This is a genomic window from Pedobacter rhizosphaerae, from assembly GCF_900111155.1.
Taxonomy (GTDB): domain Bacteria; phylum Bacteroidota; class Bacteroidia; order Sphingobacteriales; family Sphingobacteriaceae; genus Pedobacter; species Pedobacter rhizosphaerae.
In genome coordinates, this window is the sequence record NZ_FOGG01000001.1 from 57,672 (window position 1) to 115,342 (window position 57,671).

The following is a 57,671-nucleotide window of genomic DNA, read 5'->3' on the forward strand; positions in this document are numbered from 1 at the left end:
AGAAGATGGCAAGCAGTACTTTAAATATTGCAGAAAGAAAGGCAGCTTAAGCGCAGCGGAAGAAATTCTCCTGGATGTAGACGATTTGGCCAAAGGCCATGCTTATTACAGCGCCACCGGTTTTAGCATCAGTCCCGACAATAATTTACTAGCCTTTGGTGTAGATAAAGTCTCCCGCCGCCAGTACACCATCCATATCAAAAACCTGGAAACCGGAGAAGTCTATAAAGATGCAGTGGCCAATACAAGTGGTCGGGCGGTTTGGGCTAATGATAATAAAACCATTTTCTACACGGCCAACAATCCTGCAACGTTATTGAGTGAAAAGATTAAGAAACACACCCTTGGTGCCGATAGTCATTCGGATGTTGTGGTATACGATGAAAAAGACAACACGAACTATATTGGCGTAGGTAAATCTAAAAATGGCCGCTATATTTTGATCAATTCTCAAGGTACCTTAACCTCAGAAACGAGAATGATTGATGCAGACCACCCAGAGGCTGCATTTAAGGTGTTTACAAGCCGATCAAAGGATGTACTTTATGATGTAATGCCTGTAGATGATAAATTCCTCATCGTAACCAACTGGAATGCTAAAAACTTCCGGTTAATGGAGTGTCCATTAGATCAAACAGCCAGGGAAAACTGGAAAGAGATCATTCCACACCGCAAAGATGTACTGCTCGAAAATGCGGAGGAGTTTCAGGATTATGTGGTGCTCTCGGAAAGAAAAAATGGACTTACCGACTTACGGGTACTTAAAAAAGATGGCAGCGATTATTACATTAAGTTCGACGAACCGGCATATGATGCTGGTGTGGGTGCCAACCCGGAATACAAAAGTAAAACACTCCGCTACAGCTATACTTCACTCACTACACCTAGCTCTACTTACGATTACAACTTAGAGAAAAAGGATCAAAAACTGATGAAGCAACAGGAGGTTGTTGGGGGTTATGATCCTAAGGAATACGTTACCGAACGACTTTTTGCCACAGCAAAAGATGGTGCCAAAATACCTATTGCCCTGGTTTATAAAAAGGGTTTTAAGAAAAACGGCAATAGTCCGTTGCTGCTGTACGGTTATGGGTCTTATGGCGCTAACATGGATGTTTATTTTTCTTCAGTAAGATTGAGCCTTTTAGATCGGGGATTTGTATTTGCCATCGCGAACATCAGGGGCGGACAAGAACTTGGCAGGCAATGGTATGAAGATGGTAAGCTCATGAAAAAGAAAAACACCTTCACCGATTTTATTACCTGTGGTGAATACCTGATCGACCAGAAATACACCAGCAAAGGGCATTTATATGCCAATGGAGGTAGTGCCGGTGGCTTGTTAATGGGTGCTGTAATTAACCTTGCTCCCGATTTGTGGAATGGGGTAATTGCCGATGTTCCATTTGTAGATGTGGTAAACACGATGCTTGATGAAAGCATTCCACTCACTACCAATGAATTCGATGAGTGGGGTAACCCTAAACAAAAAGCGGCCTACGATTATATGAAGAGCTATTCTCCTTACGAAAACATAGAGAAAAAAGCCTATCCAAATCTTCTGGTAACCACAGGTTTGCATGACAGCCAGGTACAATACTTTGAGCCTGCCAAATGGGTAGCCAAACTTAGAACCATGAAAACGGATAAGAACGTTTTATTCCTTAAAACCAATATGGAATTTGGCCATGGTGGTGCCTCAGGAAGATTTGATTACCTTAAAGAAGAAGCGCTGGGTTATGCCTTTTTATTTGCACTAGAAGGGATAAAAAAATAACAAGATGACCTCACTAAAAAACACTCAGATTATACACTTTGCGCTTTGCGTAGCCGTATTTTTATTTGCCACAGTCACCATTTTTATCAACCGTGATGAAATGATCTTTACTGCCGATTTTCAGGAAACAGCACCTTTTAACCCCATATTTCCCATTGTCTCCATTACAACCATCATAACTAGCGCCATCCTTTACAAAAAAATGATGGATAAAATAGAGCTGAATGCCAGTTTAGATACTAAGATCGGACTTTATCAAAGCGCTTTTATCGTGAGCATGGCATTATTGGAAGGTGGAGCGCTGCTTAACATTGTTGGCTTCTTGATTACCAGCAATGCCTTTTTCTTAATCTTTGCAGGTCTCAGCTTGTTTATCATGATCCGTAAAAAACCAACAAAAGAAAAATTGATTACCGAACTTAACATTCAATATCCGGAAACAGAAAAACTATAGCGTTATTAATGCAGCATTCAAATTTCCAAAATTACATAGCGGAGAAAATAGACCGTAATTTCTTGTGTATCTTTGCCCGCTAATGGAATATAATGTTCATACACTGCCTAATGGCATTCGCTTGTTACACGTGCCTTCGGCCTCGAACATCTCGCATGCTTGTATTATCATCAACTCAGGCTCAAGAGATGAAGCAGAGGGAAAAGCTGGTTTAGCACATTTTATTGAGCACCTTATTTTTAAGCGCACCGAAAAACGGAGTACCAATCAGATTCTAAATCACCTGGAAAGCGTAGGGGCAGATTTAAATGCCTATACCACAAAGGAATACACTTGTGTACACGCCTCATTTCTAGCGCCATACCTCGATCGTACCTTAGATTTATTTAATGATATCATTTTTCACTCTACATTTCCCGAAGAGGAGATGGATAAAGAAAAGAGTGTTATTCTCGATGAAATTGCCTCTTACTTAGATCAGCCTGAAGAAGCTATTAACGATGATTTTGAAGATATGCTTTTTGCTGGTCATGCTTTAGGGAACAACATCCTTGGAACAAACGATACCGTAAATAATTTCAGCAGAGCAGATATTATCAACTTCAGAAAGGCCAATTACAGAACAAATGAGATTGTGGTAGCAGTTTTAGGAAACTATACCTTTAAGCGGTTTGTAGCAAAAGGAGAGAAATATTTTGCCGATGTTCCGGAAAATGCACCGGTTAGGAACAGAGAAAAGCCAGTTGTTCTTGATCCGCAACAAAAAACCGTTTATAAACCCATCATGCAATCACATTGTATTATAGGTTCGCAGACTTATTCAACGCACGAATCGCAAAAAACGGGCTTAATGCTTCTGAACAACTATTTTGGGGGTAATGGTATGAGTGCCGTGCTCAACCTTCAGATTAGGGAAAAATACGGAATTGCCTATACCATCGAATCCAACTTTTCTCCACTAAGTGATACCGGAATTTTTTCTATCTATTTTGGAACGGATAAGGAAAAGCAGGACAGAGCCCTTTCGCTAATCTATAAAGAAATCAAAAAGCTTAAAGATCAGCCCCTTTCAGAACTACAATTACAAAAAGCCAAAAATAAATTCATTGGCCAAATTGCATTGGGAGAGGAGAACCGCATCGGCTTGATTATCTCCATGGCCAAAAGCCTGGTAGATCATAACAAAATAGACTCCCTGGAAAAGGTTTTCGAGAAAATCAATCAGGTTACACCAAGGGAAATGGCAGAAATAGTAGAGGATGTTTTAGATGTTTCGAAACTCAGCACCTTCACTTTCTGCCCGGTATTGGAATAATTCTTATTTTTGTATTAAATTTCTGTCATACCGGAATAAAAGTATTTAGATACAATATAAATCAAGGTTTGTAATACGTTAAAATTAAAGATGTTAAACAAACCTGAAAAGACAACTAAAAAATTTCAGATTCAACATCTGATAGATAGAATACCATGAAATTACCCATTATAGCTTACGGAGATCCCGTTTTAAAAAAGATTGGCACAGACATCAACCAGGATTATCCTGAGTTGAAACAATTGATTAGCGATATGTTCGACACGATGTACCATGCCAGCGGTGTTGGTTTGGCTGCACCACAAATTGGTCTGCCTATCCGATTATTTATTGTAGATACCGGTGAGGATGAAGATGGAACTCCAGGATATAAAAAGGTTTTTATCAATGCACAAATTTTAGAAGAAACAGGTGAGCCATGGGCATTTAACGAAGGTTGCTTAAGTATTCCGGATATCCGTGAAAATATTATGCGCAAGCCTAATATCAAAATTAAATACCTGGATGAAAACTTTATTGAGCACACGGATGATGTAGACGGTATGCCCGCACGTGTAATTCAACATGAGTACGACCACATTGAAGGAAAATTATTTACAGATAAAGTAAGTGTTTTACGTAAAACGATGCTTAAAAGTAAGCTCGATGCCATTTCTAAAGGCAATATCAGAACAGATTACAAAATGAAGTTTCCTAACAAAAGTAAAAAACGCTAGTACAACCGAATAGAAACAATGAGGGGAAAATGGACAAACCATTTTCCCCTTTATATTTTAATGAAATTGAGATGCTGGATACTAGATTTGAGACGCTAGATTCTAGATATGAGATACTAGATGTGAGATGCTAGAGATGAGGCGCTAGATATTTGAAATTAGAAAGGAGACTCCAGACTAAAGACTCCCGACTCATGACTAATTCTCCACCCTACTCTTATCTCCGTCGAAAATCTGCTGCATTAATTTACCCCAGGCAAACGGATTTAACAAAGGGTTGGTTTGCACCATATTTTTGTTAACCATCCTGTCGAAATTATAACGGTAATTCTGACTGCCAATCTCTTGTCCATCACGAGGTAAAGTCTGAATCAGGCCATTAATAGAAGATCTGGAAAGATTTTTCTTCGCAATAGCCATATCGTCATCAGCAAGTTTCATGGACAAAAATTCGCGTGTAAACTCTTCTGTTGTAGCCCAGGGAAAAACCCTTACCGAAGGCAGGTTCACCACTTCAGCCTTAAGCTTAACCATAATGGTATACTTGCTGTCTGGTGTGCCCTGAGGAATAATAGTAGAAAACTTCTTGTAACCAATGGCGGTAAATAGAATGGTATCACCAGGGTTAACAATAAAAGTAAAATACCCTCTGTAATCTGCGGCCACACGTTTACTCTTAGCCGAAAGATTGGTAATCGTAACGTATGGTATTACATTGGAGCTGTCCATATCTGTGATGATTCCCGAAAATTGAATCAATTTATCCCCAGCCGACTTTTGTTGTGCAAAAGTGGTTAACGAAAAAATAAGCAAAATAAGGGCAACACAATATCTCATTAAACAAAAGTAATTTTAATACTTAAAACTGCTTGTTAAATAGTGTTAAAGCTATTCTTGCTCGGCCATATTTACCGCAACAACCGAAGTAATTTGTGGAACAGCTTTCATAATAGCCTGTTCAATACCCGATTTCATCGTCATGAAACTCATCGGACAAGAACCGCAGTTACCTAAAAGCTTAAGTTTAACTACATTATCGTCCGTAATTTCTTCAACAGAAACATTCCCCCCATCAGCGATAAGATATGGTCTGATAGTTTCCAATGCCTGTTCTACTTGCTCTGTTAAATTCATTATATGTGATTTAATTTTTAAAAATAGTAATTTTTTAGCAATTCGCCATTTGTGCGTTGCTGATAGATATTTGCTGTGCAATTTTGCTGGCAATATCACCAAAGATAACATCTAACTGCGGGTTTTGATTTAAAGCCACTGGCTTACCATTGTCTCCTGCTTCTGCAATACTTTGAATAATAGGAATCTCCCCTAAGAAAGGTACATCAAAACTCTCTGCCAATTTTCTTCCACCACCGTTTCCGAAGATGTAATATTTATTGTCTGGCAATTCTGCAGGGGTAAAGTACGACATGTTCTCAATCACTCCTAGAACAGGGATGTTGATGCCAGGCATTCTAAACATGGCTAAACCTTTGTGCGTATCTGCAAGGGCTACCTGTTGAGGCGTAGTCACCACTACTGCTCCCGAAATTGGGAAACTCTGCGTAATGGTAATGTGAATATCACCGGTTCCCGGTGGTAAATCAACGATTAGATAATCCAGTTCACCCCAGTTGGTATCATTAAACAACTGCTTCACGGCATTAGAAGCCATTGGCCCTCTCCAGGGAACGGGTTGTCCCGGATCTGCAAAAAAGCCTAAAGAAAGCAGCTTAATGCCAAATTTCTCAATGGGTAAAATTTTAGTTTTACCGTCTGGCGTTTCTTCAGCTGATGGTTTGGCATCTACTAAATCGAACATTGTCGGAACCGAAGGCCCATAAATATCTGCATCAATTAACCCCACTTTAGCACCGTCTTTCGCCAGTACAACAGCCAGGTTGCTGGCAACGGTCGATTTACCCACGCCACCTTTTCCTGATGAAACCAAAATGATATTTTTGATGTTATCTAGTGAGGAGGAATTCGTTGGTTGGGTTACTCTCGAAGTAACATTGATCTCTACTTCGGCATCTGCCAGCACGAAATGTTTAACGGCATTGGTGCAGGCATTTTTAAGCATATCCTTCATCGGACAAGCCGGAGTGGTAAGCTCTAAAGTAAAACTGATATGGTGATCAACGATTTTTAAGTCCTTAATCATGTTCAAAGTAACCAAATCCTTTTTCAGATCTGGATCCTCTACATTTTTAAGCGCATCTAAAACTTGCTGTGGGCTAATTTGCATTGTATAAATTTAAATTCAAAATTAACAAAACATAGCCATAAATACTTTTATTTAGGCTTTTTAACTGTAATTTTAACACGAAATAAACATTTAATTGTTACGTTTAAGCATTTAACCTTTTTTACCACTATATGCGCATACCAAAAATTAACATCCCTAAAAAATATTTGAAAATCGGAGCCTGGGTTTTGGGTGTTTTTTTAATAGTTGGCATTGCGCTGGGGGCGGTTGCATATAGCAAAAGAGAGGCTATCCTGAAGAAAATGGTTGCCAAGGCCATAGCTAAAGCTGATAAAGATTATGGCCTCGAGGTAAAAATCGGTTCGGCTGGATTTACGGGCTTAAGTACAGTAAAAATGACCAATATTTCTGTCGTACCCAAAGAGCGCGATACGCTTTCTAATATCGGCCAACTCAGTGTAAGCGTTAGGTTATTCCCTTTGTTATTCGGCAACGTTAAACTATCGGAAGTAACTTTAAATGATGGTTTTGTAAGTGTGGTACTTAAAGATTCGACCACCAATATTGATTTTTTATTGAAAAGGAAGAAGAAAGACAGTACAGAAACCAAAGGCAAGTCTAACCTGGCAGAAATTGCGAACAACATTCTCAATCAGGTATTGTATAAAATACCAAACGACATGGATGTGAAAAACATGGTTTTTAAGTTTAACGACCATGATACGGCCCAATTAAGCTTTGCAACTACCGCAGTGATAGACGATGGGGATTTAAAATCGACCATAGAGGTAAATAACGGAGAATCTAAATGGCATATTGATGGCTATGTTAATCCGGGAAGCAAAAAATTGAGTTTTACCGCCTATGCTGATGGAAAAAAATTAGAATTGCCCTATCTGAATAATAAACTGCATGCAAAAGTAAGTTTTGATACGCTGCAAACAGAATTGAAAAGCGCAGGCTACAGCAGCGGCGATTATAAAATTTCTGGCTCCTGGTCAGTCAAAAACATGTTGCTTAACCAGCCTAGAATTGCCAATAATGATATTATTATCCAAAGTGCTAAGCTGGAAGCAGATGTATTAGTTGGTGAAAATTATATTGCCTTAGACAGCACTTCAACAGCTTACTTAAGAGATGCTTCCATCCATCCATACATTAAATACACCTTAGGTAAAAATAAGATTTACGAACTGAAGCTTAATGCCGAAGAGCAAGATGCGCAGGCGGTACTAAACGCATTTCCGCAAGGTTTGTTCGAATCTTTAGAAGGATTAAAAGTTCAGGGAAAAATAAAGTATAACCTTAATTTTTATTTAGATACGGCCATTCCAGATAGTGTAAAGTTTAATTCAACACTCACACCTGTCGATTTCAAAATTATCCAATGGGGGAAAACCAATCTTCAAAAAATTAATAACAGCTTTGTTTATACGCCATACGAATATGGGAAACCCATGCGCGATATCACCATTGGGCCCTCAAACCCAAATTTCACGCCACTGTCTGCCATATCCAATAATTTTAAAAATGCAGTGCTTACCGCCGAAGATCCTTCGTTCTTTACTCATAATGGATTTGTAGAAGAATCTATCCGGAAATCAATTGCTGTTAATTTTAAAGAAAAGAAATTTAAACGTGGCGGTAGTACCATCAGCATGCAGCTGGTAAAAAATGTTTACTTAAGTCGGCAAAAAACACTTGCCCGTAAGGCCGAGGAGATTTTAATTGTTTGGTTAATTGAACACAACCATTTGGTGAGTAAGCAACGTATGCTCGAAGTTTACTTCAATATTATGGAACTGGGCCAGAATATTTATGGGATAGGGGAGGCATCAAGATATTATTTTGGTAAACAACCTGCCGATTTAACCATTGGCGATGGATTATTCCTGGCCAGTATTGTGCCTAAACCAAAGGCGGCCATGTATAAATTTATGGCGAATGGTAGTTTAAAGCCATACATGTTCAATTACTTCCGCTTTATGGGAAATATTATGGCCAGGAGAGGACTTACTCCATCAGATACCTCTGGGTATGGGTTCTATAACGTACGCCTGAGAGAAGGTTTACGTCAATACCTTGCTCCGGATACGGCCGTTATTGACACTACAGCCTTTGACGATGACAGCGATACGCCTCCGGTAATTATGCAGGATGAAAGCAAAAATCTATTTGACCGAATCTTTGGTGGACGGGCTAAAAAGGACACGGCCAGTAATAAACAAATTAAATCGGGCGATACCACAACCAAAACCAGAAAGCAACTGAGGCAGGAGCGAAGAGAACAACGCAGAAAAGAAAAAGAGCTCGAAGAACTGAGAAAAGGCAACAATTAAACTACAAACAACATAACACATTTATAAAATGCATAAAATACAGGTAGAGGATAAGGAGTTCGAGCTATTTTTAGAAAATGACACTTTAAACAAACGCATCCGCCTGCTAGGCATTCAAATTAATGTAGATTATGAAGGAAAATGCCCGCTATTTATTGGAATTTTAAACGGTAGCTTTCTTTTTATGGCCGATCTCATCAAAGAGGTGAATGTGCCTTGTGAAATAGCCTTTATGCGTGTGGCCTCGTATGCTGGAACAGAAAGTACCGGAAGAGTGAAAGATTTAATTGGTTTGCCAGAAAACATCGAAGGACGAGACATCATCATTGTAGAGGATATTGTGGATACAGGACTAACACTTGCACATATTCTAAAAACCATTAAAGCAAAAAATCCTGCATCAGTAAAAGTAAGCTCATTATTAGTAAAACCTGCTTGTTTAAAGCATGAAATTGAAGGACTAGACTACGTTGGTTTTGAAATTCCAAACGAATTCGTAGTGGGCTATGGACTAGATTATAATGGCCTTGGAAGAAACTTAACCGACATTTACCGTGCCACAGAATCATAATTTCTAAATCAGATTAATATATTTTTTGCACCTTTGCTGAATAAATTCTAAAGTAATGACGATACATAAAGAGGGTTATACCACCATTGCCCTGACTATTTTATTAATATTTGTGCTGAATGCAGTTGTAGATTACAAGTACTATGATATTACCTGGCTCCGCTGGTTTATCTACATTTTTTCAGCAGCTTTATTCATTATTGTTTTACAGTTTTTCCGTAATCCAAGTCGTACTTTTTCTTCGGGAGAAAACCTGGTAATCTGCCCTGCAGATGGTAAAGTCGTTGTAATTGAGGAGACTACAGAAGGTGAATATTTTAAAGACAAGCGCCTTCAGGTATCCATTTTTATGTCGCCCGTAAATGTACACATCAATAGAAATCCAATTTCAGGTGTTGTTAAATTCTTTAAATACCACCCAGGTAAATATTTAGCGGCATGGAACCCTAAGTCATCTACAGAAAACGAGCGTACAACCACTGTTGTAGAGCATAAAAACGGACAGTCGATCCTTTTCCGTCAAATTGCAGGAGCTTTAGCCCGCCGTATTGTTTGGTACGTAAAAGAAGGAGATAAAGTAGTTCAAACAGAACAATTTGGTTTCATTAAATTCGGATCAAGGGTAGATGTTTTCTTACCTATCGGAACGAAGGTAAACGTAGAACTTAATCAAGTAGTAAAGGGTGGAATTACCACTTTAGCAGAACTTTCATAAAGTATAATGATTGAATTTTGAATGATAGCATGATTGAGTGACATGGTGCAGCCAGTCATTCTATCATTCATTAATCCTTTCATTCAAAATTCAATCACTCATTCCATCATTCACTCATTCAGTCATTCTCTCATTCAAAACTAATCCATCGTATCATTCCCAACTTCCTTCTCTGCCTCGTTAGATAGAGACCGGTCACTGATCAATCGCTGTGTAGGATAAGCAAATCCGGATTTATTTCGCATCACGATATCCATAATTTCCAGGTTAATTTCCTGTCTGATATCCAGAAACTGGTCAACTGCCAGTATTTTAACAAAATAGTTAACCTCAACAATTAATCCTGAATCGCCAAAACTCTTAAACGAAGCTGTTCCATCGTTGAGCGTGCCATCATGCCCATTAATATACGTTTCGATCTCAGAAACGATCTTACGCACATCGTTAGCCGTAGTTTCGTAGGTTAGGCCAATAGTGAAGGCTACCTTACGCGAATTTCTCAGTGAAAGGTTCTCCAATACCCCATCAATCATTCCTCTATTGGGTATGGTTGCCATTGTTTTCTCCGAAGTGCGGATTCTGGTGCTCCGAAATCCAACTTTCTCAATCGTTCCTTCAACACCATCTACCTTCACCAAATCTCCAACCACGAAAGGCTTATCTAAAAAGATCGTAAAAGAACCTATGAGGTTCTCTAAACTCTCCTTGGCAGCCAGGGCAATAGCAATACCGCCAATACCTAATCCGGTGATGAGCGTAAGTACATTTACCTCAAAAACAAAACCTAAAAGCGTAAAAAAGCCAATAAAAATAACGATGGTTTTAAAAAGCTCCTTTAAAAAAGGAACCAGTTGATCGTCTGATTTATTATCGGTAAGCGATGCCCGGTAAAGTAAAACATGACTGATAAAATCGATAATCCTCAGGATGATCCAAAATATCGAAAGGATAATCATAAATAAAAATATCCGGTCTATACAATCGCCAATACTTACCGGAATAGATTCTTTTGCCTTTCCTACCAGTTTGTTGTAGTGAAATATGGCAACCTCTAAGGGATGTTTTAACTGATTGATAGATAGATATATCGTTGATAAAAGAATAAAAACCTCTATAGGCTTTACTAAAAGTGCTACAAAAGCATCGTCATGAGATTGATTTGAAAAGTTTCTAAACAGTTTAAATAACAGCTTACTTAAGAGCCTTGATACAACCCGTTTAAATATCAATCCCAAAAAGAGTATTCCACCAAAAAGCATATAAGCCTTTAAAGTGTTGCCCCAAAAAACCTGCTCTAAAAATGCGCTATCTAACATAAACTTAGCTAATAAAAAAAAACGGTACAAACAAAAAAACCTCCCTGATGATGAATCGGGGAGGCCAATAATATAATGATTTAAATTATACTCTTTTAGATTTGATACGAGCAGCTTTACCAGTTAAAGCACGTAGGTAGAATAATTTAGCTCTACGAACTTTACCATAGCTATTCACTTCAACTTTCTCAATGTTTGGAGAACTGAAAGGGAAGATACGCTCAACACCTACACCGTTGCTCATTTTACGAACAGTGAAAGTTTCGTTTGCACCTGCGCTGTTACGTTGTATAACAACACCTTGGTAAATTTGAACACGTTCTTTATTACCCTCGCGAATTTTATAGTGTACGCTCACTGTATCTCCAGACTTGAACGCAGGGAAATCTTTTTTTGCGATGGCCTGCTCTTCAACAAATTTTACTAAATCCATGATTTTAAGCTATTAAATCGATATTTCAACCCGTGAAAATCGGATTGCAATATTAGAGATTTTTTTTGATAAAAAAAAGTCTAATTTAATTTTTTCCACAATCTTTATAAAATCCACATTCAACAGGGTTAATTGCTTCTATTTCAAAAGGTCTGTTGTGGGTACTTAGTCTTTAGTTCATAGTCTGGAGTGCTCGACGCATAGCCCTGAATAAGTCCTCAGTCTAGAGTCCATAGTCGGGAGTCCTCGACGCATAGCCCAACTCACTGCCAAACAACTAACCGACTGAACCAGTTGGGAGTTGAGAGATTGGAGTTCGGAGTCCTGGGCGCGTCCCTTGAATAAGTCCTCAGTCTTTAGTCTATAGTCCTCAGTCCTCAGCGCATTGCCCAACTCACCGCCAAACAACTAACCGACTGAACCAGTTCGGAGTTGAGAGATTGGAGTTCGGAGTCCTGGGCGCGTCCCTTGAATAAGTCCTCAGTCTTTAGTCTATAGTCCTCAGTCCATAGTCCTCAGTCCTGGGCGCACAGCCCAACTCACCACCAAACAACTAACCAGCTAAACAAAACTTCCCCCAAAGTCCATTCTCATTGGTAATCTGTGTAAATAGCACAATGAGGTAACGTTTCTTCTGCCTTTATAATTTTTTCTAAAACTAGTTCGCTATCTGGTTCCGCTTCATCGTCACCGTGAGAAGAGACATAAAGTTCTTTTAAATTCTTAAGATCGGTTAAAACATGCAGATCTTCCAGCCTGATTTGTGTCCGCCAGATATCCAGATATGCTAAATCAGTTAATTGATTTATATAAGGCAAACAGGCTTTTGTAATGTGCTCGTGCTTCATCAGCGTCAGCTCTGTGAGCTGCTTAACACCGCTGATTAACTTAACACCCTCATCGGTTACCCTTGTTTCTTTTAAATAAAGACTCCCCATAACGGAAACTTTTGCAAAAAGCATGGCTAAATACTCATCATCAACTAACGAATCAATGCTGGCAAAACCAGGCAGTGATGTTGGGATGTTTTTAGCTTCAGTAATATGCCCAAAATGCCACCAAAATTGTTTTTCTGCTCCTTTAAGTTTCATTTCATTAAAGTAAATCCCAGGGGGCTAACAACCGCGCTAATATACCCCATAGCCTAAAACGCCTATTTTTTCTTTTTCATCGGCATAGGTAATAAAATTGAACTTAGTCCCGGATTTGCTCCAGATATTTTTATTAACTGGCTGCCCCTCTATCGTTTGCTTAACCACTTTAGAAGTATATCCTTTGTCTTTTAGTTCCATATCAATAAAGGCCACATTTATTGCACCGGCGAAAAGGCAAACTATAGTTGAAATCTTGTCATTTTTGCCGTAAGAGAGCTCCAACATATCAAATTTGGAGTCGAAGGCCAATATTTCCTTAATATCACCTTCGCCCTCCTCAACATCCCCTTTTTCAAAGCCTTTTTCCTTCATAAAGGAGTTAATGTTTTGCTTGGTGGTTTTATAGAAAATATCGTTTATAAGCGCCAATTTTTTGTTCGTGTATGTCTCCTGACCAAAGGCGAAGGACCCATAAAATAAAAAGAGTAGTAGAGTTAATTTTTTCATGTTCATGTTTATTATTTTGTAATTTCTTTACCTGTTCTATCCATTGATCCCCACCTGCCATTTAATCTAAAAATGGCTGCTCCATTCTTAAATTCGCCAACAGCGTCGTATTTGATCGGGATTACCTCTTCACCTGCTTTACCGATAAAACCTTCTTTTCCATTAAGACCGGCTTTAGCCAACCCCCCATCAAAATCAGCGATAAACCTATACTTGAAAGGGATAATTTCTTTTCCGGTTTTATCAATAGCACCATAAAGATTATTCTTCTCAACTGGAGCAACCCCATCATTAAAATCTTTCGCATAATCATATTTAAACTTGGTGAATTCCTTACCCGTATTATCAATAAAACCCCATTTATCCTTTAGTTTCACACTTGCGCAACCGTTTTTAAAGCTATTTCCGCCCTCATACTTTAAGGCAGTAATTTCTTTGCCGGCACCATCAATATATCCATATTTCTCATTTAATCTCACCATGGCAAATCCGTCATCAAAATCAAAAGCCACATCATATTTTATAGGACATATTTCTCTACCTGCCTTATCTACATACCCTTCCTTTCCATTAAGTTCAACTTTGGCAAAACCTCCTTTAAAATAAGTTCCGTTATCATATTTAAAAGGAATAATTACTTTACCTGCTTTATCTATAAAACCAAATTTTCCGTTTTGCTTAACACCAATCAAACCCTCCTCAAAGCTTCGGCTATCATCATATAACAATGGGATAACTACTTTTCCGGTTTCATCTATAAAACCATGTTTTCCATTCTGTGTAACTTTTATGATGCCGTCTTTAAAGCTATAGCCAACTTCATCGTAAGCAAAAGGAACGACTTCCTTTCCCGTTCTGTCGATAAATCCATACTTGCCTTTATCGTTTCTTTTGGATCTTAAATTTTGTGCATAGCTAGTAATAACCAGCACACACAGCAATACTGTGATGGTTAATCGTTTCATTTTCTTTACTTTATAGGATGAATTAATTTTGTAAGCTAAATTATACGAAAGCTACAATCACAGAAATACCAAGTAAAGGGTATATTTACAGCTACAGCACTCAAGAAAACGGTTGCACTAACGATTGGATGGAATATTAATCTGAATAATAGTGCCTTCATTTTTAACACTACTGATCTCGAAATTACCTTTGTAATAATTTACCCGCTTCTCGATATTTTCGAGCCCGAAACCCTTGCTGGTTTTATGTAGATCGAAGCCGAGCCCATCGTCGGTAAATTGAAAATGGTAATTTTTAGGATATTTATAAAGCTCTAGCGTGATTAACTCCGCATTACCATGTTTTATGGCATTATTGATAACCTCAAGCGCAATAAGATATAAGTCGTAAATCCACTTTTCATCAATTCTATCAGGAAAATCATAATGGAAAAGCTCAATTTTTGCATTTGTTAAACCTGCGTTCAGACTGGAAATCTGGCTTTGCAAACTTGAGATTAAGGCACCTTCATCAAGTGCTTTGGGTAGAATTTTATGAGATATCTCTCTGATATCTGCTGCCAGTTCGGTTATAGTATGCTTAGCTAGCTTGGTATTCTTCATGTCGAAAAGATGAATAATGTGGGCAATCTTACTCCCAACATTGTCATGAATAATATTTGCGATGTTTCTCCGCTCCCGTAGCTGAACCTCACTAATGGCCCTCAGCGAGGTCTCTTTTTCAAAAATAACCTGCTGCATCAGTTCATTGTTCTTCAAAAAGATATCGATATAGTTTCTTGACAAAACGTATCCAAATAAAAACACCTCATACAGGCTGATAAATAACATCCAATTATCACCCAACGATTGTGGAATAATTTCAAATGTCTTTAAAATTAAACAAGCACCCCATACCAACTGTGGAGCAAAAGCCATAAGCGCATAAATAGCCTGTGTTTTTTCAATTTTGAGGTGTATTAATGCCGACCAGAAAAGTATGACGATAGAAGCCAGGAATATGATATAACCCAACACAAAAATGTAACGAAATTCAAAGTCTCGATAAAACACCAACAGTAAAATCGAAACTAAAATCAATAAAAAATTCAGCGCCCCCAGAACTATAATCAACTTATGCTTAAGGGGTTGATTTTCTTTCAGCTTTAAAAAATGTCCAAGAAAAATACTGAGGGCAATGTACCAAAGCGCTCCGGTGTAAACCCTGCCCTCGCTAAAAAACCTAAACTCCGGAAATAAAACATGCTTGGCAAAATTGGTGGTTATGGCGGTGTAAAATGCTGTTAATATAGAATAACCAATGTAATAAACATATAATCTGTTTTTGGTCATCAAAAACAATATTCCATTAATCATCAGCAACAGAAAGACTATGCCAATAAAAAAGGAAGTCAAGGCTGTTTTTCGAGAGGATTTTCGCTCTAAATAAGATTGATTTTCCAAGCTATAGGAAAAATCCAGAAAGGAAGTTTCTTTTTTAACCCTAACCCAAAAGATTTTTTCTTCGCCTGGTTGCAAATTAAGTTCAAATGCCAGAGTCTCGATGAAAGGACTCCGCGCATCCGTTCTGTCGCCAATGGTTTTAATTTCTTTACCATCATAAAGGCTAAGGCTATCAATATGGTTATTATTGAAACACAACCATGTTTTTAAGCCTTTTGACAGTTGGGTATTTTTAATTTTGAAAGCGCACCATACCGCAGCGTTTTTATTATAACCAATATTAACCTTGTCGTTCTGTTTAAAGGCCTGAAATTCTTTCTGTTTAAGGTCGGCTAAATGCCAGGTGGAATGGCTATCTACAGCATAGCTGGAGGAAACTTCTGGAAACTGATTAATGGCTTGAGCATGGAGAAAGCAGGGTAGAAGCAGGAAGCTAATGAAGTAAATTATTCTCATGAGCGAATTTGATAAGCGAGCTGCTATTGCTGATTTCTAGTTTTCGGTGGATATTCTTTCGGTGAGTAGTAACTGTTGTTTTGCTGATAAAAAGCTTATCCGCAATCTCCTGACTGGTTAATCCAGCGATAATCAATTTAATAATCTCTTTTTCCTGCTTAGATATTCTAAATTTATTGATGATTGGATCGTCAATGCTACTATACACACCAACGTCTTTTTTATAATTTTTATTGGTGTAAAATTCCTTGCTCTGGTCCGATTCTATCACATCTACAAGCTCTTCGGCAGTAGTTTCCTTCTTCAAAAAGGCATTTATCCCAATTCTCTTTGCCTTCTGAATCAAAAAATCTTCATAATAAGCAGTAAGAATAATTGTTTTGGTATGCTTTAATTTGGGCTTCAACTCCTCCAATAACAAAAAGCCGTCGAAGTTATTGATATTTAAATCGCAGATAAATACATCTGCTGCATGCTCCATCAGATGTTGCCTGCACGAATGTACATTGCTGAATGTAGAAATGTGATAGTTATTTCCGGTATTCTTGAGCAATTCTGCAATACCATTTAAAAAGAGTAAATGATCATCGCAAATAACGATCTGTTTCGGCATAATTTAGGGGATTTCTGGGTTCTCCTAAATTAATACTTTCGACTCATTCTTTACAAGAATTTCTTAACTCTTATTACAGGCTTATTTTCTATTTACTAAAATAGACTGAAGCACAGAAAAGCACAATACCATTTAATGGGTATTTTATTGCCCTATTAGAAAAATTTTTAGGCGAGAATAGTTATTAACTACTCTAAAAGATCGGGTCTGCGGGCCTTGGTTCGGGCCAAAGCTTGCTCGTGCCTCCATTCGTTCACCTTCGCTTCATGCCCGCTTAATAAAATATCGGGTACTTTATGCCCCCTCCAATCTGCCGGGCGGGTATACACAGGTGCATCTAGTAATTCTCCCTGAAAACTATCCGAAAGGGCAGAAGTTTCATCGTTTAGCACACCGGGGATTAACCTAACCACTGCATCTACAACAATGGCAGCAGGCAACTCCCCACCGCTCAGCACATAATCGCCAACAGATAACTCACGGGTAACATATATGTCGCGTATCCGTTGATCTATGCCCTTATAATGGCCACATAGAATGATGATATTCTTTTTGATAGATAATTCGTTAGCGATGCTCTGATTTAGTGTCACGCCATCAGGACTCATAAATATAATCTCGTCATATTCTCTTTCAGCCTGGAGTTTCTCAATGCAGTTGGCAAAAGGTTCAATCATCATCACCATACCACTACCTCCGCCATACTGATAGTCGTCAACACTTTTTTGCTTGTGAGTAGAATAGTCTCTCAGATTATGCACAACAATCTCTGCAATTCCCTTCTTTTGAGCACGTTGCAAAATAGAATGAGCAAATGGACTTTCGAGCAGGCCCGGAATAACGGTAATAATATCAAAACGCATGATGCAAAGTTAAGTCTTTAGTACGAAGTCTTTAGTCTGATGTCGAATTTTCCTACTTAAGGGCTAATCGCCTTCTTCCAGTTCAAATATTTCATCTACAGGTTTTCCGAAAACTTTAGCCATTTTGAGTGCCAGCACTGTAGACGGAACATACTTACCTGATTCGATCGTATTTATAGTCTGCCTGGAAACCTGAATGAGGTCGGCCAGCTCTGCCTGAGTGATATTTTTTATAGCGCGCTGTACACGAATGTTATTTTTCATCAGAAACTCCTTCCTTCCTTAAACGATATAAACTAAAATTAAACTTGATAATAAAAACCAACAATACCGTTAACATATTGTAAATCATAAAGGCTAAATACATTCCACCATAAATGGTCCAGGTGGCCATAAATAATACACCATAAGAGATTAACACAGACCATTGCCAGCTTCTTAACCGCAATAAGGAGATATACTCGTCCTCCTTCTTCTCTTTCGAAAATGAAATTAATAAAAGCCCAATAATTACTAAAGTTAATATGATTTCATCCCACAAATTTCCATCCGACCAATTGAACACTCTCGGAATCAAAACAAGTGTAATCTTAGGGACAGGTAAATCAAAATAATTTATTACCGTGTAAACTCCTGTAGATAAAATAAAAACTACCCAGCCAATAAACTTATATCTGTTTGGGATCAAAAGCGAATTTTTCATATATCAAATATTTTTTACCAAATGTAAAGTATTTTTGATATCAATGTCAAGTATGTTTCACTAAAAGATTGCTTTATTTTACAAAAACAGTCCTAACAATAGCTGTAACTGAGAATTTATTTTTAATTAGACAAGTAAATATCCAGCAAACCTTCAGGTAAATCGAGGTTTAACACCTTTTCTTCATCATCAATTTCAACGATAAAGTCTTCATTCAAAGGAAAGAGAATTTCTGTTTCCCGGTACATTACTGTAGCCACAAATTGTTGTGGATATTCGTTTACTTCCAGAATTTCACCCAGTTCACCCAAGGTCTCATCAACCGCGGTAAAACCCTTAAGATCTGTATAGAAAAACTCATCCGCGTCATGCTCTGGCATTTGGCTCAATGGAAGATAAAGCTTCTTTTTAAGTAGGGGTTGAGCCTTATCAATGTGATCAACATCATCAAAATTAAAGTAACCCGTTTTATTGGGATGTAGTTTAGCCGAAGCTACAAAATAAGGTACGAGTTTACCGTTCATATCAGCAAACACAACATCGAAATCAAGCTGTTCATAGTCATCAAATTCAAAGAATACCTGAACTTCTCCTTTTAAACCTTTTGTTTTAGTGATATACCCTACGTAAAATGCTTCTTCGTGTTTCATACTGTTGGTGGGAGGAGAGCTTAATGAATATATTATTGTTCTATTGTTGAATTGCAAACCGGTAACAGGCAACTGATAACTGCGTACTGCAAACTGATAAATTTCTTTTAAATAGAAATAGCGTTCGGAAAGATCCTGAACGCTATTTACTGCGATTGAATAATATAAATTATTCTGCGCCTTCTTCTTTAGTTGCTTCTGCTGCAGGAGCTTCTTCAGTTGCTTCAGCTTCAACAGCTGGAACTTCTTCTTCAACAACTTCTTCTGCAACTGGTGCATTTTTAGCTGCGATTGCTGCTGCTCTGTCTTCTTTTTTCTTAGCTTCTGCTGCTAAAGCTGCTTTACGCACCTCAGCTTTTGAAGTTGCCAAACCTTCTGTTTTACCAGAGATTTTACCTGCTTTAGCATCTAACCAAGCAGCAAATTTTTCGTCTGCCTGCTCTTGAGTTAAAGCACCTTTTTTAACACCACCTTCTAAGTGTTTTTTGTATAAAACACCTTTGTAAGAAAGGATAGCGCGAGCTGTATCAGTTGGCTCAGCACCACTGTTTACCCAGCCTAAAGCTTTTTCGAAGTTAATTTCGATAGTAGCAGGATTGGTGTTTGGGTTATAAGAACCTAAACGCTCAATGAATTTACCATCACGTGGTGAGCGAGAATCTGCTACCACTACGTGGAAAAAAGGCTTACCTTTTTTACCGAATCTTTGCAATCTGATTTTAGTTGCCATTTCTTAAGTTTATTATGTATTCAACATAGTTCCCGGAGCTTCGTACTGCGGGGCTGCAAAGATAACTAAAATACTGGAAATTAAAAACATAGTTTAATTTCTTTGTTTTCAGGATATTTGCCAGCGAAATTTTTGCTGATACAAAATGGAAAGAATTGCTATTGACATGGACGAGGTGATTGCCGATGCCCTTGAAAAATTTATTCGGCTATATAACCGTGATTACAACGTTCCCCTTGATTTAAAGATAGATGCAGGAAATGAAATTTACCACCACGTTCCGCAGGATGTTAACCAAAAATGGTTCGAATACATTAATGAACCAGGCTTTTTTCGCGATTTAGCAGTAATTCCTGATAGCCAAAGGGTGATCAAGGCCCTCCAGGAAAAATACGATGTTTACATTGTTTCTGCGGCAATGGAATTTAGAAACTCATTAACCGACAAATACGACTGGCTCGCAGAACATTTTCCCTTCATCGATTGGCAACACATCATGTTCTGCGGAAACAAAATTGTTAAGGCCGATATTATCATCGATGACAGGACGAAGAATTTTGTCAATTTTGAGGGCAGACCGCTACTTTTTACATCACCACACAACCTACTGGTAACGGAGTATGAGCGGGTAAATAACTGGGAAGAAATTGCCGGATTACTGCTTTAGTCAAAATAAAAATCCGGTCAGCAACGCTATAATATCTTGCTGACCGGACAGCTTTTTTTAAAAATAAAATTCACCGACTAAATTTCCGGTCTTGTTGCTTGCCGACATGGGCAGTACGATAACTTCCCGTTGTTGTTTCCCTGTGGCATAACGGGTGTAAATTTCTGCGGTAACAGTAGTTGGCCCACTGATGTTGATTTGCTGATCGCCATAATAATTTACTTCAATTTTATATTTTCCTTTAATGGCCTTTTTGATCATAAATTGCTCAGGGCCATAACCTGAAATAAAGTCGTCGCTTATCCTTCCCCCAATTTTGGTTTTCGGATTGCCATAATAGCCCTTCTCTCCGGTTGGATCTGTTAACCATAGATCTATATCGGTATCATTCTTATTCCAATTGAGCACCACACGTACATCAACAGGCAGCGATTGAATCAATCTTTTATCAATCTGTCTGGTATTGAGCTCTTTTCCGTGCCTGGCGATCAGATTGTTGATTTCGGAAATGATAATTTCTTCGATTCCATGATCCCGGTCTGATATCTGTGCATTATAATCATTGGTTAGCACGCTATACAAATTATCCAGTGCTTTCTGATATTGTCCATCATCAGCCAATGCCAAAGCGTAATCCCTGTAGCTTTGGGCATCCATTGGCCGCCACTGCAGCACTTTCTCTGTGACAAAAATTTCTTCCTTATAGTTTTTAGTCTGCTTAAGTTTATAGGCCAGGGTTTTATATAAATCAGCATTTTCCAGATCCAGATCGGCAATATTGCTTAAAATGGTTAATGCTCTTACGCTATCTTTTTGTTCGTAGAACCAATTGGCTACATCAAAATAGAACATGGGTGTACTGATATAATCTGGCCTTAATTTTAAATACGCAGCATAAGCACTATCTGGTGTGCCTGTAAGCGATTTGATGTATTCCTTATCGCTTTTAAACTTTTGAACCACAATTTTAGGCTGGGGCCTTGCCTCTGTATTGCCCCGCTCGCGAACCACAGCACCAGCCACACGCCCAGCCAAAGCATTGTTAAGCGTTACAGCAGATCCCGTAAGTTCTCTTTTAGCCTGAGCCGCATAGCCCACCACTACGATCTCATGCAATGCCTGTCCCTGTTTCGCGTCCTGCAGCCGCTCTGCCGCAGGGGCAGGCCGCCTAACTGCCTGCCTGTTTTCAGTCTCTCTTCTGGCGGTTTCTGCCATTCGTGGTATAGAAACAATATCTTCTGTGGCACGTTCCGGAACCGGATATTCTTCCTTCACTTTTGACGTTTCCTTATAATTAAAATCAGTGTCCCACCAGGTTTTCAATTCCTTTGTCATGGCAACAGCTGCATTCATCAAATTTGTTTTTTGTTCCAAGAGTGAATTACGACGAACTTTTAAGGCAGCTTCATAGGCACCCCTCAATTCTGCAGGTGGTACAATGTCATAACGGAGGTAATCGTCTAAATTCTCTAACACAATTAAGCTTGTATTTCTGGTTACAATACCAAACTGCTTACTTAAATGGCTAATATCCTGTTTGTGCTCTTCGTACTGAATATCCATCTCGGCAATTTTCTTTTGCGCCCAAATCCGGCTTACATCAATACTAGCCAATGCGTGTTCGGTGGCATTTAATCGCAGCTTTTGCTCGGTAACTACCTCATTCCCATATCCAAATTGCAGGATGAATTCAGTATTCAACTCATTTAAGATTCCTGCCAAAGAAAAATTCCCGTTTACATTGACCCGCATTGCAGGATAAGTCTGGCGTAAATCTGATCCGTTCTTAATGCCCAGGAACTGCAATTGCTGTTCGCTAAGCTGCTTAAATGCATCTTTTGCAGACAGGTTGTTGAGGTTAACAAATTGTCCCCCGGATTTTAAAGAAATGTACTTTAACGTGCTGTAATCAGCCTTAAGTGAGCTATTTATACAATGCACAGGCTTGGTTAGGGCAATGGTATTTTTACCAAAAGTGGAAAGACCATCAGTAAAAAAGAGGTATTCATCAGCAAAAAGAGACTTATCGTCAATGCTGCTAAAATTTGTTCCTCCATCATATACAACCTGGTTTAACTTATTCTTCAACTCAGTCCAGTCTCCATTTTTGATCCGGAAAGTCCCGGCATTTCTGAATCCGTTATTTAAAAGCCCCAATTGAATGGTAAGATTTCGCTTTTGCTTAACAATGGCATCCAAAAGTTGCATTTCCTTTTGTCTGTCATGCTGCATTCCACTCAAAGAAGCGTCCCAGATAAGGCCGATTTGATTGGACCAGATTCTTGGTTTGCTTGGTGATTTAGGGAATACGTTAATTAAGAAATAATAACCTGCTGATGCCTTTTGAAGTTGAATTTCTGGCAGGTCGCTTCTTTTTGGAAGGTTGATGGTTAGGCCTCTTTTAGGCAAAAAGTCCTTTTTATGGATCTCAGCCACGTAGACATTCCCATTGGTCTTAAAATCGAAGCTTCCGTCCGGTTGCTCCTGCATTTGTGGCTTCAATACGCTTTCATAAACAGTTGCCTTTAAACTGAAATCTTCAACAGCTTGTTGATAAGCTAAGGGCAGGTGATAGCTTAAAGCTTTATCATTCACAAATGCAAGCTCCTGTTCGTAGCCAATAATTACCGTGCGGCTACCTTTGGCAGGGAGCGGATAAATTCTGGTTCTAAAATTATTGCCTTCTACCTTTTCTAAAAGTCCTGGGTCTACCCGACGGCGCTCGATACTTTCAAAAACCGCTGTTGCCTTAGCTTTTTCTACCGGAACGGCTGCCCTCATTTTACCATTTATATCTAAAGCATACTTGCTTACCGTTACACCTTCTGGCATGGGAAAGCTGAGCTCACCTTCTAATATTTTATTGGCGTTGTTGTAAAAAGTCATGGTCATTACCGTGGTGGCAATGTTTCCGGTAATCTGCACATCAATGTCCAGCTTCTTCATCATTACAGATTGTTCTGCGTTTTCCTGCTGAACTTTAAGTACGGGCATTTGTGCTTTTACCGATAGGATAAGAGATAACAGCGCAAGCGTGAGTAGATTTTTATAGCGTTTCATAACCTGATATTTTTAGAAGTGATGCAAAAAAGTAACAGATTGCATAAATTTATTTTAAAGCAGTGCCCATTATAAATAAACCCGATGGAAGTGGCAGCCCCGAGGTACGAGGGCTATAACGAACAGCGGGACCGGAGCATCCCGATAAACACGAAACCTTACTTTACCAGAAGAAATGTAACATTTAAGGCATTAATAATTCTAATAGGAAAAACAATTAAGCTATGCTAGTAACCACAACACCTTCTGTTGAAGGCAAAAAAATAGTAAAATACATTGGCCTGGTAACGGGCGAAACCATTATTGGTGCAAATATCTTTAAGGATCTTTTTGCAGGTATCCGTGATATTGTTGGGGGAAGATCTGGTTCTTATGAGCGCGTACTGCGCGAGGGAAAAGATATTGCCGTAAATGAGATGCAACAATATGCGGCAGCCATGGGCGCAAATGCGATAGTTGGCGTTGATTTAGATTATGAAACGGTTGGAACAGGTGGTAGCATGTTAATGGTTACCGCTAGTGGTACTGCTGTTGTTATTGAAGATATTTGATAGTAAAAATGGGCCAAATATTAATCTGGCCCATTTTTTATGATTAGAAAGAAAGAATATCCATCAGTTTTAACCATCTGGTACTTACTTTTTCTGCATCGATATGCTTAATGGCATGTTCGAAAGGGGTGAAGGTTACCTCTTGATTAACTAAACCAGCCATTTTACCGCTTTCACCTCTTACCAATCCCTCAACAGCTGCCACGCCCAATCTGCTCGCCAAAACCCTATCCATACAGCTTGGTTTTCCTCCTCTTTGGATATGGCCCAGAATAGAAACTTTAGTATCGTAATGCGGGTATTTACTTTGCAAAATCTCACCTACCTTAAAGGCACCACCTGCATCATCTCCTTCTGCTACAATAATAATTTTTGATGCCTTGTCTCTACGGCTATGCTCCAGCTTATGGAGAATATCGTCTGCATTCATGTTTGCTTCAGGAATCATAATCGCTTCTGCACCTACGCCAATACCACTTCTTAAGGCGATTAATCCCGAATCACGTCCCATAACCTCAACAATGAATAGCCTATCGTGAGATTCTGCGGTATCCCTGATTCTATCTACCGCATCTATTACGGTATTGATAGCAGAATCATAACCGATGGTGAAATCGGTTCCTACCAAGTCATTGTCGATAGTACCTGGCAAACCTATGATTGGAAAATCATGCTCTTTAGCAAAAACATTTGCGCCGGTAAAAGTTCCATCTCCACCAATTACAACAAGTGCATCAACACCATTAGCTTTTAAGTTATCGTAAGCCGTCTGCCTGCCTTCAACTGTTCTGAAAGCCTCACTGCGGGCAGTTTTTAAGATTGTTCCTCCACGTTGGATAATATTCGCAACAGATTTTCTATCCATAGGTATAGAATCATTGTTGATTAACCCTTCGTATCCACGGATAAATCCGGTTACTTCAATATCATAATAAATTGAGGCCCTTACAACAGCCCTAATAGCTGCGTTCATCCCCGGTGAGTCACCACCAGAGGTTAAAACTCCTATATTCTTTATCTTGTTCATTCTGTTTATTTTGATGCCTTAAAGAGATCTAAGGCACTTTTTAAATATGCCGCATATTCTTTCGCATCGAATATTGCTCCTTGCGGTTTAACCAGCGGATTAAGATCATGGCCCGCTAAAACGTAAAAAGGTTGCGAGTTAGAATTGTATTTGGTTGCTTGAAAATCGGCATTCCACAATCCTAAATCAGCTGTATTTTTCCTTAAAACGGAAGAGTAATGCACTTTATTTTCGGGCATTTTAACTGAACGTTCATCTACATAAAGTTGTATCAGCACAAATTCTTCTTTAATTAAACGGCCAACCTCCTTATCAATCCAGATATTGTCTTCCATCTTTCTACAATTAACACAGGCGTGTCCTGTAAAATCAATCATCACAGGCTTACCCGCTTTCTTAGCATACGCTAAGCCTTCTTCTAGATCGAAAAATGCATTAAAGCCATGTGGTGGATGTAAAACATCTCCATATTTTACTGATGAAGGAAAATCAGAGCTCCCTGATGGAGCAGCGGTGTTACCTCCTAAAATAAAATCCTGGGTATTTAATGGTGGAGCGATTCCGCTTAAAATGTTTACAGGTGCGCCCCATAAGCCCGGGATAATATATACCGCGAAGGCGAAAGAAATAATCGCAAAGAAAAGCCTCGGTACTGATACAAAGGGAAGGTCACTATCGTGCGAAAATTTAAGTTTCCCAAGGATATAAACCCCCATCAAAATAAAGAGAACAATCCATAACGATAAGAAAATCTCTCTATCAAACCATTCCCAGTGCCAAACTAAATCTGCAGCTGATAAGAATTTTAGCGCCAGTGCAAGCTCTAGAAATCCTAAACATACTTTTAAACTATTTAGCCATCCTCCAGATTTAGGCATACTATTTAAAAATCCTGGAAATATTGCCGAAAGGGTAAAAGGGAGTGCTAAAGCAAGGGCAAATCCAAACATTCCGATGGCCGGCCCTAAAATATTTCCCTTAGAACTGGCTTCAACCAATAACGTTCCTATAATTGGCCCGGTACATGAAAAGGAAACCAAGGCTAAAGAAGCTGCCATGAAGAAAATTCCTCCAAGGCCTTTACTATTGTCGGCCTTTTGATCTATTTTATTGACAAATGAACTGGGCAGGGTAATCTCGAAAGCTCCAAAAAAAGATATGGCGAAAACAACGAGTAAAATAAAGAAAGCAAAATTAAACCAGCCACTGCTGCTCAGTTCATTGAGTTTTCCTGATCCGAAAATCAAAGTAATCAATAAGCCAAAAACGACATAAATTACAATGATAGAAGCTCCGTAAATTAAAGCTTGCCCAATGCCCTTCTTCCTGCTACCCGCCCTTTTAGTAAAATAACTAATTGTAAGCGGAACCATCGGGAAAATACATGGCATTAAAAAGGCTAAAAATCCACCTAACAATCCCTTTATAAAGGTTTCCCAAAGGGTAAGTTGTTCTGCTTCGGCGGCTTTTACCGGCTTAGCTGTGGGATCCGCAGTAATTTTTGTGGTATCTTTTTTAACCGTATCCTGTACAATATTATTGGCTGCACTATCTGCTGTTGATCCAACTTCTGTAAACTGAATATCATCTGGGGGAGCAGACACAGAACTTGTATCTTGGGCTACCCAGGCATAGCTCTTAACCGCAGGCAGTGTAAAAAACAAGGCTGCGATAATTGTTAATAATAAAACCTTTTTCATTTGTGTGTGGTGTGTATTTAAGGGCGTGAAAATAAGAATAATTTTAGAAAGCAACTTGTTAAAACCTTCTCATCCACATAGATTTTACTTTAAACAGAAACAGCCCCTCTTTTGGAGCGGCTGTTCAGTAACTATTTTATTCAGAATTACTTAACTGGAATGCTGAATTCAACTTCTTCTGGCGGAAGACATTGTCTGTCGTTACAAACCATATATTCTACTTTTCCTTTAACGGTTGTTGTTCCTTTATTGAGTTTAACCTTTTGTTGAAAGATTACGCTTTTCTCGAAATAGGCAACATTCATTTTAAAGGTATCTTCGAACTTAACAATAGCCTTTGGTTCAACTGTTTTGCCAACTAATGAGAATTCTTTAGAAGGAGAAAAAGTAAAGGTTGTTTTAACCGGCCCACCGTCTTTAACATTTTGAGAATAAATGTGCCATCTATCTTCAATGGTAGCTTTTAAATAAAGAACGGCTTCCGTTTTGCTTACTTTCTTTGCTGCGTAAGACCAGGTAACTGGTTTCTCTATCTGAGCAAAAGCTCCAGCTACGGAAAATAAAACCGTAGCGAGTAATAAAGTGATTTTTTTCATTGTGTGTTTATTGTGTGTGTATAAATTCTATTTCCTTAAAATTGAAAGATTGTATCCCTAACTTGGTTTCCATTATCAAGCGTCCGTTTTCTTCCACTCCTGTAATTGATCCTTCAAAAATCTCTCCATTCTGTTTGTAAGAAGCTAATATATTGAAGTTATATAATCTTTTAAGGTAATCCTTCTGTAAAATATTGTATTTACCTGATTTCAAAATTAGGTAGTATTTTTCCATAAACACGAATATTTTCTCCAGAATATCCTCCAAAAGCGTTTCTTTATGTAAAATTTGAATTACGGAAGTGGCCTTCTGCGAAATTTCATCTGAAAAATTTTCCTGGTTGATGTTTAATCCAATACCGATAACAGATGATTTTAAAGACAAACCTGTCAGCGTATTCTCAATTAAAATGCCTCCAAGTTTCTTATTATTGTAATATATATCATTAGGCCATTTTAGCTTGATACCCTCCGGAATAACCGTGGACAATGCTTCGCATACAGCCAAACTAATGGCCATATTGAGATAAAACTGCCTGTTTAGGGGTAAAAAGGTAGGTCGTAAGTATATGCTGGTACTGATGTTTTTTCCTGGTTCGGTGGTCCAAACGCTTTCTTGCTGTCCTCTTCCAGCAAACTGATGGTCTGCCATAATTACAGTCCCTTCTGCTAATGGCTCGGAATTTGACACCATATTTTTTAAAAAGTTATTGGTAGAATCAACTTCTTTTAATTTGATGAAATTTTGACCAACAAATAGTGTCGAAAAAGTGTTATTTTGCAAGGGTTGAATTTATAATATTGTAATTCCAAAATTAAAGCATTTTAATGGTAAAAAAGAAAATAGTAGCCCTTTCTACATACCTTTCTGAACTTGCCGTACACGGCATTCAAGAAAAAAAAGGGGAAGATATTGTGCGGTTGGATCTTAGACAAATTCATTCATCTGTAGCAGATTATTTTATTATTTGCAGTGCCAATTCTGGTACACAGGTGAAAGCAATTGCCGACAGTGTAGAAAAAGAGATATATAAAAGTACACAGGCCGACCCTCGCCATAAGGAAGGGTTTGAAACGGCAGATTGGATTATCTTAGATTATTTTGATGTGGTTGTGCACATTTTTAAAACCGAAAAGCGCCATTTTTATGGCATTGAAGAACTGTGGGGAGATGCTGAAAGCACAAATTTTCAGAGCGCCTAACCACAAAGGAACCATTTGATCAAAAGAAATGAACGATAATCAAAATATCAACGAAAACAAAAAACAGGGAAAAAGACTACCCAATATTCCCAAGAAACCCCAAAAGGGCTCTAAGTTTAACATTTTTTGGGTTTATGCTGCAATTATCATAGCTATTGTGGCTGCACAATTCTTATTTACCGGCGATGGTGGTAAGGAAATAACTTATCCGGCATTTGAAAAGATGCTCCTTGCGGGTGATGTAGAAAAGGTTATTGCCTATAAATCTGATGACCTGGTAAAGGCTGAGGTATATCTCAAAAAAGCGAGTTTAGAAAATAAACCTGAATACAAAAAATTCAAAAGCACCAGTTCATTGAACATGAGCCAGGGACCAACAGTATATTTTAATGCTGGTACCATGGATGGTTTGGATAAACAACTGATCGAGTCTCAAAAAGATTTACCCACTAAAATTGTTGCCGAGAAAACCAGTAGAAGCAATCCTTTGGCAAGCTGGTTCCTGAGCATTATTTTACCCGTATTATTACTGATTGGATTCTGGATCTTTATGATGCGTCGTATGGGTGGCGGTGCCGGCGGTGGCGGTCAGATTTTCAGCATTGGCAAGTCAAAAGCAACCTTATTTGACAAAGAAAGTCAGGTAAATATAACTTTCAATGACGTTGCAGGGCTGGAAGAAGCTAAAACGGAGGTAATGGAAATCGTAGATTTCTTGAAAAACCCTAAAAAATACACCAATCTGGGAGGAAAAATCCCTAAAGGAGCCTTACTAGTAGGTTCTCCAGGAACGGGAAAAACGCTTTTAGCTAAAGCTGTTGCCGGAGAGGCACAAGTACCTTTCTTCTCTCTTTCTGGTTCAGACTTTGTTGAAATGTTTGTTGGAGTAGGGGCATCTCGTGTGCGCGATTTGTTTAAACAAGCTAAAGACAAAGCACCTTGTATCATATTTATTGATGAGGTTGATGCCATTGGGCGTGCGCGTGGTAAAAACAGCGTAATGGGTGGAAATGATGAGCGTGAAAATACATTGAACCAATTATTGGTGGAAATGGATGGTTTTGGAACAGACTCAGGAATTATCATCCTTGCAGCAACTAACCGTCCGGATGTATTGGATTCGGCTTTATTGAGACCAGGACGTTTTGACAGACAAATTTCTATTGATAAACCAGATTTAGTAGGTAGAGAGCACATTTTTAATGTTCACCTTAAGCCAATTAAATCAGCTCCGGAAGTTGATGCTAAAAAATTATCAGCACAAACTCCAGGTTTTGCGGGTGCAGAAATTGCCAATGTTTGTAATGAAGCGGCACTTATAGCTGCCCGTAGAAATAAAGAAACTGTTGATATGCAAGACTTTCAGGATGCTATCGACCGTGTAATTGGTGGTTTAGAAAAGAAAAATAAAATTATTTCTCCTGAAGAGAAACGAATCGTGGCTTATCACGAGGCTGGCCATGCTATTGCTGGCTGGTTCTTAGAACATGCCGATCCACTGGTTAAAGTATCTATCGTTCCGCGTGGAGTAGCAGCATTAGGCTATGCACAGTACCTACCAAAAGAGCAGTTCTTATATACTACAGAACAGTTAATTGATGGAATGTGTATGACTATGGGTGGCCGGGTAGCAGAGGATATCACGTTCGGTAAAATCTCTACAGGTGCTCAAAACGATTTGGAAAGAATTACCAAGTTATCATACGCTATGGTAACCATATATGGTATGAATAGCAACGTGGGTAACGTTTCATTCCACGACCCTCAAAATGAATACAACTTTAACAAACCATACTCAGAGAAAACCGCTGAAATGATTGACGTTGAAGTGCGTAAACTCATTGGTGATGTGTATACAAAAACCAAAGAATTGTTGACTGAAAAACGTGATGGATTAGAAAAACTGGCTCAAAAATTATTAGAGAAAGAGATTTTATTCCAGGCAGATCTAGAGGAAATTTTAGGCAAACGCCCTTTTGATAGCCGCACCACCTATGATGAATTTGTAAATGGAACTGGCGATCAAACTCCGGCAGCTGAAGGATTAATTCATGATGGAGTAGGGGATGCAGACATTAACAATAAAGAAGTTACCGGATTAAACCCAGCTTCTGAGAAAGAGCAGAACTAGTATGTGCATCATTGCATATCAAAACAATTATATCTAAGTTTGAAACCTTGAACCTAAAAAATTCAAGGTTTCATTTTTTATACCGATGAAGGAAAATACTACGGCGAAGGAGCAGATATTGAAGAAAATTAGGAAAGCGCTTTTAGAAAAGCGTGAAAACCCCTATCCTAATTTGGAAGAAAGCCCTTTGTATATTAAAAATACCGAAGCCCTGGAAATACTCTTTGCTGAGCAGCTTATGGCGGTTTCGGGAAATTTTATCTTCTGTGAGGATGGTATTGACTTTATTGAAAACATGCTCCAATTGGCCGAGAAATTTAAATGGAGAAAAATATATTGCTGGGAACCGGAATTACAGGACTTTTTAGCCAAATATGAATTTCCCTTCTACCAAACAGATAAAGATTTTGAACAAGCAGAGGTGGGTATTACCCTTTGCGAAGCCCTAATTGCCCGGAATGGAAGCGTAATGGTAAGCAACCAAGGTGCAGCCGGCAGAAGACTTAGTATTTATCCACATCACCACATTGTAATTGCCAGAACAAGCCAGCTTGTTTTAGACCTCAAAGATGGCTTCGCTTTATTGAAACAAAAATATGGAAGCCAGATTCCATCTATGATCAGCAATATTACCGGGCCAAGCAGAACAGCAGATATCGAAAAAACATTGGTTTTAGGTGCGCATGGCCCTAAGGAACTCTTTGTTTTTTTGATAGATGATTTTAAATAAAAAGGTCAGAAATTTAATTTTCCGACCTTCAAAAATTTCCTTGTTAGTTTATTAACGCTCAGACTTTGGTATGTGCTTTACTACCATTTCTCTTTTTTCGTTTAAGCAGTATACATCTTCATCATAGTTTCTGTATACCCTGGAGAGAAACGGTTCAAGACCCGGTTCGCCCATTTTCCTTCCGCCCACGTAAATAGATATACTTACATAGCGGTGGTTATCTTTAGCTTTGTCAAAAGGTATGCTTTTTTTTGTTTTTAAGTTATAAATCTCGACGTTTTCATAGCCAGTATAGTTATTTCCATAAGAACGCCACTCAGGAAGATTAGGACTTCTGCAAACCACAAAATAGTCATCAGCGAGGTGGAAAATGGTACTGATCGTTTTATCGTTGAAATATCTTTTACCCTTAATATCAACGATATCCGCAACATTCAATTGTCTATCATTGCTTATTGTATTCGTTTCCTTCAATAGCACAATTCCAATGTTTTTTGGAAAATTATTCTTGTTTTCCCTCCATACCGCATATGCCTCCAGGTAATCGTTACTTTTTAATACTGTGTCGTTATTTTCATTTAAAAAGAAGTTTATGCGTTGATTGTGGGTAAACATACCCATGCCCCAACCCGCATAAAGCAGCACATCTTTTCCCAACTTAACAGGAGCTTTTTTGACCACCGGCAATGGCTTCTTGGTTGTAGCTGATGCGTTAGTTTTACCCATCGTAACATAAACCTCTGTCACCTTGCTTTTCTCTGCTATCTCTGCCTGCTTCTTTTTAAAAGCGATCGCATTTTCAGCCTTTAACTTTTCATTTTTTATTCTGTGTGCATCGTCTGCAGCCTTATCGTCTGCAATCTTCTTCTTTCTGGCATCTTCCTTTTCTTTTGCGCAAGCAGGGCACATAAGTTTACCTTCTGCATTATTTGAGCCCTTGGGTGCAAAACGGCAATTATACCGGGCGTATTCACTTTTGGATACGTGAGATTGTGCATATACCCCAATATAGGACAGGAGCACAAACAGGAGGGTTAATAGTTTCTTCATCATCTGGTTTTTTTTATTTCTGATAAACCAAAATTACCACCTGCTGCTCCAGCTTTAAATACCCAAAACAGAGTATTTATTTACGAATAAAAAATCACTTTAAAATGAATTGAACAACTAAATCATTGAAATCTCCGTCACCACCCCAAGCATCATCACTCTCTATTCTTACTACTGTTTCTCCAGGATTGTTAAAGTATTTCAGTCTTTCAGCAGAGCGTTTCCACTCTGTACCATATTTTGCCCAGTTAGATTCACATATTACTTCAAAAACTGTAGGAACATTTATAGCATTAAACGTTTGGGAGCTTTCTGGAGTTCCACCCTGATAAACGCCTAGAGTGACATAATTAGCTTCATTATAAAGCCTTCTTTTAATAGTGAACCTTTGGGTTGCAGCACCATCAACAAATGAGCTCATTTGTACGGTCTGATTTGCACTAATTTGAATTTCAGCCATGTTTATTTCGACATTAATTTTGCCTACTTTTTAATCCGGTTTTCGGCTTGTCCGTTATACTGAAATAAAATTAACCCCAACTCACCAACCAATCCCATACCGAGTACTCGGTATTTTTTAAACTTCAGAATAAAACCTATATTTAAGTAACCGTCTCTCTTGTTAAAGATTATCTCCTGGTTAAGCAGCATTTTATAGATGTAACCGCATGAGCCATGGATAAATATATATTTCTGCTCCTGCTGACTGTATCCATTTCAGTAAGCAAAGCTCAAAACAGCAAACCTATTTTAATCGAAAAAATAAATTTCTTTGCGGCGAACTTTATTGCTGTAATAACGGTATTCATACTCATCACCTGTGCAATAGAAATACTAATTAGTGGTTATAAATTAGCCCGGTACTATTTGGTAGCGATGCTCATTTTATTACCGGGCATCCTTAATTATGTTTTTAACACCTTAGGCATCATCACATTTTATATTGATAACACTACCGGATTGGTAGTTGGCTTAACGGTTGAAATTGTCTTCCTTTCCTTTGCCTTAACTCAACGCTACAATTATCTAAAAAACGAGAAAAAAATCCTTCAGCAAGAGAAAGCAAAGCTGGAAGTTGCCTTAATTGATAATATTTTTACTGCACAGGAAAATGAAAGAGCAAGGCTGGCCAGAGATTTACATGATGATTTGGGCGGAACGCTTTCTGCTATCAAATTAAACTTAACCTCATTCAAAACCAGCATAAAATACTTAAGCGAAAATAACCAGCATCTTTATATGCAAACCATTGGCATGATGGAAAAGGCTTGCATCAATTTGAAGGAAATTGCACATGACCTGATGCCTAAAAATCTTGAAAAATTAGGGCTGGTTGAAACCTTGAATGAACAGTTTATTTACTTAGCTCAAATGAGTAATACGGCTTATGAATTTGTTTTCGATTTGCAAAAAGTCGTTAACCCAGATTTAGAATTAGCCATTTACAGAATGGTTAAAGAATTGATTAACAACATAGAAAAGCACGCTTCTGCATCCCGGGCAAGCCTACAACTCCTGGTTTCCAGAACAGAAATTACCATCATGTGCGAAGATAATGGGGTTGGCTTTGATACGAAAAAGCAACAAATGGGTATGGGTTTAAATAACGTTTCTTTGCGGGTAAGTTACCTCAGGGGTTCAGTCTTCTTAGATAGTAATACGGCCGGAACAACCATCACGATTCATATTCCCAATTAACATGAGTAAAACAATTAAAATAATGGTTGCCGATGATCATACGCTTTTTGTAGATGGTTTATGTGGCTTATTAGCTTTACAGCCAGATTTTGATATTATTGGAAAAGCGTCTAATGGCAAGGAAGTTTTACACTTTTTGAATAGCAGACTTCCCGAGGTGTTGATTATGGATTTAAATATGCCTATCCTTGATGGACAAATTACAGCTGAAAAAATAGTTGGATCATTTCCTTCTATTAAAATATTGGTGCTCTCCATGTACAACGCCCCATCCTTAAGCACGAGGTTAAAATCAATTGGAATAAAAGGGTATTTACCCAAGGATACCGATGCCGACTTATTATTTTCGGTGATCAGGGAAATTTCATCAGGAAATTATTACTTTAGAGAAAAAGAGAAGTACATCCCGGGGTTAAATAGATTTGCCGAGACAGATGCCTTTCTTAAGAAATATAATCTCACACATCGTGAAATTGAAATTTTAAAATTAATTAGCGAAAATCTTTCTTCCAAACAGATTGCCAGCAAATTATTTATTAGCTTATTTACGGTAGATACGCATCGTAAAAATATGATACAGAAGCTTAAATTATCGGGGAAAACCGATTTAATTAAATTTGCCATACAAAATAATCTCTGGCAAAAACAATTTTAAATTTCCTTTTCTAATTTATTAACCATAGTTTTATACTACATACCGATTTAGTATGTGGTATTATAATTATGAGCACAACAATAAATACGGTAATTAGCGGAACCGGAAGCTATATTCCCGAAAATATTATCTCAGGGAATGAATTTATCAATTCCACTTTCTTTGAGAATGGTAGCCTTTTAGAAAAAGAGAACGAAGAAATTATCAGCAAGTTTTCTGAAATCACCGAAATCATAGAACGTCGATATGCTTGTCCGGAATTATTGAGCAACCATATTGGTGCCAAAGCGGCAGAAAAGGCCATAGAAGATGCTGGTATCGATAAAGAAACGCTTGATTATATTATCTTCTGCCATAATTTTGGCGATATCCGTCTGGATAGTAACCGGACAGATATCTTACCTTCTTTAGCTGCAAAGGTTAAACAACAGTTGGGCATCCATAATCCAGATTGTGTGGCTTATGACCTCATTTTCGGCTGTCCGGGATGGGTACAAGGCGCAATACAAGCCGATTACTACATTAAAAGCGGTGATGCCAAACGTGTTCTGGTGATTGGTGCTGAAACATTAAGCCGAATTATTGATCCACATGATCGTGATAGCATGATTTTTTCTGATGGTGCGGGAGCCGTTATTTTCGAAGGTAAGGACAGCCTGGCCAAAGCAGGAATACTAGCCCATAAAACCGAAACACATTCACTAAACCATGCAGGATTACTCACCATGGGGAAGGGCTTTCATCCGGATGAAACAAGTGGCAATTACTACCTTAAAATGAACGGCCGTAAGTTGTATGAGTTTGCCGTTATCCAGGTGCCACAAGTCATTAAAAAAGCCATAGACAAAGCAGGCCTAAGTGTTGAAGATATCAACATTGTATTTGTTCACCAGGCCAACGGAAAAATGGATACGGCCATTATGAAACGCTTATTTAAACTTTACGGAAAGGAAACTGTACCCGATAACCTGGTGCCCATGACCATTAGCTGGCTTGGAAATAGCTCTGTTGCAACTGTTCCTACACTTTTAGATCTTGTTTTAAAGGCCAAAGTAGAGGGTTACCAGGTAAAAACAGGAGACGTTGCTGTTTTCGCCTCTGTAGGCGCAGGGATGCACATAAACGCTTTTATTTACCGTTTCTAGTTACCTATTCTTCTTAAACCGGCTTTAGCCTGGCTTTCAATACTGTTTTCGTACTCATGGTTTTTCATAGAGATGGCAGTATTGAAAGCCTCTTTTGCTTTAGCCTTATTGCCTTTCTTCTCGTAAACTTTGCCCATTTGTAAAGCCGCATTCGCAGCAAAATAGTATTTTAAATTCTTGCCCTGGTTTATAGCCGCCTGGTAAGAGGTTAAGGCCAAATCATCTTTTCCCAAATCGTCGTTAATCCTACCCATTCGATAATTAAACTCGGTTTTATCTTTGTCACTCTCAAAATCGGCAGTTTTCTTATCCGATAATATCTGTGAGGCCCTACTTAAATACCCTCCATCGAATAACAATCTGGCCTTTAATAGTTCTGCCGGTGGAGCAGGAGCTGAAGCCTCATTCTGGGCCTGCTTATCTTTCTCATTATAGGAAAACCCTGAATTAATCGCCTTAGAAATATAGCTGCTATAGCTATTTTTATCGCCGTTTAACAACGAAACCCAGGCAAGGTGGAGGTTAGCGTCCTTAATATAATTAACGCCTCTGTTGGCCTGCAAAAAGCGGTTAAAGTTATTTGATGCGGTTAAATCCAGTTTATTCAGCCGGGCAACCCCCTCCAAATACTCGAGATAAGGGAAAGACTGATAAACCCCTCCCGCCGGCTTTTTATTCAGAATAGAGATAGCTTCATCCGTATGACCGTTTTTAATGCATACATAGCTTTGCAAATAACTTTTAAGCAAGCTTGTATCGGCAATTCTCTCGGTATATTTCATGGTTTTGGCATAGGCCAATGGACTATGAGCCACGTCAGTAAGCACATAGGCATAATAAAATACTACTTCTTCGTAAAAAGGTTCGTAGCTAGATTTGGGTAGGTTTTCTGTTAACTTCTCTAACATATTTAACCCGTTCTGCAGGTTACCTTTAAGACCAAGGGTTGATAAGGCACTTTTTAATCCTCCATCTGGCAAATTACCGATAACCGCATTGATTAGGCCCAGCCCTTTGAGGTTAAGATGAAAATTAGGGAATTTTTTGGCATTTTCCTGCAGCTGGTTATTGGCTCTCCTAATTTCCATTGCTGCATTGAAATACTCGCCATACCGACCTCGTATTAGTGCCCACTGCAGATTGATCTCTGCCTGTGCATAAAGATAATAAGGCGAATCCTTGTCATCGTCGCTTATTTTATCCAGTCTGGTAGATTTATTTCCTTTGAGCTTATCAAAATCAGCCTTGCTTTCGGAAGTAATGAGGGTAAAATAATCTATGTAATTCTCCAATAGCGGGATAATCGCATTATTGGGTCTAAGTTTTTTTTCTGTTGCCACATAAGCCTTTGCGTTTCCCAGCTTCAGCTCAAAAATGCTTTTGTAGGCGTTAAGACAATTGGCATTAAAATCAAAATTGGCGAAGAGGTAAGATGGGGAGGAAATAAGAGCAATAAGCGTTAATAAACGAAGGCTTTTAATCATTTGGGAAGATATAGTGCGCCTTTTAATGGGACGCTAATTCACATTTTAACAAATATCTACAATAAACGCTCAAATCCTCTTCTTGTTTCAATTAAAAGACTAAAAATTGAGGCAAACCCTTTGCACAAAAAAACGGCCCTGTTTTTCAACAGGGCCGCCATTATATTTTGTGTTTGATTATAAAGCTTCAGCTACTTCGTGAGTTAAGGCCTCATCTACCAAAATACGTCCGCAGTGCTCGCAAACGATGATTTTTTTACGTTGACGAATGTCTAACTGACGTTGAGGTGGAATCTGGTTGAAGCATCCTGAGCAAGAATCACGATCGATAGTTACAACCGCTAAACCGTTAATTGCGTTTTTGCGTAAACGTTTGTAAGCCACTAATAAACGCTCTTCGATTTGAGTTTCTGCAGAATCTGCCTTTTTTTGTAAAGCATCTTCATCCTTCTCAGTTTCTCCAGTAATCAGATCTAGCTCTGCTTTTTTAACTTCTAAATCTTTTTTTCTGCCCTCTAAATCAGCTAAAGCAGATTCATAAATTTCAGTTTTTGAAGTAATTTCGAAGCCATGCTCTTTAATTTTCTTCTCTGAAACCTGAATATCTAAACCCTGGATTTCGATTTCTTTAGTTAAAGCATCATACTCACGGTTGTTTTTAACCTCTTTTAACTGAGAATCGTATCTTTTGATGTTCGCTTGAGCATCTTTGATTGTATTTTTACGGGTTACGATCGCATCTTCCAAATCATCAAGTTCATTCTTGATCTTCTGGATTCTGGTTTCTAAACCAAGCACATCATCCTCAAGATCAGCAACTTCCATTGGAAGCTCGCCTCTTACCTGACGGATTTTATCAATTTTAGTGTGGATATTTTGTAATTCGTATAAAGCTTTTAGCTTTTGTTCTACGGTTTGTTCCATTAAAACAAGTAATTTATGGGGTTTGTATTTTGCTCCGTTAAACGGATTGCAAAGTTAGTAAATTTTTTTTGAATAATTTCAAGCAATAAATTTGAGGTAAATTGTTCAGTCTCAAAGTGTCCGATGTCTGCAATCACTATTTTTTCTTCTGCATCAAAAAACTCATGGTACTTAAAATCTGCCGTAATAAAGGCGTCTGCTCCTGCGGCGATGGCTTCTTTAAGCAGAAAACTTCCAGAACCACCACAAACGGCCACTTTTTTAATTCTCTTGGTAATTAAATCGGTATGTCTCACTACTTTAGCCTGCATTCTATCTTTTACCAGGTGTAAGAAATCATAGCCATCCATATCGTACTCTAACCAGCCCACCATTCCAGACCCCACCATTTCATGTTTGTTCTCCAATTTATAAATATCGTAAGCAATTTCTTCATAAGGATGGTTTTCGAAAAGGGCTACCAAAATTTTTCTTTCTGCCTGTACCGGATAAACCATTTCAATCCGAACTTCCGACTCGCGATGCTGAACACCCTTTTCGCCCACAAACGGATCGGAAGATTCATTGCCCTTAAAGGTTCCGAATCCTTCTGCATTAAAACTGCATTCGCTGTAATTGCCAATATTGCCTGCTCCTGCATAAAAAAGTGCCGATCGCAATTGTTCTGCCTGTGCATGAGGACAATAGGTAACCAGTTTTTTCAATATCCCCGCTTTTGGCGACAACACCTTTACACCCGTAAGCCCTAAACGCTCACAGATTCTGGCATTTACCCCGGTATGCACGCTATCTAAATTGGTATGAATAGCGTATAACGCAATGTTATTCCTAATCGCTTTTAAGACTACCCGCTCTACATAGTTCTTACCATTCAGTTTTTTTAGTCCTTTAAATACAATAGGATGGTGGGTAATGATGAGGTTACAGCCAGTATTAATGGCTTCATCTACCACCTTCTCCACACAATCTAAAGCCACTAAAGCTGCCCGGATTTCCATATTGGGATCTCCCACAATTAAACCTGAATTGTCATACTCTTCCTGATAGTTCAGTGGTGCAATGCTTTCTAAGTAATTGGTTATTTCCGCTAATTTCATGGCCTAAATATAGAAAATTTGATACAATAAACTTCGTTAGAGCAATCTGGCATTCACAGAAAAATTACGGTTTGTTTACCAAGGACAAGTCTTAATAAACCTGATAGAAATGAAAAGCCCGCAAGCCCAATTTTTCATTGGGTGCGGACTTGTAATGTATAGCAGGACGGACATTAATAAAAGGTACTGCCCTTGATTTTCTAAAGAAATTGAATCCCTTTTGTTAAGTGGCTGAGTTATTGAAACCCACCCATTCTGACCATTTGCAAGCTTTCGAAAACCATTTTCTGGTTGTGCTCAAATGCCAGGCTCTTATGGTTAATTACATCAACAATTGAACCGATGAAACATAAACCTGCGGTAACTAAGTAAAGGATTCCCATTCCTACCTGGCCAACGATAAAGCGCTGCAATCCTGGCACTAAAAAAAGACCTATTAAACAGAACATCAGCATATCTGAAGGGTTTTTACGTTTGCTGCTGTATACCATAAGGAAATTGCGCAATTGTTGCTCGGTTAACCCCGTGGTTGCTTGTTGTAAGTAGGAGTATTCTTCTGGCGTTATGCCTGGTAACGACATTAGGGGTGATTGAAATATATCCATGGTTTTATGTGTTTATTATTGAAATTTTTTGTCTTTTAATTTGCTTTATTAGGGTATAAATTCTGTGCATGATGATCAATACTGCCGGAAAACCTAACCAATGTTCTTTAAAACTATTGGCAAATTCGCCATGAAAAATGTAACTGATAGACCTTCCTAAACCGCATCCCGGACACCATCCTTCGAAACCCAAATTGGCCAACGGGCAGAGGGTAAAATGGTGTTCATGAGCGTTTGCTGTGGCCAACAACACTAAAGCCGATATCCAGAATAAAAGCTCCAGCGGAAAGGATTTAATGTATTTCATGTTTCAGTTTTTATATATTTTAGAGGCTGCAAAAATAGCTTTGTTACGGAAATAAGCGATTATTCGACGAAATGTAAAAAAAATCCGACAAATGAACGGATTAACTCGAACAATCGCTGCATCATCTATCTTTTATTTATTGTACTATTTAGATTTTACCCCTGATACGCGCTTCAAAACCTTTGCAACCTTTTGTGGTTAAATTAATACGATGATTACAATTCGAAAAAATCAATTAAGAAATAAACCTTAAATTTGCGCCTTGAATATTCGCGATTTAATAAACAGATACAAAACAGACGAGAGGGTAACTGAATTTACCAAGGCGTTGAACAGCTCGAAAAATCCTAAAATACAATTGAAGGGTTTGGTGGGTTCTGCTGATGCTATTGTAGCGCTATCGTCTTATTTTTTACTTCATAAACCCATCTTGTTTATTTTTCCCGACAGGGAAGAGGCCGCTTATTTCCAATCTGATTTGGAAAGCGTTTTAGATAAGCAAGTGTTACTCTTTCCTTCTTCTTACCGAAAATCATTTGATTTTACGCAAGTGGATACGGCCAATGTTTTGGCGAGGGCAGAGGTTTTGAATGAGCTTAACCACGATTCTGAATTTGGTAAAATTGTAGTGTCGTACCCGGAAGCAATTGCCGAAAAGGTTATCGATCGTTCTGCCCTGGAAAAAAACACCCTGGAAATAGCGGTTGGTGCTAAACTTGGAATCGATTTTATCAATGAATTTTTAATTGACTATGATTTCGATAGGCGGGATTTTGTTTATGAACCCGGGCAGTTCTCTATCCGTGGTGGTATAGTAGATATTTTTTCATTTTCTTCTGATTTGCCTTTCCGTATAGAGTTTTTTGGCGATGAGGTAGAAAGTATCAGGAGTTTTGAAATTGAAAGCCAGCTATCGGTTGCCGATGTTAAATCGCTAACCATCGTTCCAAATGTACAAGCTAAATTTTTAACGGAAAGCAATATCAGTATCCTCGATTATATTGATCAGGACACACAGCTTTGGTTTAAGGATGTAGAATTTACTTTGGATATTGTTAAAGCCGGCTATAAAAAAGCAACAGAACTCTGGAAAGCTCTTTCTGCTGCAGACAAAAACCAAAACCCGGAATGGATTGACCCCAAGTTTGCTTTTACCGATGAGAAATTGTTGGGAGACCATCTACAGGATTTCCCGCTGATTGAATTTGGAAAGCAGTTTTTCTATCGTACCGAAAACTACTTTGAGTTTGAAACGAAGCCTCAACCTTCTTTTAATAAAGACTTTAACCTCCTCATTCATAATTTAAAGGAAAACGAGAAAGAGGGGATTGTAAACTTTATCTTCACCGATTCGGTAAAACAGATTGAACGTTTGTATGCCATTTTGGATGATATTGATAAAACGGCGAAGTTTACTCCGGTAAATAGTATGCTCCGCGAAGGGTTTATTGATCCTAAGATTAATGTGGCTTTCTACACCGATCACCAGATTTTTGATCGCTACTACAAATATAAACTCAAGAAAGGCTACCAGCGCAGTCAGGCCATTACCCTCAAAGAGCTTCGGGAGCTGAAATCGGGCGATTTTGTTACCCACATTGACCATGGTATAGGTAAATATGCAGGCTTGGAGAAAGTAGAGGTAAATGGCAAAACGCAGGAAATGATCCGTTTGGTGTATGCCGACAATGATTTGCTTTACGTAAACATTAACTCTTTAAACCGCATTGCCAAATACAGTGGTAAAGACGGTGGTGCGCCCAAGATGAATAAACTGGGTACCGATGCCTGGGATAAGCTAAAAAAAACCACTAAAAAAAAAGTTAAGGACATTGCCCGAGACCTGATTAAGCTTTATGCCCTACGAAAAACCCAGGCCGGAACAGCTTTTTCGCCCGATGGCTATCTGCAAACAGAGTTAGAGGCTTCATTTATTTACGAAGACACTCCCGATCAGCTTAAGGCTACCCAAGACGTTAAGAAAGATATGGAGGCACCACACCCCATGGACCGGTTGGTTTGCGGTGATGTTGGCTTTGGAAAAACAGAAATTGCTGTGAGGGCGGCATTTAAAGCCGTTGCTGAAGGAAAACAGGCCGCCATATTGGTTCCGACAACCATCTTAGCGCTTCAGCATTTTAAAACATTCTCGTCGAGGTTAAAAGAATTTCCGGTTAAGGTAGATTATATTAACCGATTTAAAACGAGTAAACAGATAAAAGATACTTTGGCCGAAGCCGCAGATGGCAAGGTAGATATCCTTATTGGAACACATAGATTGCTCAGTAAAGATGTAAAATTCAAAGATCTGGGCATTATGATCATTGATGAGGAACAAAAATTTGGGGTAACGGCAAAAGAAAAGCTTAAGGCCTTAAGGGTTAATGTTGATACCCTTACGCTAACGGCAACTCCGATCCCCAGAACGCTACATTTTTCTTTAATGGGAGCAAGAGATTTATCGATCATTAGCACGCCACCACCCAATCGTCAGCCGGTAAGTACCGAGCTTCATGTATTTAATGAAAAACTGATTCAGGAAGCTGTTCAGTTTGAATTAGATAGGGGTGGGCAGGTTTTCTTTATCCATAACCGCGTAAACGACCTTATGCAACTGGGCGGGTTAATTAAAAAACTCGTTCCGAAAGCAAGGATCGGGATTGCGCATGGACAATTAGATGGAGATGCCCTGGAAGATGTAATGCTTGATTTTATCAATGGTGAAAAGGATGTTTTAGTGGCTACAACCATTATTGAAGCGGGATTGGATATTCCGAATGCCAACACCATTATCATCAACCATGCACACATGTTTGGTTTGAGCGATTTACACCAAATGCGTGGCCGTGTGGGCCGTAGTAATAAGAAAGCTTTCTGTTACCTGCTTTCGCCGCCACTTTCTACACTTACTTCTGAAGCGAGGAAACGACTGAGTGCCATAGAAGAGTTTTCAGACCTTGGTAGCGGCTTTAATGTGGCTATGCGAGATTTAGATATCCGCGGTAGCGGGAACTTATTAGGGGCAGAACAAAGCGGCTTTATTGCCGAAATAGGCTTTGAAATGTACCACAAGATTTTAGATGAAGCCATACAGGAGTTAAAAGAAGCTGAGTTTAAAGGCTTATTTGAGAATGAGCCCGCCAGACCTTTTGTGGGTTTTACTCAAGTAGATACCGATCTGGAGCTTTACATTCCAGATGCTTACATTACCAATATTACCGAACGATATAACCTTTATACTGAACTTTCTAAACTGGAAAACGAAACTGAGTTGGCTGTTTTTGAAAAGCACCTGGCCGATCGTTTTGGTCCGGTACCTCCGCAGGTTAAAACCATGCTTAGTGTGGTGAGGTTACAGTGGTTGGGTAAAAAATTAGGATTTGAGAAAATTAGTTTCAAGAAAAACAGCTTGCGCGGATATTTCTTAAGCGATAAACAGTCTGCTTATTTCGATTCTAATACCTTTACCAAAATCTTAACCTTTGCACAACACCATCCCAGGATGTGTAACCTGAAAGAGGTTAAAAACACTTTAAGGATTGCTTTTGATCATATCAATACGGTTGAAGAAGCGATTCAAACTTTAGAATTGATAGATTAGAAAACGTTAATTCAGTCAGTCGACTGACTGAATTAACGTTAATTGAGTCATTTCATTGACTGAATTAATGTTTTTTAGATTATCTTGAAGCCACTTACCCTTTTAATTGATTCCGAATTACTAACCTTTATAGCCTGATGAACCCCGAATTATTACTCGAATTAGTACGCATGCCCATGCCTTATGGTAAGTATAAAGGTTGGTTAATCTGCAATTTACCAGAAACCTATCTCTTGTGGTACAAGGATAAAGGCTTCCCAAAGGGAAAATTGGGCGATTTAATGGCCACCATGTTTGAGATTAGGGTTAATGGATTGGAATACCTGTTAACGCCATTAAAAGGTAAATAAATTAGGGTTTTAATCGCAGGGGAAACTGTTTATATCTCACAGCCCTTCCCTTCGCACGATCATTTTTTTATCTAATGAAGTAGCGTGGTTAATAATTGATTAACCTAAAAGGAGCGTTTTCCTGCCGATTTAAGAAGATTTGCGCTGACAATTTAATCCCATTAATCTGCGGGAAACTGTTTATATCTCAAAGCCATTTCCTTCGCACGATCATTTTTTTTATCTAATGAAGTAGCGTGGTTAATAATTGATTAACCTAAAAGAAGCGTCTCCGTCGATTTAAGAAGATTTGCGCTGACAATTTAATCTCCTTAATCTGCGGGAAACTGTTTATATCTCACAGCCATTTTCATCGCAAATGGCATCATTGTTCTTGTTTAACGAGGTTAATGTGCTTTGCGGCTGGCTGGCTTTCCACTCTTGAAAGCTTTGCGTAAGGGCATCGGTAAATGCCTGAACCGGTTGTGCCCCCGAAACACCGTATTTTCTATCCATAACGAAATAGGGAACACCGCGAATTCCTAAGTTCTGACTTTCATAAATATCATAACGAACGGCCTCTGCATACTGATCACTTGCAAGCGCCGCTGTTGTTTCTGTGGCATCTAAACCAATTTCTTTGGCTACTTCAATCAGTACGGCATCCTCACCAATATTTTTGCCCTGAACAAAGTGTGCTTCAAACAATTTTTCTTCAGCAACATCCTGAAGGTTATGCTTTGCCGCCAAATGGATTAAGCGATGTGCATTGAAGGTATTAGCCGGGATATTCTTATCGAAATTGATGGTTAAACCTGCATTTGCAGCCATATCTACAACCTGCTGAGTCATCTGCTTCGCATGTTCTACAGACATCCCTTTGCTTCGCGATAAATAATCGTAAATAGTCTCATTATCAGTATTGTGATACTCTGGGTTGAGCTGATAGCTTTTCCAATCCACTTCAATTTCATTTTTGAATGGCAATTTATCAATCGCTTGCTCAAAATGACGTTTCCCGATATAGCAAAACGGACACATTACATCCGACCAGATTTCTACTTTCATAAGGCAAAGCTAAGGGTATCAGTAGAAAACAAAGTAAGGACAGCGTAAAAAATGAAAGCTTCAAAATTGTTACAAATTTTATTTTTCTTTAAGCAAAATGATGTATGTTTGAATTACCAAACAAATTTTTATAATGAAAAAAATCTTATTAATGCTCTTTATTGCTGGCATCGGCATGTCTGCTCGTGCGCAATTCGAAGGTTCAAAACAAATTTTTGAAAGTCCGAAGTTAAATGTCGAAAAGCCCAATCACAAACTGGTTGCTATCTTGCCCTTTAATACGAAGATCTCGTACAAGAAAATGCCTAAAAACTTTAATGCTGAGGCTAACAAAGACCAGGAAAAAACTATGTCTAAATCTATACAATCAAGTATGTATACTTTTTTGTTACGGAAAGCAAGCAACTACACTGTTGAATTTCAAGATCCAGACAAGACCAATATATTATTAAAAAAAGCAGGGGTACAGGATAAGCTAGACGAGTTGACTAAGGATGAGGTAGCCAAGATTTTAGGCGTTGACGCTGTTTTGGGTGGTAACTTTGAAACAGAACAATCAAAATCAGAAGCTGGAGCAATAGCATCTGCTGTATTATTCGGCGGTTTTGGAGGTAAAACAGGAACCGGTACATTAACCCTTACTTTGAATAGCGGTGCTTCAGGCGATTTACTTTGGAGGTTTTTCAAGACCATGAATGATAACATCACTACATCAACAGATGACCTGGTAGAGCACATGATGAGAAAAGTTTCCAGAAATTTTCCGTATTCAAAATCATAAATCAAGAATTTCTTACATAAAGGGCCATTAAGTTTTTCACCTTAATGGTCCTTCTTTTATGCTTACTATTTATACAACTGATTAAAAATCAACTTGAATGTGCCATGAGTTTGTGCCCTAAAAGCAATCTCAGGTCCGAATGCAAAGAGTTTTCCTTTCCCAACATTGGCTTCAAATGCCGTTACTCCATCTTGTAAATAGGCCTGGCCCCAGGCCCAACCACTTCTTAAAGGTGTTGCCGATTCAAACCACATCAAGGGTATAATTTTACCAGTTGCAATGGCATCTCCGGTTAATTTAAAAACAGGGCTATTATCGAAATAAACATCTGCTTCTTTTTCCATACCCCAGGTTGATGGCGATTTAGTATCTACCTCCACATTCAAAACACTGCCAGGAACATAGTATTTTTCATTCGGCAAACGCTTTTCCTGACTGTTTACAATTTCAACCATAGCATTTCTAACTGGTAAACCTAAATGGTAGGCCAAATTGGTGCTACTGCCAATGGTTAATATATTTCCTCCCTCCGACAAAAATTTCTTCAGTTGAGGAATTGATTTATCTGTAGTGATTCTACCTAAGCGATTTCTAAATTCAGCTGGAATTTCATCAGCCGCAGGGCTTGCATTTCTTCCTCCAAAGCCACCTGCCTGAAGAGAAGGAATGGCTCCACCAACAAAAATGATGATGTCATACCTGGATTTTAAATTGCCTGCGTCAATATCCTGAGGATAAATAACCGTTGCATTATAGTGGTATTGCTCCATAATAAAACGCATCCAGCCCGAAGCCATAGAACCTCCGTAAGTATCCCAAAGACCTATCCGGGCAGAAGAAATTTTGATTTTATCTTTTGGCAATGACGCTGCTTTCAATTTAACATTCGCCTTTTCCAATATAGATTTTCCTGCCGATGAAACATAAAAATCTCCATTTTCGGCGGCACGGTAAACTTCTACCTTTTGCTTTAGTAAATCATTTACGGTAGTGTAAGAATCATTTTGCGCTGCACTTAAAACATAGCCAGATGCCGAGACTGGCTTATATTCAGGGCTCAATAATTTCCCATATGGATTCCGCTCAAACGGACCTTCAAAATTATCTAAAATCCGGTCAAACTTAACGTTCATAAGATAGGCCAAAGTCCACCCTGCCGCATCGTATGGTGGAATTGGAGCTCCACCCTCATATTTAAAATCGTTAGGATGATCCTGAGGTTCGAACATATCCAAAACGTGTGGCCTGAAAGCCTGATCGGTTTTTACCACATAGCTACCCGCAGGATACTTCTTTCCTGCCACAGTAAAATCAGCTGTTGCTTTTTGAACCACAATTCCCGTTCTGATTAATGCATTTAAAAACTTAATAGCAGAATTAAAATCTGCCTGATCTGCCGAAATAATATACCCTCTTGCATCTCTGTTTGCAGGTGCTTTCATTACGGTGTCAAAATATTGGTTACTCATTGCTGGTCTTTGTCCATATTCAAAATCTCCCGTAGGAACGGTTCCTGTAGCTTTTTTAGCCGCATTGTTTATGGCATCAATTTTTTTAGGAGAGAAAGACCAGGTATCTTGTTTTCCTCTTTCGATGGAGTTTTTACCCATCTGGTAGATATTAAACAACAGCTCATCTCTATAGCGTTGCGCATAATTTAATACGGCATAGTTTAAGGAAACTGAATAATCTATTGAATTTTTAAAGTACCATTTCCTTGGCGTTACCGGATTAGGGGAGTCACTATTCGGCAAAAGCCTGGAAGGCACTAAGGGAATCTCTGATGGCGTTGGACTGCCCACTATTTCTGTCAACAAGCCTATCATATTATGGAAATAAGTGGTTGTTCTTAGTCCACCGTTATACCAGGTAGAAAAAACGGAGCCTCCACGTTGTGTATACCCCGGCTTACCCTCTACATTCATTCTGGTGTGCATAGCTGCACCAACGGCATCTAAACTGGTCAAAAGGGTTGCATCAAAAACATAGTTAAAAGGGTCGCGATATGGAGGGCCGGCTACAACCGTTCCGGCAGGCCCTGCCTGATGGTGATTGTACATAATCTGTGGGATCCATTCTACAAAAAGTTGCCTCCCAATATTTTGGGTTTCTTTTAAGTTGAGCATGAAAAAATCGCGGTTATTATCGTGTCCCGCATATTTTTCATATAACCTCGGTAGTCCAGATAGGGTCCTTTTTGTTTGATCCTTCTGCCGCATATACCAATTGCTCACCAGTTCTTGTCCATCGGGATTAGCATGCGTGAAGAGAATAATTACATGATCTAAAATCCGTAAGGTTTCAGGGTCTGATTTTGAACTAAATTCATACGCAGTTTGTATCAATTGATGTGTCCCAACTGTTTCTGTGGCGTGCAGGCCACCATCTATCCAAACAATGGCTTTTCCTTCCTGAGATAGTGCTTTCGCTTGTTCTTTTGTAATCTCTGCATGGGCAAGCTGTTGCGAGATTTCCTTATACCGATCTAATTTTTGAATATTTTCTGGCGAAGAAACAATCAGCATATACTGACTTCTCCCTTCTTCGGTTTTACCGATATCGACCAATTTGACCCTTTTTGAACTTTCTGCCAGCTTTTTAAAATAAGCTTCTGTTTGGGTATAGGTAGCCAGCTGATAGTTATCGCCGATATCAAATCCGAAATGAGATTTAGGGCTGGGTACCTCTTGGGCAACAGCCGAAAATCCTACTCCCAGAAAAAAAATAAAAGAGATCTTTTTGAGGTAGTTTTTGATCATAATAAGTTTAGTTTGATGGATAAACCAAATATAATATAGATTATTTGCTGTAATTCGCTTGCGCTAAATTTGTTACAGACGGTCAATTTGGATCCAATTCGTTCAAAAATTGCGTTAATCATCAAAATCCTCCTCCTTAATAGTTACATTTGCCTTTGATGTAAGTTCTTAACTTTATTTTTTCATCAACCGGTGAGGGTCCTCGGTGTAATATCGAGGTTAATAGGGAATCGTGTGAAAATCACGAGCTGTCGCGCAACTGTAAATCTTGTCTGTAAAAAAGACAACAGTTTTATCATTAATGCCACTGTACTTTTAAGGTATGGGAAGGCGATAAAATTGGGGATAAGTCAGGAGACCTGCCTTAATCGAATTGACGATGCTTTCGCGTTATAAAGCCATTGGTCAGGTCTGATAGGTACAATAGAATATAATTTTATTCCGTTTTGCTCGAAGCATTTTTGCAGATGAGCGGATACATTATGCCTCAAACTTTTCCACTGAATTATAGCGCAAAGCATTATAAAATATTGCACAAAGAGCTTTTAATGATTTTTTCACTTAATCTTTAAAAGAATGCAAACGCAAAATCTGGGCTATCCGCGAATAGGTAGCCAACGCGAACTGAAAAAAATCTGCGAAAATTATTGGGCAGGAAAAACAGGTTACAAAAATGTACTCCAGGTGGGTAAAAACATCCGCCATGAAAATTGGCAGTTACAAAAAGAAGCAGGAATTGATATTATCCCTTCCAACGACTTTTCCTTCTATGATCATGTGCTCGATCACTCCTTAATGTTTGGTGCCATCCCTAAAAGGTACAATGAAGTGATATTGAAAAAGGGAAATGCCGAACTAGATCTATATTTTGCCATGGCCAGAGGCTATCAAAAGGAAGACTTGGACGTGGTTGCCATGGAAATGACCAAATGGTTCGACACCAATTACCACTATATTGTTCCGGAATTTTATAAAGACCAGCCTTTTAAACTATTTTCTACTAAAATTATCGACGAGTTTTACGAAGCCAAGCAATTGGGCATTAAAAGTAAACCCGTATTGATTGGTCCTGTTTCTTACCTTCTTTTAGGAAAAGAGAAGGAGAGTGGTTTCGAAAAAATCGACCTGTTTAAAAATCTTCTTCCTGTATATATCGAGATTTTAACCCGATTGGTTGCGCTGGATGCAGAATACGTTCAGTTTGATGAGCCTTTCCTGACTTTAGATCTTACAGAAAAGGAACAAGCTGCCTATCAGCATGTTTACAAGGAAATTAGAAAAGCTTTTCCTAAATTAAAAATTGTATTAGCCACCTATTTTGAAGGTTTAGGCAATAATCTGGCCTTAACCACCTCACTCCCTGTCAACATATTACACATTGATTTAGTCCGCGCAGAAAGTCAACTCGAAACCGTTATTGCCTCACTTGGCGAAGATAGAATATTATCGCTTGGTTTGGTTGATGGTAGAAATATCTGGAAAAACGACTTCTCTAAATCCAGCGCAATTATTAATCAAGCCGTACAAAAGCTTGGATCAGAAAGAGTTTGGATAGCTCCATCATGCTCGCTTATTCACTCGCCCGTAGATTTAGACAACGAAACGGATGAACAAAACCTAGCTGCAGAAGTTAAACAATGGCTGTCTTTTGCTAAACAAAAAGTAACCGAGGTAGTTATTTTAAAGAAATTAGCTACGCAAGAAAGCCCTGCATCTACCCAGCAAAAATTGGAAGAAAACCTGATTGCCATTAATAACAGGGAAACTTCAACCCTCATTCACAATCAGGCAGTAAAGCAACGTGTTCAGGCTTTAGAAGAGAAAGATGCCGAAAGGTTAAATCCTTTTTCTACCAGAAAAGTTAAACAGCAATCGTTAAACTTACCTCAATATGCCACTACCACCATCGGTTCTTTCCCGCAAACAATCGAAGTTAGAAGCTGGAGAGCTAAGTTTAAAAAAGGCTTATTTACCACAGAAGAATACAATAGCTTAATAGCTGAAGAAACTGCAAAAGCAGTAAAATGGCAGGAAGAAATTGACCTTGATGTTTTGGTTCATGGCGAATTTGAACGCAATGACATGGTAGAATATTTTGGTGAACAACTGGCTGGTTTTGCCTTTTCTAAAAACGGATGGGTGCAAAGCTATGGCTCGCGATGTGTGAAGCCTCCAATTATTTTTGGTGATGTTTCTCGCCCGAAACCCATGACGGTAAAATGGACTTCTTATGCACAGTCGTTAACTTCCAGGTACATGAAAGGGATGTTAACGGGCCCTGTAACCATCTTACAATGGTCGTTTGTAAGAAATGATCAGCCACGCGCTGAAACCTGTACTCAAATTGCCTTAGCAATTCGTGATGAAGTTGTTGACCTGGAAAAAGCGGGCATTAAAATCATTCAGATTGATGAACCTGCCATTAGAGAAGGGTTACCTTTACGCAAAGCAGATTGGCAAAATTACCTAAACTGGGCGGTTAAAGCATTTAGAATTTCTGCGAGTGGGGTACAAGATGAAACACAGATCCATACCCACATGTGCTACTCCGAATTCAATGACATTATCCAGAACATTGCAGATATGGATGCCGATGTGATTACCATAGAAACTTCCCGTTCTCAGATGGAACTTTTAGATGCCTTTGCAGATTTCAAATATCCAAATGAAATTGGCCCCGGTGTTTATGACATCCACTCTCCAAGGGTGCCTAAAAGGGAGGAAATGATTACTTTACTTCAAAAAGCACAATCAGTAATCCCAGCAGAACAACTTTGGGTAAACCCAGATTGCGGCCTAAAAACCCGCGGTTGGGATGAAACTAAAAAAGCGCTCATTGAAATGGTTGAAGCCGCGAAAGAGATGCGAAAAACAGTACCCGTTTTAGCTGCAGACTTTCAAATCAATTCCTATTAAACTTCGCTTTGGCAACTTTCTCAACAGAAAGTTGCCAAAGTTTTTTACAGATCATACCTTTAGCCCATGACCCTAGAAGAAAGAATAGAAAACTCTAAAACCAGTATTTTTAAAGCCGTATTCCCGAATACCACCAATCATTACGACACTTTATTTGGTGGAACAGCCATGCACATGATGGACGAAGTAGCCTTTATCACTGCTACACGTTTTAGCCGGCAAATAATGGTAACGGTAAGCAGCGACAGAATAGATTTTAAAAAACCCATCCCTGCAGGTTCAATTGTAGAATTGGTTGGTAAAGTGATCCATGTAGGAAATACCAGTCTGAAAGTAAATGTAGAAATTTACATCGAACAGATGTACGCAGAAGGCAGAGAGTTAGCCGTTCACGGCGATTTTACCTTCGTAGCCATAGATGAGCATAAGAAACCTGTTCAGGTTATCAAGTAATCATTGTAAAACATCCGGAAAAAGATATAACAGTTCATTATCCTAACCACTTAGCTTTATTCAATTATGGAAAATCAACCTACAATAGAAGATTTAAAAGCCATTGCCAAACAATTAAGCTGCCCTGAAGGTGAGCATGGTGTAAAAACAGGGGAGGTAATGAACGTTAACAATATCGGAATGACGCAGGCTGCCATAGATGCGCTAAGCCTTCAACCTCATGATCATATTTTAGAAATTGGACCTGGGAATGCCGGGCATCTTGCCTATCTGTTAAAAAAAGCCAGTAACCTCCAGTATCAGGGAGCCGATATCTCTGAAACGATTCTTGCTGAGGCCAGGAAAATAAATGAACCTTTTATCGCAGCAGCTCAGGCCAGTTTTGAACTTACAGATGGCGAAACTTTACCTTTTCCAAGTGACAGCTTCGAAAAAATATTCACGGTTAATACCCTCTATTTCTGGAAGAATACAGGCGATTATTTACAAGAGATAGAACGTGTTTTGAAGCCGGATGGATTATTCGTCCTGTGTTTTGCAGATAAGACCTTTATGGAAAAACTTCCTTTTACCCCTTATGGCTTCCAATTATACAACCTTTCTGAATCCGAGAGTTTATTGGTTAGGAATGGCTTTAATGTTATAAAGAAAATCACGAACACCGAAGAGATAAATAGCAATGCCGGTTTCAAAGTGACCAGAGATTACCATGTTATCATTGCAAAACGATAGTTTTAATAAAGAATCAGGTACAAGTAGGCATAAACAACAGGAGCCGCTAATAAAAGGCCATCAAAGCGATCTAAAAGCCCTCCATGGCCTGGCAGTAAGCCTCCACTGTCTTTAGTGTCTAAGCTTCTTTTCAACATAGATTCAACCAGGTCGCCCAGGGTACCGAAACTGGCAATTAGCACAGCCATTCCAACCCAAATTATAGCCACATTTTCTGTAAAGATAAAAGACAGGCCAATTGCTACCAGTACGCTGGTAAACATTCCACCGAAAAATCCTTCCCAGCTCTTTTTTGGAGAGTGCCTTTCAAATAACTTACGTTTCCCAAATTTCATCCCAAAAAGATAAGCTCCGGTATCGTTTGCCCAAAGCATCAGTAAAAAAGCCAATGGGAAATGAAAGTTATAATGATTCCAGTCTTTTAAAAAGCCCAGGGCGTGAAAGAAGCAGAAGGGGATGGTAACATAAACAAAGCCCACAAAGGTGTAAGAAATATTTGCGAATGGAATTTTATTCTTCTTGTAAAGCTCTGTAATGAAAACCGAAAAAATTAACGGAATACAAAGCAGCAAATATTTTACATCATACTTCAAATAATGTAATCCTGCAGCCATTAAAAAAATCAGGGCTCCTGCAACTAATCCGATATTTCTATGTGGACGAATACCAGAGTTTTTAATCAGTTTATAAAACTCAAATAAAGATAATACACTTAGAATCAGATAAAAAACAGTAAAAACATAGCTATCTAAAAGAATAGATGCCAGCATGACTATGGTAAAGAAAAAAGCGGTTATTGCCCTGGTTTTCATTTAGGTTAGCGTAAAAGGTGTAAGATTTAAAGTCGTTCTGATTGCATTAGTCAATTTCATTTTCGACAATGTATTCAATGGCCTTATCAAAATCAGCTTTGTGAACTAAAACATTAATTTCTCCAATGTGATAGGCAGAGAGCTGCTTATTCATGGTTACTGCCGGAATTCCTGCTTCTGTTAATCCTTGTTTCAATACTTCGGCTGCAAAGGCATCGGCCGTTGTATATACCTTAATCCAATTTTCGCTCACGCTGTGCTATATCTTTAAAAAATTTAAACAAAGCTATGGTAATTATTGCACTAATTAAATACCCATACCATGGAAAGCCTAAAGGTTCGTCTGCTTTATCTAAGGGGATATGATGCTTCTGCATATATAATGCCGCACAAACCGCATACGCATTATTGATAAAATGAGCTGCTATTGCATACCAAATGCTCTGACCGTAATAATAGAGGTAACCAAAACCAGCACCCAAAAGCATTCGGGGAACAAAGCCATAAAATTGCATGTGTATGGCACTAAATAGAATGGCAGCAATCCAAATGGCAGCATGATGATTTCCAAAAGCCCGATATAAACTTCTCTGAACGCCGCCTCTAAACATTAACTCTTCACCTATAGCGGGAAGAACAGCAATCACAATTAAATTGATGATGAAGTCCCAATTGTTCCTAACCGTTATTAACTTTATGGTTGTTTGCATTGCTGCATCTTCCATGGTCTTCATCCATACCTGAATATCCTTTAAGAAATCCGGAAAGATCATTTTTTGATTAGTCAGCGTAACCCATTCCATTATCGGCATACTCGCAATCATGATGATCAAAACCATCCCCAAGAGTAAAAATGCAGGCTTTTTAAAGCTATAAAAGGTGGTGATTTTTTTTCGCTCAGTAATGGCCAAAGCCAGCGCAGGAACAGCCATCAAACCAATTGAAGTGCTTAAAGATTGAAGAATTTTAAATGCATTCACATTATCAGCAGTAATCTCCTGACCCAAAATCTCTTGCAATATATTTAAACCATAAAAAGGAATAATGATTCCCAAAGCCAGTACACTGAAGATCAATGAACCCAAAATAGCGTAAGCTAAAAGTAAAAGTAATTGCAAGAAAGGATTGATTTCCTCTCGGTTAGGTGTTACAAAATTCATTATTTGTACCTTTGTATGTTTTTATAAGTGTTGAAGATAGAAAAATGTCTGTAAAGATAGGAAATATAGATTTAGGGGAGTTCCCGCTTTTACTTGCGCCAATGGAGGATGTGAGTGATCCGCCGTTCCGTTATGTGTGTAAGCAAAATGGAGCCGATATGATGTACACGGAATTTATTTCTTCTGAGGGATTAATCCGCGATGCAGCAAAAAGCATACAGAAACTGGATATTTTCGAATATGAAAGACCCATCGGGATTCAGATTTTCGGTGGCGATATTGAGCACATGCGTGAAGCTTCAGAAATTGCTTCTGCCGCTAACCCTGATCTGGTTGATATTAACTATGGCTGTCCGGTAAAAAATGTGGTTTGCAAAGGGGCAGGCTCCAGCTTATTGCAAGACATTGATAAAATGGTGAAAATGACCGAAGCCGTTGTTAAGGCCTCTCATTTACCTGTTACCGTAAAAACCCGCTTGGGCTGGGATGACAACACTAAAAATGTTTACGAAGTTGCCGAGCGTTTGCAAGACGTAGGTATTCAGGCTTTAACTATTCACGGCCGTACCAGAGCACAACTTTATAAAGGTGAAGCAGACTGGAGCCTCATCCGTGAAATTAAACGCAATCCACGAATTAAAATTCCAATTTTTGGCAACGGCGATGTAGATAGTCCGGAGAAAGCAGCCAACTGGCGGATGGAGTACGAAATAGATGGAATTATGATTGGCCGTGCGGCAATTGGCTATCCCTGGATTTTTAGAGAGGTTAAACACTTCTTTAAAACCGGAGAGCAACTTGCCGGCCCAACCATTGAAGAAAGAATTAATGTGTGCAGAACACACTTGGAAAAATCTATCGCCTGGAAAGGCCCTAAGACTGGTATTTTTGAGATGCGCAGGCATTATGCCAATTACTTTAAGGGCTTACCAGATTTTAAACCTTACCGAATGCGCCTGGTGGCAGAGCCAGATATCAACAACATTTACAGCATATTAGAAGAAGTGGCAGAAAAGTTTGCCAATTACGACGCCACAAAAGTAATGGCTTGATTTTTGAAAAGCATTTTGTACATTCGTATATATCACCATGGTTACAGCAATTACAGATGGAGTTAAGGTTTCGGTAGAAACCGTTTACCAACCGGAGTATTCCAATCCTTCGAATGAGCATTTTATGTTCGCCTATCGTGTAGAGATATCTAATCTTACAGATTATGCTGTGCAATTGCTGCGCCGTCAATGGTTTATATTTGATTCTAACAGTAGCCGCAGAGAAGTAGAGGGAGAGGGTGTTGTTGGCTTACAGCCGGTAATCAATCCCGGAGAAACACATGTTTATGTTTCAGGCTGTAATCTTAAAACAGATATGGGCAGTATGCGCGGAACTTATTTAATGAAACGTTTAATGGATGAAGCAGAATTTGATGTCGACATTCCTGAATTTCAATTAATCGCTCCCTACAAACTCAACTAATATTTTTACATTTCTAATTAACGGTCGTAGCGAGACGCTACCAATGCTGTTAACTTAATCAATTCGATCTGAAGATGCTGAAATAAATTCAGCAGGACGAATTCGAAAAATCAACTTGATCTGCGGGAGGCCAAGTACCCTGAGTAGGTAGTAGCGAGACGCTACAAACAGTTAAGTTTAAAGCTAAATTTTGTCTGTCTGAGCCTGTCGAAGACCTCAATAATTGACTGGATATAAACCACTTAAAAAACATTAACTTCATAAAAGACCGCTACAGCTCCATTGCCCTAAGTTTTTAGACGGTCGTAGCGAGACGCTACAACCAGTAATCATTATTGATTAAAAATCAATTCGATCTGAAGATGCTGAAATAAATTCAGCAGGACGAATCGGAATAATCAACTTGATCTGCGGGAGGCCAAGTATCCTGAGTAGGTAGTAGCGAGACGCTACAACCAGTTAAGTTTAAAGCTAAACTTTGTCAGTCTGAGCCTGTCGAAGACCTCAATAATTGACTGGATATAAACCACTTAAAAAACATTAACTTCATAAAAGCCCGCTACAGCTCCATTGACCTAAGTTTTTAGACGGTCGTAGCGAGACGCTACCAATGCTATTAAGTTAAGCTTTTTGTCATTCTGACGCAGTGAAGAATCCCCATGCGATGAAGCAGTCATGTACATTTAGCACTGCCCTATTAACGATCTGTATGCGATCAAAACAGATTCTTCACTGCGTTCAGAATGACATGTAAAGGTCATAGCGAGACGCTAAAACGGGATATTGTGTTCATATCTCCCGCAGATTAAAGAGATTAGATGATCAGGCTTCTGTTTTCTTATATGGCTTACATGGTTCAAATTTTTACCATTTAAGAAATGAAAGCATGAATAAGTTTCAATCTACCGGTTGGTATCCCTACCAACCGGAATATTTTCTTAATTGTAACCTCTCCAATGCGCAAGGTAATGAGTCTTAGCGAGACGCGAACAATGCTATTAAGTTAAGCAAAATGGTGTCAGTCTGAGCCTGTCGAAGAACTTCTTAATAAGTCGAAAACTAAAATGAATTGTCCTTCGACAGGCTCA

55 protein-coding genes and 1 riboswitch (1 of these 56 only partly in view) are annotated in these 57,671 nt (G+C 38.7%); of the genes, 23 read left to right on the plus strand and 32 right to left on the minus strand.

The features are described 5' to 3' along the window. From BMX11_RS00230 to def, 4 genes are all read left to right on the plus strand, one after another. On the plus strand, window positions 1-1,777 hold the 3' portion of the coding sequence (locus BMX11_RS00230) for a S9 family peptidase (protein WP_245738547.1). 302 nt of this gene lie to the left of the window's left edge; 1,777 of the gene's 2,079 nt are visible here — the last part of the coding sequence; the start codon falls outside the window, past its left edge; its stop codon occupies window positions 1,775-1,777. 4 nt (window positions 1,778-1,781) lie between these two features. Next, window positions 1,782-2,231 carry a hypothetical protein gene (locus BMX11_RS00235; RefSeq protein WP_090879555.1) on the plus strand — a complete coding sequence of 150 codons (450 nt, stop codon included), beginning with the start codon at window positions 1,782-1,784 and terminating at the stop codon, window positions 2,229-2,231. An 82-nt stretch (window positions 2,232-2,313) separates the two neighbouring features. After that, window positions 2,314-3,546, plus strand: a complete 1,233-nt coding sequence (locus tag BMX11_RS00240; protein ID WP_090879558.1) for a M16 family metallopeptidase — start codon at window positions 2,314-2,316, stop codon at window positions 3,544-3,546. Window positions 3,547-3,701: 155 nt separating this feature from the next. After that, on the plus strand, window positions 3,702-4,262 hold the full coding sequence (gene def, locus BMX11_RS00245; RefSeq protein ID WP_090879561.1) for a peptide deformylase: 561 nt from the start codon (window positions 3,702-3,704) through the stop codon (window positions 4,260-4,262). A gap of 198 nt (window positions 4,263-4,460) precedes the next feature. On the opposite strand, the gene BMX11_RS00250 is transcribed toward def, so the two are convergent. From BMX11_RS00250 to BMX11_RS00260, 3 genes are read right to left on the minus strand one after another with little or no spacing between them, the layout of a single operon-like run. Beyond that, window positions 4,461-5,099, minus strand: coding sequence for a peptidase associated/transthyretin-like domain-containing protein (locus BMX11_RS00250; protein ID WP_090879564.1), 639 nt, complete (start codon window positions 5,097-5,099; stop codon window positions 4,461-4,463). A gap of 51 nt (window positions 5,100-5,150) precedes the next feature. Beyond that, entirely contained in the window at window positions 5,151-5,396 is a 246-nt protein-coding gene (locus tag BMX11_RS00255) for a NifU family protein (protein WP_090879566.1), read from the minus strand. 34 nt (window positions 5,397-5,430) lie between these two features. After that, a complete protein-coding gene (locus BMX11_RS00260) occupies window positions 5,431-6,507 on the minus strand; it encodes an Mrp/NBP35 family ATP-binding protein (RefSeq protein ID WP_090879569.1) in 1,077 nt (358 codons plus the stop codon). A 131-nt stretch (window positions 6,508-6,638) separates the two neighbouring features. Between BMX11_RS00260 and BMX11_RS00265 the strand changes: the two genes are divergently transcribed. From BMX11_RS00265 to BMX11_RS00275, 3 genes are read left to right on the plus strand one after another with little or no spacing between them, the layout of a single operon-like run. Further along, window positions 6,639-8,807: a transglycosylase domain-containing protein gene (locus BMX11_RS00265; protein WP_090879572.1), complete on the plus strand. Its 2,169-nt coding sequence runs from the start codon at window positions 6,639-6,641 to the stop codon at window positions 8,805-8,807. 28 nt (window positions 8,808-8,835) lie between these two features. Then, window positions 8,836-9,378: a hypoxanthine phosphoribosyltransferase gene (hpt, locus tag BMX11_RS00270; protein WP_090879576.1), complete on the plus strand. Its 543-nt coding sequence runs from the start codon at window positions 8,836-8,838 to the stop codon at window positions 9,376-9,378. A 55-nt stretch (window positions 9,379-9,433) separates the two neighbouring features. Next, window positions 9,434-10,093, plus strand: a complete 660-nt coding sequence (locus BMX11_RS00275) for a phosphatidylserine decarboxylase family protein (RefSeq protein ID WP_090879579.1) — start codon at window positions 9,434-9,436, stop codon at window positions 10,091-10,093. Between the two features lie 140 nt (window positions 10,094-10,233). Here the strand turns inward: BMX11_RS00275 and BMX11_RS00280 are convergent, their stop codons facing one another. From BMX11_RS00280 to BMX11_RS00335, 12 genes are all read right to left on the minus strand, one after another. Then, window positions 10,234-11,409 (minus strand): mechanosensitive ion channel family protein, encoded by a 1,176-nt coding sequence (locus tag BMX11_RS00280; protein ID WP_090879582.1) that lies wholly within the window; start codon window positions 11,407-11,409, stop codon window positions 10,234-10,236. Between the two features lie 85 nt (window positions 11,410-11,494). After that, the gene (gene rplS, locus BMX11_RS00285) at window positions 11,495-11,842 is read right to left on the minus strand and encodes a 50S ribosomal protein L19 (RefSeq protein ID WP_090879585.1); all 348 of its coding nucleotides are present in this window, start codon (window positions 11,840-11,842) and stop codon (window positions 11,495-11,497) included. A 590-nt stretch (window positions 11,843-12,432) separates the two neighbouring features. Then, window positions 12,433-12,933 carry a hypothetical protein gene (locus BMX11_RS00290; RefSeq protein WP_090879588.1) on the minus strand — a complete coding sequence of 167 codons (501 nt, stop codon included), beginning with the start codon at window positions 12,931-12,933 and terminating at the stop codon, window positions 12,433-12,435. 36 nt (window positions 12,934-12,969) lie between these two features. Further along, a complete protein-coding gene (locus BMX11_RS00295; protein ID WP_139180103.1) occupies window positions 12,970-13,443 on the minus strand; it encodes a hypothetical protein in 474 nt (157 codons plus the stop codon). Window positions 13,444-13,454: 11 nt separating this feature from the next. Next, window positions 13,455-14,408: a WG repeat-containing protein gene (locus BMX11_RS00300; protein WP_090879594.1), complete on the minus strand. Its 954-nt coding sequence runs from the start codon at window positions 14,406-14,408 to the stop codon at window positions 13,455-13,457. A gap of 117 nt (window positions 14,409-14,525) precedes the next feature. Further along, entirely contained in the window at window positions 14,526-16,307 is a 1,782-nt protein-coding gene (locus tag BMX11_RS00305) for a sensor histidine kinase (protein WP_090879596.1), read from the minus strand. Next, window positions 16,285-16,920, minus strand: coding sequence for a response regulator transcription factor (locus tag BMX11_RS00310; protein ID WP_090879599.1), 636 nt, complete (start codon window positions 16,918-16,920; stop codon window positions 16,285-16,287). The genes BMX11_RS00305 and BMX11_RS00310 overlap by 23 nt, the downstream gene beginning before the upstream one ends. Before the next feature lie 188 nt (window positions 16,921-17,108). Then, complete coding sequence (gene trmD / locus BMX11_RS00315) at window positions 17,109-17,783, minus strand: tRNA (guanosine(37)-N1)-methyltransferase TrmD (RefSeq protein WP_090879601.1); 675 nt, start codon at window positions 17,781-17,783, stop codon at window positions 17,109-17,111. A gap of 63 nt (window positions 17,784-17,846) precedes the next feature. Continuing rightward, window positions 17,847-18,047: a helix-turn-helix transcriptional regulator gene (locus BMX11_RS00320; protein ID WP_090879604.1), complete on the minus strand. Its 201-nt coding sequence runs from the start codon at window positions 18,045-18,047 to the stop codon at window positions 17,847-17,849. Continuing rightward, window positions 18,037-18,486, minus strand: coding sequence for a hypothetical protein (locus BMX11_RS00325; protein WP_090879607.1), 450 nt, complete (start codon window positions 18,484-18,486; stop codon window positions 18,037-18,039). The genes BMX11_RS00320 and BMX11_RS00325 overlap by 11 nt, the downstream gene beginning before the upstream one ends. 122 nt (window positions 18,487-18,608) lie before the next feature. Then, window positions 18,609-19,406 (minus strand): ribosome maturation factor RimM, encoded by a 798-nt coding sequence (rimM, locus tag BMX11_RS00330; protein WP_317040093.1) that lies wholly within the window; start codon window positions 19,404-19,406, stop codon window positions 18,609-18,611. Beyond that, window positions 19,306-19,866, minus strand: a complete 561-nt coding sequence (locus BMX11_RS00335) for a 30S ribosomal protein S16 (RefSeq protein WP_090879614.1) — start codon at window positions 19,864-19,866, stop codon at window positions 19,306-19,308. The genes rimM and BMX11_RS00335 overlap by 101 nt, the downstream gene beginning before the upstream one ends. A 145-nt stretch (window positions 19,867-20,011) precedes the next feature. Between BMX11_RS00335 and BMX11_RS00340 the strand changes: the two genes are divergently transcribed. Continuing rightward, complete coding sequence (locus BMX11_RS00340; protein ID WP_245738548.1) at window positions 20,012-20,533, plus strand: 5' nucleotidase, NT5C type; 522 nt, start codon at window positions 20,012-20,014, stop codon at window positions 20,531-20,533. A 57-nt stretch (window positions 20,534-20,590) separates the two neighbouring features. Here BMX11_RS00340 and BMX11_RS00345 read toward each other — a convergent pair whose 3' ends face one another. Beyond that, the gene (locus BMX11_RS00345) at window positions 20,591-23,593 is read right to left on the minus strand and encodes a VIT domain-containing protein (RefSeq protein ID WP_090879617.1); all 3,003 of its coding nucleotides are present in this window, start codon (window positions 23,591-23,593) and stop codon (window positions 20,591-20,593) included. A gap of 224 nt (window positions 23,594-23,817) precedes the next feature. On the opposite strand from BMX11_RS00345, the gene BMX11_RS00350 reads away from it, so the two are divergent. Next, on the plus strand, window positions 23,818-24,144 hold the full coding sequence (locus BMX11_RS00350) for a heavy metal-binding domain-containing protein (protein ID WP_090879621.1): 327 nt from the start codon (window positions 23,818-23,820) through the stop codon (window positions 24,142-24,144). 43 nt (window positions 24,145-24,187) lie between these two features. On the opposite strand, the gene pfkA is transcribed toward BMX11_RS00350, so the two are convergent. The 4 genes from pfkA to BMX11_RS00370 all read right to left on the minus strand — a co-directional run bounded on the left by pfkA (window position 24,188) and on the right by BMX11_RS00370 (window position 28,251). Beyond that, window positions 24,188-25,171 carry a 6-phosphofructokinase gene (pfkA, locus tag BMX11_RS00355; RefSeq protein WP_090879624.1) on the minus strand — a complete coding sequence of 328 codons (984 nt, stop codon included), beginning with the start codon at window positions 25,169-25,171 and terminating at the stop codon, window positions 24,188-24,190. 5 nt (window positions 25,172-25,176) lie between these two features. Beyond that, on the minus strand, window positions 25,177-26,871 hold the full coding sequence (locus BMX11_RS00360; RefSeq protein WP_090879627.1) for a protein-disulfide reductase DsbD family protein: 1,695 nt from the start codon (window positions 26,869-26,871) through the stop codon (window positions 25,177-25,179). A gap of 146 nt (window positions 26,872-27,017) precedes the next feature. Next, complete coding sequence (locus BMX11_RS00365) at window positions 27,018-27,467, minus strand: protein-disulfide reductase DsbD domain-containing protein (protein ID WP_090879630.1); 450 nt, start codon at window positions 27,465-27,467, stop codon at window positions 27,018-27,020. Window positions 27,468-27,474: 7 nt separating this feature from the next. Then, window positions 27,475-28,251, minus strand: coding sequence for a biotin--[acetyl-CoA-carboxylase] ligase (locus BMX11_RS00370; RefSeq protein ID WP_090879633.1), 777 nt, complete (start codon window positions 28,249-28,251; stop codon window positions 27,475-27,477). A 44-nt stretch (window positions 28,252-28,295) separates the two neighbouring features. On the opposite strand from BMX11_RS00370, the gene rsfS reads away from it, so the two are divergent. From rsfS to BMX11_RS00385, 3 genes are all read left to right on the plus strand, one after another. Continuing rightward, entirely contained in the window at window positions 28,296-28,670 is a 375-nt protein-coding gene (rsfS, locus tag BMX11_RS00375; RefSeq protein ID WP_090879636.1) for a ribosome silencing factor, read from the plus strand. A 28-nt stretch (window positions 28,671-28,698) separates the two neighbouring features. Beyond that, window positions 28,699-30,801: an ATP-dependent zinc metalloprotease FtsH gene (gene ftsH / locus BMX11_RS00380; RefSeq protein ID WP_090879639.1), complete on the plus strand. Its 2,103-nt coding sequence runs from the start codon at window positions 28,699-28,701 to the stop codon at window positions 30,799-30,801. Window positions 30,802-30,886: 85 nt separating this feature from the next. Further along, window positions 30,887-31,531, plus strand: a complete 645-nt coding sequence (locus BMX11_RS00385) for a LutC/YkgG family protein (RefSeq protein WP_090879642.1) — start codon at window positions 30,887-30,889, stop codon at window positions 31,529-31,531. Window positions 31,532-31,582: 51 nt separating this feature from the next. Here the strand turns inward: BMX11_RS00385 and BMX11_RS00390 are convergent, their stop codons facing one another. Next, entirely contained in the window at window positions 31,583-32,584 is a 1,002-nt protein-coding gene (locus BMX11_RS00390) for a hypothetical protein (protein WP_090879645.1), read from the minus strand. Window positions 32,585-32,675: 91 nt separating this feature from the next. Beyond that, the gene (locus BMX11_RS00395; protein ID WP_090879648.1) at window positions 32,676-33,041 is read right to left on the minus strand and encodes a hypothetical protein; all 366 of its coding nucleotides are present in this window, start codon (window positions 33,039-33,041) and stop codon (window positions 32,676-32,678) included. A 215-nt stretch (window positions 33,042-33,256) separates the two neighbouring features. On the opposite strand from BMX11_RS00395, the gene BMX11_RS00400 reads away from it, so the two are divergent. The 3 genes from BMX11_RS00400 to BMX11_RS00410 all read left to right on the plus strand — a co-directional run bounded on the left by BMX11_RS00400 (window position 33,257) and on the right by BMX11_RS00410 (window position 36,079). After that, entirely contained in the window at window positions 33,257-34,279 is a 1,023-nt protein-coding gene (locus BMX11_RS00400; protein ID WP_090879651.1) for a sensor histidine kinase, read from the plus strand. 1 nt (window position 34,280) lies between these two features. After that, entirely contained in the window at window positions 34,281-34,934 is a 654-nt protein-coding gene (locus BMX11_RS00405) for a response regulator transcription factor (protein ID WP_090879654.1), read from the plus strand. Between the two features lie 68 nt (window positions 34,935-35,002). Next, a complete protein-coding gene (locus BMX11_RS00410) occupies window positions 35,003-36,079 on the plus strand; it encodes a 3-oxoacyl-ACP synthase III family protein (protein ID WP_090879658.1) in 1,077 nt (358 codons plus the stop codon). Here BMX11_RS00410 and BMX11_RS00415 read toward each other — a convergent pair. The 5 genes from BMX11_RS00415 to BMX11_RS00435 form a co-directional block, all read right to left on the minus strand. Further along, a complete protein-coding gene (locus tag BMX11_RS00415; protein ID WP_090879662.1) occupies window positions 36,076-37,563 on the minus strand; it encodes a tetratricopeptide repeat protein in 1,488 nt (495 codons plus the stop codon). The two genes, BMX11_RS00410 and BMX11_RS00415, sit on opposite strands and share 4 nt — an antisense overlap. A 177-nt stretch (window positions 37,564-37,740) precedes the next feature. Beyond that, complete coding sequence (locus BMX11_RS00420) at window positions 37,741-38,487, minus strand: zinc ribbon domain-containing protein (RefSeq protein ID WP_090879665.1); 747 nt, start codon at window positions 38,485-38,487, stop codon at window positions 37,741-37,743. Continuing rightward, on the minus strand, window positions 38,487-39,584 hold the full coding sequence (locus tag BMX11_RS00425) for a Nif3-like dinuclear metal center hexameric protein (RefSeq protein ID WP_090879669.1): 1,098 nt from the start codon (window positions 39,582-39,584) through the stop codon (window positions 38,487-38,489). The genes BMX11_RS00420 and BMX11_RS00425 overlap by 1 nt, the downstream gene beginning before the upstream one ends. A 236-nt stretch (window positions 39,585-39,820) precedes the next feature. Continuing rightward, window positions 39,821-40,189 carry a TM2 domain-containing protein gene (locus BMX11_RS00430; RefSeq protein WP_090879671.1) on the minus strand — a complete coding sequence of 123 codons (369 nt, stop codon included), beginning with the start codon at window positions 40,187-40,189 and terminating at the stop codon, window positions 39,821-39,823. Window positions 40,190-40,193: 4 nt separating this feature from the next. Next, entirely contained in the window at window positions 40,194-40,496 is a 303-nt protein-coding gene (locus BMX11_RS00435; protein ID WP_090879673.1) for a DUF2752 domain-containing protein, read from the minus strand. A gap of 262 nt (window positions 40,497-40,758) precedes the next feature. On the opposite strand from BMX11_RS00435, the gene mfd reads away from it, so the two are divergent. Continuing rightward, window positions 40,759-44,097: a transcription-repair coupling factor gene (gene mfd, locus BMX11_RS00440; protein ID WP_090879676.1), complete on the plus strand. Its 3,339-nt coding sequence runs from the start codon at window positions 40,759-40,761 to the stop codon at window positions 44,095-44,097. Between the two features lie 137 nt (window positions 44,098-44,234). After that, window positions 44,235-44,447, plus strand: a complete 213-nt coding sequence (locus BMX11_RS00445) for a DUF3820 family protein (RefSeq protein ID WP_175474432.1) — start codon at window positions 44,235-44,237, stop codon at window positions 44,445-44,447. Window positions 44,448-44,777: 330 nt separating this feature from the next. Here BMX11_RS00445 and BMX11_RS00450 read toward each other — a convergent pair whose 3' ends face one another. Next, window positions 44,778-45,494 (minus strand): DsbA family oxidoreductase, encoded by a 717-nt coding sequence (locus BMX11_RS00450; protein WP_090879682.1) that lies wholly within the window; start codon window positions 45,492-45,494, stop codon window positions 44,778-44,780. A 133-nt stretch (window positions 45,495-45,627) separates the two neighbouring features. Here BMX11_RS00450 and BMX11_RS00455 point away from each other — a divergent pair, with 133 nt between their 5' ends. Beyond that, a complete protein-coding gene (locus BMX11_RS00455; protein ID WP_090879685.1) occupies window positions 45,628-46,275 on the plus strand; it encodes a hypothetical protein in 648 nt (215 codons plus the stop codon). Window positions 46,276-46,340: 65 nt separating this feature from the next. Here BMX11_RS00455 and BMX11_RS00460 read toward each other — a convergent pair whose 3' ends face one another. Then, the gene (locus BMX11_RS00460) at window positions 46,341-49,034 is read right to left on the minus strand and encodes a M14 family metallopeptidase (RefSeq protein ID WP_090879688.1); all 2,694 of its coding nucleotides are present in this window, start codon (window positions 49,032-49,034) and stop codon (window positions 46,341-46,343) included. A 179-nt stretch (window positions 49,035-49,213) separates the two neighbouring features. Then, a riboswitch (cobalamin riboswitch) is annotated at window positions 49,214-49,415 on the plus strand. Between the two features lie 195 nt (window positions 49,416-49,610). On the opposite strand from BMX11_RS00460, the gene metE reads away from it, so the two are divergent. The 3 genes from metE (at window position 49,611) to BMX11_RS00475 (ending at window position 53,135) form a co-directional block, all read left to right on the plus strand. Further along, the gene (gene metE, locus BMX11_RS00465) at window positions 49,611-51,950 is read left to right on the plus strand and encodes a 5-methyltetrahydropteroyltriglutamate--homocysteine S-methyltransferase (protein WP_090879691.1); all 2,340 of its coding nucleotides are present in this window, start codon (window positions 49,611-49,613) and stop codon (window positions 51,948-51,950) included. A 66-nt stretch (window positions 51,951-52,016) separates the two neighbouring features. After that, window positions 52,017-52,403: an acyl-CoA thioesterase gene (locus BMX11_RS00470; protein ID WP_090879694.1), complete on the plus strand. Its 387-nt coding sequence runs from the start codon at window positions 52,017-52,019 to the stop codon at window positions 52,401-52,403. 66 nt (window positions 52,404-52,469) lie between these two features. After that, window positions 52,470-53,135 (plus strand): class I SAM-dependent methyltransferase, encoded by a 666-nt coding sequence (locus BMX11_RS00475; protein ID WP_090879697.1) that lies wholly within the window; start codon window positions 52,470-52,472, stop codon window positions 53,133-53,135. 2 nt (window positions 53,136-53,137) lie between these two features. Here BMX11_RS00475 and BMX11_RS00480 read toward each other — a convergent pair whose 3' ends face one another. Genes BMX11_RS00480 through BMX11_RS00490 form a run of 3 tightly spaced genes read right to left on the minus strand, consistent with a single transcriptional unit; the run spans window position 53,138 to window position 55,107 of the window. After that, window positions 53,138-53,947, minus strand: a complete 810-nt coding sequence (locus tag BMX11_RS00480) for a phosphatidate cytidylyltransferase (protein WP_090879701.1) — start codon at window positions 53,945-53,947, stop codon at window positions 53,138-53,140. Window positions 53,948-53,993: 46 nt separating this feature from the next. Further along, entirely contained in the window at window positions 53,994-54,200 is a 207-nt protein-coding gene (locus BMX11_RS00485) for a putative signal transducing protein (RefSeq protein WP_090879703.1), read from the minus strand. Then, on the minus strand, window positions 54,181-55,107 hold the full coding sequence (locus BMX11_RS00490; RefSeq protein WP_090879706.1) for a CPBP family intramembrane glutamic endopeptidase: 927 nt from the start codon (window positions 55,105-55,107) through the stop codon (window positions 54,181-54,183). The genes BMX11_RS00485 and BMX11_RS00490 overlap by 20 nt, the downstream gene beginning before the upstream one ends. 44 nt (window positions 55,108-55,151) lie before the next feature. Here BMX11_RS00490 and dusB point away from each other — a divergent pair, with 44 nt between their 5' ends. Further along, entirely contained in the window at window positions 55,152-56,159 is a 1,008-nt protein-coding gene (dusB, locus tag BMX11_RS00495) for a tRNA dihydrouridine synthase DusB (protein ID WP_090879709.1), read from the plus strand. 37 nt (window positions 56,160-56,196) lie between these two features. Beyond that, window positions 56,197-56,583, plus strand: a complete 387-nt coding sequence (gene apaG / locus BMX11_RS00500) for a Co2+/Mg2+ efflux protein ApaG (RefSeq protein WP_090879713.1) — start codon at window positions 56,197-56,199, stop codon at window positions 56,581-56,583. Window positions 56,584-57,671: the final 1,088 nt, after the last annotated feature.

Bases quoted from the DNA above. Each gene is read 5' to 3' on its own strand.
- BMX11_RS00235 (WP_090879555.1), top strand. From the start codon at position 1,782: ATGACCTCACTAAAAAACACTCAGATTATACACTTTGCGCTTTGCGTA.
- BMX11_RS00240 (WP_090879558.1), top strand. From the start codon at position 2,314: ATGGAATATAATGTTCATACACTGCCTAATGGCATTCGCTTGTTACAC.
- def (WP_090879561.1), top strand. From the start codon at position 3,702: ATGAAATTACCCATTATAGCTTACGGAGATCCCGTTTTAAAAAAGATT.
- BMX11_RS00250 (WP_090879564.1), bottom strand. From the start codon at position 5,099: ATGAGATATTGTGTTGCCCTTATTTTGCTTATTTTTTCGTTAACCACT.
- BMX11_RS00255 (WP_090879566.1), bottom strand. From the start codon at position 5,396: ATGAATTTAACAGAGCAAGTAGAACAGGCATTGGAAACTATCAGACCA.
- BMX11_RS00260 (WP_090879569.1), bottom strand. From the start codon at position 6,507: ATGCAAATTAGCCCACAGCAAGTTTTAGATGCGCTTAAAAATGTAGAG.
- BMX11_RS00265 (WP_090879572.1), top strand. From the start codon at position 6,639: ATGCGCATACCAAAAATTAACATCCCTAAAAAATATTTGAAAATCGGA.
- hpt (WP_090879576.1), top strand. From the start codon at position 8,836: ATGCATAAAATACAGGTAGAGGATAAGGAGTTCGAGCTATTTTTAGAA.
- BMX11_RS00275 (WP_090879579.1), top strand. From the start codon at position 9,434: ATGACGATACATAAAGAGGGTTATACCACCATTGCCCTGACTATTTTA.
- BMX11_RS00280 (WP_090879582.1), bottom strand. From the start codon at position 11,409: ATGTTAGATAGCGCATTTTTAGAGCAGGTTTTTTGGGGCAACACTTTA.
- rplS (WP_090879585.1), bottom strand. From the start codon at position 11,842: ATGGATTTAGTAAAATTTGTTGAAGAGCAGGCCATCGCAAAAAAAGAT.
- BMX11_RS00290 (WP_090879588.1), bottom strand. From the start codon at position 12,933: ATGAAACTTAAAGGAGCAGAAAAACAATTTTGGTGGCATTTTGGGCAT.
- BMX11_RS00295 (WP_139180103.1), bottom strand. From the start codon at position 13,443: ATGAAAAAATTAACTCTACTACTCTTTTTATTTTATGGGTCCTTCGCC.
- BMX11_RS00300 (WP_090879594.1), bottom strand. From the start codon at position 14,408: ATGAAACGATTAACCATCACAGTATTGCTGTGTGTGCTGGTTATTACT.
- BMX11_RS00305 (WP_090879596.1), bottom strand. From the start codon at position 16,307: ATGAGAATAATTTACTTCATTAGCTTCCTGCTTCTACCCTGCTTTCTC.
- BMX11_RS00310 (WP_090879599.1), bottom strand. From the start codon at position 16,920: ATGCCGAAACAGATCGTTATTTGCGATGATCATTTACTCTTTTTAAAT.
- trmD (WP_090879601.1), bottom strand. From the start codon at position 17,783: ATGCGTTTTGATATTATTACCGTTATTCCGGGCCTGCTCGAAAGTCCA.
- BMX11_RS00320 (WP_090879604.1), bottom strand. From the start codon at position 18,047: ATGAAAAATAACATTCGTGTACAGCGCGCTATAAAAAATATCACTCAG.
- BMX11_RS00325 (WP_090879607.1), bottom strand. From the start codon at position 18,486: ATGAAAAATTCGCTTTTGATCCCAAACAGATATAAGTTTATTGGCTGG.
- BMX11_RS00335 (WP_090879614.1), bottom strand. From the start codon at position 19,866: ATGGCAACTAAAATCAGATTGCAAAGATTCGGTAAAAAAGGTAAGCCT.
- BMX11_RS00340 (WP_245738548.1), top strand. From the start codon at position 20,012: ATGGAAAGAATTGCTATTGACATGGACGAGGTGATTGCCGATGCCCTT.
- BMX11_RS00345 (WP_090879617.1), bottom strand. From the start codon at position 23,593: ATGAAACGCTATAAAAATCTACTCACGCTTGCGCTGTTATCTCTTATC.
- BMX11_RS00350 (WP_090879621.1), top strand. From the start codon at position 23,818: ATGCTAGTAACCACAACACCTTCTGTTGAAGGCAAAAAAATAGTAAAA.
- pfkA (WP_090879624.1), bottom strand. From the start codon at position 25,171: ATGAACAAGATAAAGAATATAGGAGTTTTAACCTCTGGTGGTGACTCA.
- BMX11_RS00360 (WP_090879627.1), bottom strand. From the start codon at position 26,871: ATGAAAAAGGTTTTATTATTAACAATTATCGCAGCCTTGTTTTTTACA.
- BMX11_RS00365 (WP_090879630.1), bottom strand. From the start codon at position 27,467: ATGAAAAAAATCACTTTATTACTCGCTACGGTTTTATTTTCCGTAGCT.
- rsfS (WP_090879636.1), top strand. From the start codon at position 28,296: ATGGTAAAAAAGAAAATAGTAGCCCTTTCTACATACCTTTCTGAACTT.
- ftsH (WP_090879639.1), top strand. From the start codon at position 28,699: ATGAACGATAATCAAAATATCAACGAAAACAAAAAACAGGGAAAAAGA.
- BMX11_RS00385 (WP_090879642.1), top strand. From the start codon at position 30,887: ATGAAGGAAAATACTACGGCGAAGGAGCAGATATTGAAGAAAATTAGG.
- BMX11_RS00390 (WP_090879645.1), bottom strand. From the start codon at position 32,584: ATGATGAAGAAACTATTAACCCTCCTGTTTGTGCTCCTGTCCTATATT.
- BMX11_RS00395 (WP_090879648.1), bottom strand. From the start codon at position 33,041: ATGGCTGAAATTCAAATTAGTGCAAATCAGACCGTACAAATGAGCTCA.
- BMX11_RS00400 (WP_090879651.1), top strand. From the start codon at position 33,257: ATGGATAAATATATATTTCTGCTCCTGCTGACTGTATCCATTTCAGTA.
- BMX11_RS00405 (WP_090879654.1), top strand. From the start codon at position 34,281: ATGAGTAAAACAATTAAAATAATGGTTGCCGATGATCATACGCTTTTT.
- BMX11_RS00410 (WP_090879658.1), top strand. From the start codon at position 35,003: ATGAGCACAACAATAAATACGGTAATTAGCGGAACCGGAAGCTATATT.
- BMX11_RS00415 (WP_090879662.1), bottom strand. From the start codon at position 37,563: ATGATTAAAAGCCTTCGTTTATTAACGCTTATTGCTCTTATTTCCTCC.
- BMX11_RS00420 (WP_090879665.1), bottom strand. From the start codon at position 38,487: ATGGAACAAACCGTAGAACAAAAGCTAAAAGCTTTATACGAATTACAA.
- BMX11_RS00425 (WP_090879669.1), bottom strand. From the start codon at position 39,584: ATGAAATTAGCGGAAATAACCAATTACTTAGAAAGCATTGCACCACTG.
- BMX11_RS00430 (WP_090879671.1), bottom strand. From the start codon at position 40,189: ATGGATATATTTCAATCACCCCTAATGTCGTTACCAGGCATAACGCCA.
- BMX11_RS00435 (WP_090879673.1), bottom strand. From the start codon at position 40,496: ATGAAATACATTAAATCCTTTCCGCTGGAGCTTTTATTCTGGATATCG.
- BMX11_RS00445 (WP_175474432.1), top strand. From the start codon at position 44,235: ATGAACCCCGAATTATTACTCGAATTAGTACGCATGCCCATGCCTTAT.
- BMX11_RS00450 (WP_090879682.1), bottom strand. From the start codon at position 45,494: ATGAAAGTAGAAATCTGGTCGGATGTAATGTGTCCGTTTTGCTATATC.
- BMX11_RS00455 (WP_090879685.1), top strand. From the start codon at position 45,628: ATGAAAAAAATCTTATTAATGCTCTTTATTGCTGGCATCGGCATGTCT.
- BMX11_RS00460 (WP_090879688.1), bottom strand. From the start codon at position 49,034: ATGATCAAAAACTACCTCAAAAAGATCTCTTTTATTTTTTTTCTGGGA.
- metE (WP_090879691.1), top strand. From the start codon at position 49,611: ATGCAAACGCAAAATCTGGGCTATCCGCGAATAGGTAGCCAACGCGAA.
- BMX11_RS00470 (WP_090879694.1), top strand. From the start codon at position 52,017: ATGACCCTAGAAGAAAGAATAGAAAACTCTAAAACCAGTATTTTTAAA.
- BMX11_RS00475 (WP_090879697.1), top strand. From the start codon at position 52,470: ATGGAAAATCAACCTACAATAGAAGATTTAAAAGCCATTGCCAAACAA.
- BMX11_RS00480 (WP_090879701.1), bottom strand. From the start codon at position 53,947: ATGAAAACCAGGGCAATAACCGCTTTTTTCTTTACCATAGTCATGCTG.
- BMX11_RS00490 (WP_090879706.1), bottom strand. From the start codon at position 55,107: ATGAATTTTGTAACACCTAACCGAGAGGAAATCAATCCTTTCTTGCAA.
- dusB (WP_090879709.1), top strand. From the start codon at position 55,152: ATGTCTGTAAAGATAGGAAATATAGATTTAGGGGAGTTCCCGCTTTTA.
- apaG (WP_090879713.1), top strand. From the start codon at position 56,197: ATGGTTACAGCAATTACAGATGGAGTTAAGGTTTCGGTAGAAACCGTT.